Genomic DNA, 54,207 nt, shown 5'->3' on the forward strand with positions numbered 1-54,207 from the left:
CACCACAGGTGGGGAGGCGTTCAACGCCGCGATCAAGGAATGGGCTGCTTTCGGCGACGTGTCGACCAGCCAGTGATTGCCGGTTGAGGCAAAAACAAAGGGCGGGACCAGATGGTCCCGCCCTTTTTATTTGCAGAGAATTTGTGTCTTAGGCTGTGGCTTCGACGACCCGAACGGCCTTGGCGCGCTCGAGCGCTTCCTTGCGCACGGCATCCTGGACCTTTTCGAAGGCGCGGACCTCGATCTGACGAACGCGTTCGCGGCTGATGTCGAACTCGGACGAGAGGTCTTCCAGCGTTACCGGCTCTTCCGCGAGGCGACGCGCCTCGAAGATGCGGCGCTCGCGGTCGTTCAGAACGCTCATCGCTTTCGCCAGCATGCGGCGGCGCGTATCGAGTTCGTCCTGCTCGATCAGAACTTCTTCCTGGCTGTCATGGTCGTCGACGAGCCAATCCTGCCATTGGCCGGATTCGCCCTCCGAGGCCTTTATCGGTGCGTTCAGCGACGCGTCGCCCGACAGGCGACGGTTCATCGAAACGACCTCCTCCTCGGAGACGTTCAGCTTCGTGGCGATCTCAGCGACGTGCTCTGGCTTCAGATCGCCGTCATCAATGGCCTGGATACGGCCCTTGAGGCGACGCAAATTGAAGAACAGCCGCTTCTGGTTGGCGGTCGTGCCCATCTTCACCAAGGACCAAGAACGCAGGATGTATTCCTGGATCGAAGCCTTGATCCACCACATAGCGTAGGTGGCAAGACGGAAACCGCGTTCCGGATCGAACTTCTTGACGGCCTGCATCAGGCCGACATTCCCTTCAGAGACGACTTCGCCAATCGGCAAGCCATAGCCGCGGTAGCCCATTGCGATCTTCGCAACGAGGCGCAGGTGGCTGGTGACGAGCTTGTGTGCCGCTTCGCGATCGCCGTGTTCCGCATAACGCTTCGCCAGCATATATTCCTGCTGCGGCTCCAGCATCGGGAACTTGCGGATCTCGTCGAGATAGCGATTGAGACCGGCTTCGCCGGCGGTAATGGACGGCAAGTTATTTCGGGCCATAAAAGCACCCTCCTATCTGAATTCCGGTTCCCAATGGAACGCGCCCCTGCGTCGAAAGGCGAACCGGGACGTGCGGCTCTATCCGAGCCCGCACTAAGTCAATGTACAGATAAGTATGGCTAAACAGGGGTTCAAGGCCACACGCCGCTTCACGAAGGCGTTACTCTGGCGAGGCGCGCAGGGCGGTTGCCAGCTCTTCCATGTCCTGCGGCAGCGGTACCTCGAAGTGCATGACCTCGCCTGTGCGGGGATGCTCGAATTGCAGCATGTAGGCGTGAAGCGCCTGCCTTGCGAAGGCATTTACGGTCTTCCTGGCGGTATCGGGAAGGAGGTTTGCCTTTGTCTTGAAACCTGCTCCGTAGACGGTGTCGCCGAGCAGTGGGTGGCCGATGTGCGCCATGTGCACGCGGATCTGATGAGTGCGGCCGGTTTCAAGGTGACACTCGACAAGAGAGGCGAGCGATGTCGCGTCGGGGTTCTCGTGGAAGCGCTCGAGTACGACGTAGTGCGTGATCGCCTCGTCGGCATCCTGCGTCTCGGGTCGTTTGACGGCTCGGCGCGTACGGTCGCCGACGGCGCGGCCCAGCGGCGCATTGATCGTTCCGTTAAGCGAGCGCGGACGGCCCCAGACGATCGCCTGATACGCGCGCTGCAGCGGCATGGTCCGCCCGTGATCGGCAAATTGCAGTGACAGATGACGATGGGAGATGTCGTTCTTGGCGACGACCATTACGCCCGTGGTGTCCTTATCCAGCCGATGGACGATGCCTGGACGGCGCACACCGCCGATGCCGGAAAGACTGTCCCCGCAATGATAGATCAGCGCGTTGACGAGCGTGCCGGTCCAATTGCCAGCCGCAGGATGCACTACAAGGCCGGCCGGCTTGGAGATGACGACGATGTCGTCGTCTTCGAAGAGAATATCGAGCGCGATATCTTCGCCCTGCGGCGTTGGATCCTGCGGCTCGGGCAGCACGATCTCGAAGGTATCGCCCGGACGCACCTTTTTCTGCGGATCTGCCATGACTTTGCCGGCCACAGAAACCTGGCCTTCCTTGATCAGCGCCTTCACGCGGCTGCGCGAAAACTCTTCACCAAGCTGCCCGGTCATCCACGCGTCAAGACGGCCTTCGGCGTTCTCGTCGGCAGTCAGGACTTTTCTAATGCCGGATGCTTGTTTAAAGGGGTCGCTCAAGACGCTTCTTCTCCGAATTATTTTATAGAACGGAACGCCACATATGACGAATATCCAGCCAGACGACGATCAGGACGAAAAGCCCCTGGATCCGGCGATGGAACGTGTCCGGCGCAAGATGATCCGCCTGCAGATCGTCTCAGGCGTCATCATGTTCGTGAGCCTTATGGCTGTCTTCGGCGCCGTTGTCTACAAGACGATGCGGGCTCCCGCGAAGGAACCAACAGCCGTGACATCGGCGGGTGTGCCGTCGGATGCGCCTGTGTCTGTGACGGCCACATTGCCGCCGGGCTTCGTCATTCAGTCGTCGTCGCTGTCAGGAGGCCAGATCATGTTCTTTGGCGCAACCGCCGACGGAATCATGAAATCCCTCGTCGTCGATATCAAGTCAGGACGCATTGTCGCTGATGTGACGATTAATGGCGGCTAGGGCAATGGCTTCTCGCCTCGTTGCCATCGAGAGTGCGGACGATCCTCGTATTGCCGATTTTCGCGACATCCGCGAGCGCGATCTGACCGGCCGGCAGAACCGCTTCATCGCGGAGGGCACGGTCGTCCTTCGCATGCTGGTGGAGGCTAGCCGGGGTGGCGGCTTTGTGACCGAAAAGGTGCTGTTGCTCAGGAACCGTGTCGATGGTGTCGCTTCGATACTCGAGAGGCTACCGGACGAGGTTCCGGTGTATGTCGCGGAGGCGGAGGTGCTGGAGCGGATCGTCGGGTTTCATCTCCATCGGGGCGTATTGGCGCTTGGCAGGCGAGAGGTGGCCGAAGCCGAGCTTGTCGATCGGCTGCCCGAACGGTCGCTCGTCCTTGTCGGCTGCGGTATTTCCAACCATGACAATGCCGGCTCCATGTTCCGTAATGCGGCCGCCTTCAAGGCGGATGCCATCTTTCTTGATGAGACGTCGTGTGATCCGCTCTATCGCAAGGCATTGCGCGTCTCAGTCGGCTCGGTATTCCGTGTTCCCTACGAGCGGAAGGGAACTGGGCTCGACGTGCTGACACGGCTTGCGGCGAATGGATTTGCAATCTGGACGCTTTCGCCGCGTGGCGAGGCCGACATCCGAGCTATCCCCGCGACGGAGCGTATGGCGCTGGTTGTGGGCACAGAAGGCGAGGGCCTGCCTCCTGCTGTCCTGGAGCGCTTCCACAGCGCGCGCATCCCGCAATCGGAGGGATTGGACAGCCTGAACGTGGCGACGGCAACGGGTATTGCTCTCTTCGCCATGTCATCGGCCGCGAAACTGATTTGATGTCAGCCCGGCTCGGACAGGATCGTCGCCGCGCGTTGCGCGAGGTTGATGCGTTCGCCGTCCTGATTGTCGGTGGCATCGGGCAGAAGGTCGCGGATCGGCGACGACGGACCTTCGTTAATAGCGGTCAGCGCAACCATGCTTGCCGCAATGCCGGCTATCTCTTCGCGTATGGCACCATCGTGGCTGGCGTCGGATTTCGCTTTCAGAAGTTGTTTTGAGACGGCGGCGCCGCGCTTGCGCACCTCTTCGCTCAGGCGCGTTGCAATCGCTGCTGTCTCGAGTTCGGTTGCCATTGTTTCCCCGGTTGCCCGCTCCTGTGAAACCGCATCTGCGGCTACGGGCTGAAGGCCAGCGTTGCGCAATGCACTGTTTGCCTTGCGCAGTTCGGCGTTCGCCGCCTTGATCTGGTCCTTCAGCTTGGCAATTTCCTGCTGACGGCGTCCAAGAAGGGTATCCTTGTCGGCCGCAGACGCCGCATCGCGACCTGCCTGGTCTTCGAGCCTGATGACGGCGTGCTCATGCTTTGCCAGTGCCTGCTCGGCATCCTTGGCGCGCTTCTGCAACAGGCCTACGTCCTGGCGAAGATTGTCGCGCTCGACGCGGACGGCGTTCGCCTTGAATGTCATGCTCTCGATTTCGGTCTCGCGCGCTGCCAAATCGATCTTGAGATTGTCGGTCTGCTCCGCAAGCTTGCTGAGGCGCATGCGAAGGGCATCGAGTTCGCCTTCCTTGGCGGCGCTTGCCTGCTCGGCGATGTGAAGGCTCGTCTTCAGTTGGCTGATGTAGTTCTCGTCCTTGCGCAGGCGCGAGCGCTGTTCCGCGGCCTCGACACTCATATCGCTGATCTGGGCCTGCAGTCCGCCGATCTCGGCGGCAAACCGTCCTGCATCGAGCGCCAGCGAGTCATGCTTCAGTTGCAGCGCCAGCGACTTTTCGCGCTCGCGCACCAGATGCTGTGTCGTCTTGGCGTTTTCGGCGGCGTAGAGGGCTCGCACCATATCCTTCTGCGCGCGCACTTCCTGCGGGCTGAGCGGCATCGTCGCGCGCATCCGGTTTTCCGTGTACCAGACGATGCGGCGGTGGACAGCAGGCGATACCAGGAAGACGAGGAACGCTGCTGTCAGGAAGCCCAATCCGAACAAGAGAGCATATTCGATCACGGCGCGGCCACGGCTTCCAAAAGTTGATTTGCGTCAGAACCATGATTAAGCGGACCTGACGCGTAGGGCAAGTGGCGGAAAGGTAACGGCCAGCGAGAGTTCGCTGGCGCAGATGGAAATCAGAAGGGATTCCAGGTCGGACCCGGCGTGACCTTGAGGTAGCCGACGTTCAGTCCGAGGCGAGCGCCTACACCGGTGCGGATCGGTACGACAAGTACATCGTTGTTCTTGAGAAGCGTCATGCCGAAGCCGGCGATAACGAAGGCCTGACCGCTGACGCCGCCGAAGCGCGCGTAGATGGCGTCGGTCGAAGGCAGATCGTAAACCAGCATCATGACGCGTGTGCCCTGACCACCATAGTCGATCCCGAGCGAGGGACCTTGCCAGTAGAGCGGATGCTCGCCGGCATTCTTTGTATTCAACTGACCTTCGCCATAGGTGAGGCCGGCGATGAAGGCGCCCGAGCCTTCCTGGCCGAGAACGTACCCATTCGGAAGGCCATATTTCTGAAAGGCCGCTTCGATCACCTTGGCCAGCCCACCACTTGTCGAGCCGAAGAACGAGTGTCCAGCGTCGACGATTTCCTGCATCGAATACTGGCCGCTGTTGGACTGCTGTGCCGATGCCTCTATTGGAACAAGCATGAGAGGCGAAAGTGTCAGCGCAACGAAGAGCCTGCAGATGGCGGAAAATCTTCCGAGGAAATTGGAGCGCATGGTGTCATCCGTTCATCATGGTCGGTACGATGAGCCGTTTCCGGCGTTTCATTCATTTTGCGCGTATGGTCTTAACAATCGGTTTACCAAATATGGTGTCATTATGGCGCCGAGTACGGCGCAAACGTCGCGCAATTTTGATGACGCAAGATAGACCGCGGAATGAACCTGCCGCCCCTGGAGACGATGATGTCGAAGAATCCAAACCTCACCCTGACCGGCCCCGACCTGGCCGCGCTTCTGTGCAGCCGCGTCTGCCACGACGTCATCTCGCCGGTCGGCGCAATCAACAATGGTCTGGAGCTTCTTGATGAAGGCGGCGCCGATGCCGATGCGATGGATCTTATCAGGACAAGTGCGCTCAACGCGTCTGTCCGTCTGAAGTTCGCCCGGCTTGCCTTCGGTGCTTCCGGTTCGGTCGGTGCCTCGATCGATACTGGTGAAGCCGAACGCGCGGCAAAGGATTTCGCGGCCGCCGAAAAGAAGACCGAGGTTACCTGGAGCGGCCCGCGTGCGATTATCGCCAAGAACCGCGTCAAGCTGCTGCTCAATCTCTTTCTCGTGGCCTATTCGTCGATTCCACGTGGCGGCATCCTTGAAGTCACGCTGGAGGACCCCGAGCTCGACGCAAAATTCAAGATCGTCGCGAAGGGCAAGCTGATGCGCCTGCCGCCGAAATTCGTGGAGATTTCGACCGGGGAGGTCGAGGAGGCAATCGATGCCCACACGATTCAACCATATTATACGGTGCTGCTTGCCGATGAATGCGGCATGCAACTCGGCCACAGCGCGACCACCGAAGAATTGACATTTACCGCTGACGTCGTCGCCGCTTGATGGAGGCCTCGACGGCGATTCGGCTCGCCGAGTAATAAATCCTTAGCCTAATGTTTCTATCTTTGGCTGGTAATAGGCCGGCCGCGACAGAAGCCGGGGCAAGGAGCAGACATGCAGAGGTTTATGATCGCCGATTCATCTGACGTCGTTCGGAAGGTGGGCAAGCGCATCCTTTCCGAGCTTGATTTCATGGTCAGCGAAGCCTCGAGTGCTGCCGAAGCTGTCTCCAACTGCCAGGTTCAACTCCCCGAATACCTCATCGTCGATTCCGGTATGGACAGTGCGCTCGAGTTGATTTCGGCCATTCGCGGCATGGAAGGCGGCAAGGAGGTCAAGATCTACTATTGCGTGGTCGAGGCCGATCTCAAGAAGCTGATGATGGGCAAGCGGGCAGGGGCCACCGATTTTCTGCTCAAGCCGTTCGACCGCAAGATACTGACGGCCGTTTTCGGCAACCGCGCTATCGCGGCATAGTTGCCCACATCCGTCAGCCGATCGAAGCCGCCTCTGGGCGGCTTTTTCTATATCGAAAACAGACAGAGATCCCGCCACAAAGGACGGGATTTTTTTAGTCTTGGCAAAGGGGATGAAACGTCAGGCGGTTTCGGCGTACTCGGCTCCATCCGGCTCGCGCAGAACGTAGCCGCGGCCCCAGACGGTTTCGATGTAATTCGCGCCGCCGGCAGCATTTGCGAGCTTCTTGCGCAGCTTGCAGATGAAGACGTCGATGATCTTCAGTTCCGGCTCGTCCATGCCGCCATAGAGGTGGTTCAGGAACATTTCCTTGGTGAGCGTGGTGCCCTTGCGGAGCGAAAGCAGCTCCAGCATCTGGTATTCCTTGCCCGTCAGGTGCACGCGCTGGCCACCAACTTCGACGGTCTTGGCGTCGAGGTTGACGATCAGTTCGCCGGTCATGATGACCGATTGGGCATGGCCCTTGGAACGACGGACAATTGCATGAATGCGCGCGACCAGTTCGTCCTTGTGGAACGGCTTGGTCATGTAGTCGTCGGCGCCGAAACCGAGACCGCGAACCTTGTCTTCAATACCGGCCATGCCGGAGAGAATGAGGATCGGTGTCTTGACCTTGGACAGGCGCAGAGTGCGCAGCACTTCATAACCGGACATGTCGGGAAGGTTCAAATCGAGAAGGATGATGTCATAATCATACAACTTCCCGAGATCCACGCCTTCTTCACCGAGATCGGTGGTATAGACGTTAAAACTTTCTGATTTGAGCATCAATTCGATGCTCTGCGCTGTCGCGCTATCATCTTCGATGAGTAGTACCCGCATTCTTATCCCCTTTACCGCCGCCGAAAGGTGGTCTGGCCCCCTACGCGATACCGAATATGTCACTGCGTGATTTGGAAGCTGCCACGAAATGGTTAACAAATTCTGATTCACTCTGGCAAGAGGTAACGAATTTATTAAATATTTTGTCCATTCCGCTGTTTTCCAACGAAAATTCGCAAAGCCAGATTCTTAAGTTTTACATTAAGAACGGCCGGTAAGCGATTCATTCGACTCACCAATGAAACGGTATCGGAAATCGCGTAGTTGTGTTTACCGACCCTTAAATCATCGGCACTATCATTAACGATGCCCGTAAACGAAAGGTTACCAACGGTAGGTTTTTGTTAATACCGACGGAAATTTTTCGGCAGGCCGCGTCAAAACGGCCCGCAGGGGCGGTTTAAGTGGAGCAGGGGTCTCGCATCACTGGAGTAATGCGTATGAAGTCGCGTGAGAGCCTAGTTCGTCTGAAGGAGTTTCAGGTGAACGAAAAACGTCGCCAACTGCAGCAATTGCAGATGATGATGTCCGAATTTGATCGGATGACGAAGGATCTGGAGAGCCAGATCGTCGTCGAAGAAAAGAAGTCCGGCATTTCCGACCCGAATCACTTCGCCTATCCGACCTTCGCAAAGGCAGCACGCCAGCGCGCGGACAATCTTCAGGTCTCGATCAAGGAACTGAAGATGCAGGAAGAGGCGCTCGAACAAGCGCTCGAAGAGATGCAGGCGGAATACGCACGTGCAGCCGCGCTGGAAGAGCGCGACGGCGCAGTCCGGGCAAGAGCCTAAGGGCAGGAAACGGGCGCCGTTTGGCGCTTGGGAATCGCCTCGAAAAAAGCCATGCATGATGGGCTGTCGCGTCCGTCATACATGGCTTTTGGCGTTGCGTGGCTCTAGCCGTTGACGACGTCGCGCCACTCCTCATGGCGTTGCGCCTGCGCCTTGAAGAAGGGGCATAGCGGGAAGATCTTCCATCCCCCCTTGTGTGCTTCCTCGACCGCGTGCAGAGCAAGTGCCTGGCCAACGCCTTTGCCGCGCAGCGCATCGGGAATCCCGGTGTGGTCAATGATGACGAGCTTCGGCGAGGCGCGGGAGTAGGTCATTTCGGCCTCGTGGCCTTCCACCACTGCAACGTAGCGGCCGCCGGAGGGATTTTCTTCGTTCTTGATGTCCATTGCCATTCCTCATCAACACTATGCTGTTGGTGGAAACTCGCATGTCATGCTGGCGACGCCAAGCCGGTCGGTGAGGACACTGTGTTCGATGGGCGGAGGGGGAAATGGCCCCGGGTGCTGTTGCGGCGTCACCGAACGAGTTCCTGCCAAGTGGTCTATGGGGCACGGAACTCGCGGTGAAGCTTGTAGCAGCTGGTTGAAGCAGGCCATCGGCTGGCTGCGTCAACGATTTCGGGCCGTCTGTCTATCCCCTCAGGAAATGCAAGCGGCCCGAAACGTAGAATTCGTTGCCCAGGAAGGGCTTGTCAGTGGCGATACTGCTGGATGCGCGTGGTGCGTAAACCGGCAAGGCCGTGGCTGTTGATGGAAGACTGCCAGGACAGAAACTCTTCGACAGTCAGCGTGTAACGCTCGCAGGCTTCTTCCAAGCTCAACAGGCCACCGCGGACCGCAGCTACAACCTCAGCTTTGCGGCGGATCACCCAGCGCCGCGTATTCGGCGGCGGCAAATCCGCAATCGTCAGCGGGCTGCCATCGGGGCCGATGACATATTTTACTCGGGGACGTATCATTTCGGTCATTGGACTCTCTACACAACTCAAGACCACGGCAGCCACTCTAGCTTGTCACATTTAAGAATTGCCTAAGCGCATCGTAACACTTTGATAAGAAATTTAGGCGTCGACTTGCCAAGAAGCGACTTGCGCCCGCGCAGCCTTCCCCAACGTAAATTTGTGGTCAGCGCATGGGAGCCATGCGTAATGGTTGGTGGGCAATTGATAATCGCCAATTTATAAGCGCCGCAACATAGTAGTGAGCGCAAGACTTCGTCTCCGTTCTTATTGTAGTGTCCGGAATGACCAAGGCGTTTTGCTTCGTATCCTTTTGATACGGCGTCTTTTGCTTTTCCCAGACGCCGCGCGGCCACATTCGGGTTGGCAAATGAAGAAACTGAGCCGGAGTTAGCCGCCGAGGGACAAGAGAATGAAGAGACAAGAACGCGTCGTCAGCGACGGCGCGGATGACGCTGTTTGCTCGCGGATCGCGTCTGGGCAGGATATGTCGGCGGAACGGCTCAATGATTGCGTGGCCGAGATGGCAAGGGAGACGGGATTCAACCACTACTTGCTGGCGGAATTTCCACGTGGAGACCGCAGCGGCTTCGCCAGCAACTGTCTTGCCTGCAACTGGCCACAAGAGCTCATTGATTTCTATGAGGAGGTTGATCTCTTCCATTGCTGTAAGCTGGTCGCAGCTCTCAAGAAGACGGCGATGCCGGTCCTGTGCGATAAGGCGTCGTTCGAGAGCACGGCGGCAAACCAGGAGAACCAGCGGCTTGCGGCGCTCTTCACAGTCCATGGCTTGAAAACCACGTTTGCCTTTGCACTGCATGATATGCACTTGCGGCAGTACATCTTCGCATTCTCGGGTGAGCGCGCGCGCCTCACGCGTGCGGAGGTGATGGAGCAGGTGTTTCGGGCGATGGAATTCCTGGAACTATTCGGGCAGCAGAACCCTGTGGAGAAACCGAGCGAAAGCCTCGGCAACCGGGAAATCGAATGCCTGCGCTGGTCGGCCGCTGGAAAGAGTAGCGAAGAGATCGCGATTATTCTTGACCTCTCCGCGCATACGGTTGTCGGTTACTTGAAGAGCGCAATGCGAAAGCTCGATTCCGTCAATCGCATGCAGGCAATTGCCCGTGCATTCCGCTACCGCCTCCTCTAGGCGCCCCATCGACCTGATCGACAGCATCATTGCCGAACGTTCGGTCTTTGCGGCTGCGAACTCAGACCGCGCGCTGCCCGTGATGCAGGAGCGCCAGCCAGTCTCCGTCATTGAAGCGACGCTATTTGAAGGCGGTATGGCGTGCTGCGGAGGCTGAAACGGTTTGCGGCTCCAGGAATAGCCGGATTGGCGGCGTGTTTTCATTCACCGCGAATCCTAGATGCCGCAGACGGGGCGTGGACGGCGCAACGCACGTGTCGCTGATGTTGCGCGTTCTTTCGACGCGGCTAGGCCCGCTCCAACACGGATCTGGCACTGCCCCAGGAAATGAAGTTCGGGTTGGCGAAGTCGCTGTCATGCGCCTGCGACGTCTTGCCGTAGGTCAGCGGCAACCCGTCCAGTGTGACTGTCGAGCCGCCCGCGGCGCGCAGCACGGCATCGCCGGCGGCCGTATCCCACTCCATCGTGCGCGTGAAGCGCGGATAGACGTCGGCAAGGCCTTCAGCCAGCATGCAGAATTTCAACGAAGAGCCGATGTTGGTGCATTGCGAGATCGCATTGGCCGCAAGAAAGACGTCTGTCTGGGGGCTGTTGTGGGATCTGCTTGCCAGCGCTGTCCGGTCGGCCGGTTGCGGGCGCACCTGGATGGCAGTCCGCTGGGTCACCTGAAAATGGTCGTCGACAAGGAGCTTCTCGGCCTTGTCGTTTTCCCCGGCAAAGGCGACGCCAAGGGCAGGGGCATAGACGATTCCGGCGAGAGGGCGCCCGTCGCTGATGTAGGCAATATTGACGGTAAATTCGGGCCGCTTGTCGATGAATTCCCGAGTACCGTCGAGCGGGTCCACAAGAAAGAAGGACGCGCCGATGACGGGCACGTTGCCGGCTGCCACCGATTCTTCAGCGATGATCGGCGTGTTGGGGAAGGCGGCTTCAAGCTGTGCGATGATGATGCGCTCGGCTCGCTCGTCGGCAATGGTGACCGGGCTGTTGTCTGCCTTCCTGGCCGACGGACATCCCTCCCGGTAAACCTGCATGATTGCCTTGCCCGCTTCCAGAGCGGCGCGCTCAAATGTTTCGAGCATTGCTCGCCTTCCGGATGTCACGTGTTGCGCCAACGCAAGGCGCCTTACCTTATATAGGCAATTCTCGCGGCCATGGGAATCTTATCCCGCGCATGGTCTGCCGTTGACCACTTCCGGGGAGAGACGTTCAGCGGCGGACACAGGCTGATGAGTCTGGTCGTCGGGGGGTGGTTCTGGCTTACCTCGGCCGTTTCCAGTCAAAAAGCGCTTTCTTAGGCTCAGTATGCCAAAAAAAGCGAATTCTTGAACGCAAAAAAGTCATTTTCACCAAAACGACAAAGAACTTTGGGGCTTTGCGATTTTGCACTTCCCTTTTGGTTTGAAAGCGGTATGAAATCCTTAATCAAGGGCTCATCAAAGGCTCTAATAACAAGAGATGCTGGCTGAAGTGGCTTGCATCCAGGGGAAATGACATATGGAATATTTTGTCCAGCAGCTCGTTAATGGGCTGACTCTTGGATCCATCTATGGCCTTGTGGCTATTGGCTATACGATGGTTTACGGCATTATCGGCATGATCAACTTCGCTCACGGCGATATTTTCATGCTCGGCGGCTTTGCCGGCCTGATTGTTTTTCTCGTCCTCACGTCCATGTTCGCGGGCCTTCCGGTTGCAGTTTTGCTGCTGGCGATGCTGGTCGTTGCGATGCTGATGACGAGTTTGTGGAACTGGACCATCGAGCGCGTTGCTTATCGTCCGCTACGCGGATCGTTCCGCCTGGCGCCGCTCATTACCGCTATCGGCATGTCGATCACGCTGTCGAACTTCATCCAGGTGACCCAGGGCCCGCGCAACAAGCCGATTCCGCCGCTGGTCAGCACTGTCTACAATGTCGCCGGCATCTCCGTTTCGCTGAAACAGATCGTCATCATCATCATCACGGCTGTGCTGCTGACGGTGTTCTGGTATCTCGTCAATCATACGTCGCTCGGGCGCGCTCAGCGTGCAACGGAGCAGGATCGTAAGATGGCGGCGTTGCTGGGCGTCAATGTCGATCAGACGATTTCCGTTACCTTCATCATGGGTGCGGCGCTCGCTGCGGTCGCAGGCACGATGTATCTGATGTATTATGGCGTCGTGAACTTCAACGACGGCTTCGTACCGGGTGTGAAGGCGTTCACCGCGGCTGTTCTTGGCGGTATCGGCTCCTTGCCGGGCGCTGTTCTCGGGGGACTGATGATCGGTCTCATCGAGTCGCTGTGGTCGGCTTACTTCACCATCGCGTACAAGGATGTGGCGACATTCGCCATCCTCGCTTTCGTGCTGATCTTCAAGCCGACAGGTATCCTGGGTCGGCCGGAAGTCGAGAAGGTTTAACGTCATGGAAAATGCTGTACGTTCCGCTGACAAGTCCGCAAACCCCGGACTTGTTCAGAAGGGTATTAAAGAAGCTCTGTTTGCGGCTCTCATTTCATTCGGCATGTTCGTGCTCTACGTCGGCCTGAAGACCGACCAGAACATCAGCAACGAACTGATCATCGTCCAGCGCTGGGGCCTTCTTGCCATCTTCGTGGCGATTGCCGCCGTCGGCCGCTTCCTGACGGTCGTCTTTTTGCGGCCGCATCTCGATGCGCGCAAGTTGGCGAAGGCGCGCAGTGGCGAGCTGGATATTTCGACTGAGAAGGGCTTTTTCCACACGCACTTCCTGAAGATCGCCCTTGTTGCGCTGCTGCTCTATCCCGCGTTCATCTACGCCGTTGCCGGTCCACAGGGCTCGCTGAAGTGGGTGGATAACTTTGGTATCCAGATCCTGATCTATGTGATGCTGGCCTGGGGGCTGAACATCGTCGTCGGTCTCGCTGGACTGCTCGATCTCGGCTATGTCGCCTTCTACGCGATCGGGGCGTATTCTTACGCGCTTCTATCCAGCTATTTCGGCCTGTCGTTCTGGGTGCTCCTGCCACTGTCCGGTATTCTGGCTGCGCTGTGGGGTGTCATTCTGGGCTTCCCGGTTCTGCGACTGCGTGGTGACTATCTCGCGATCGTAACGCTGGCCTTCGGTGAAATCATTCGCCTGGTGATCATCAACTGGACGGATCTCACCAAGGGAACGTTCGGTATCTCGGGCATTCCGAAGGCAACGCTTTTCGGTATTCCCTTCGATGCGAGCGCCGGCGGCTTCGCGAAGCTCTTTCATCTGCCGATTTCCTCGGCCTACTACAAGATCTTCCTCTTCTACCTGATCCTGGCCCTTTGCATGCTGACCGCCTATGTGACGATCCGCCTGCGCCGGATGCCAATCGGCCGCGCATGGGAAGCCATGCGCGAGGACGAAATCGCCTGCCGCTCGCTTGGCATCAACACGGTGACGACGAAGCTCACGGCCTTTGCGACGGGCGCCATGTTCGGCGGCTTCGCCGGCTCCTTCTTTGCCGCCCGCCAAGGCTTCGTTTCCCCGGAATCGTTCGTCTTCCTGGAATCGGCAGTTATCCTTGCCATCGTCGTTCTCGGCGGCATGGGCTCGCTGACGGGGATCGCGATCGCCGCAATCGTCATGGTCGGCGGCACGGAACTGCTGCGTGAGATGTCCTTCCTGAAAGCGATTTTCGGGCCTGACTTCACGCCTGAGCTCTACCGCATGCTGTTGTTCGGTCTGGCGATGGTCGTCGTGATGCTGATCAAACCGCGCGGCTTCGTGGGGTCGCGTGAACCGACAGCCTTCCTCAAGGAGCGCAAGGCAGTTTCCGGCAGCTTTACCAAGGAGGGCCATGGTTGATGAGCCCTCAGGAAACAAACATGACCAGCGATACTTTGCTCAAGGTCGAGCACCTGTCGATGAAGTTCGGCGGCCTGATGGCGATCAACGACTTCTCATTTGAAGCCAAGCGTGGCGACATTACCGCATTGATCGGCCCGAACGGCGCCGGCAAGACGACGGTCTTCAATTGCATCACAGGTTTCTACAAGCCGACGATGGGGATGATCACGCTGAAGCAGAAGAGCGGCAAGGAGTTCCTGCTTGAACGGCTTCCAGATTTCCGGATCACCAAGGAGGCCAGGGTTGCCCGCACGTTCCAGAACATACGGCTGTTTTCCGGTCTGACGGTTCTCGAAAACCTGCTCGTCGCCCAGCACAACAAGCTGATGAAGGCGTCCGGGTTTACGGTGATGGGCCTGGTGGGCATCGGGCCATATCGGGTTGAGGCGAAGAACGCCATTGAACTGGCGCGCCACTGGCTGGAGAAGGCCGATCTCATCGATCGTGCCGATGACCCCGCTGGTGATCTGCCCTACGGCGCACAGCGCCGGCTTGAGATCGCGCGCGCCATGTGCACCGAACCGGAGCTTCTGTGCCTCGATGAGCCCGCCGCTGGCCTCAATCCAAGAGAGTCGGCTGCGCTGAACGCGCTGCTGCGCAGCATTCGTGCTGACAGCGGCACGTCGATCTTGCTGATTGAGCACGACATGTCGGTGGTCATGGAAATTTCCGACCATGTCGTCGTGCTGGAATACGGCCAGAAGATCTCCGACGGCACGCCTGATGAAGTGAAGCAGGACCCGCGGGTTATCGCAGCCTATCTCGGTGTCGAGGACGAGGAAGTGGAAGAAGTGATTGCAGCCGTAGAGAACCTCGAAGGAGGCTCGCACTGATGAATGGTCAGCCACTTCTAAACGTTCAGGGCGTTGAAACCTATTATGGCAACATCCGGGCCCTGGCCGGAATTGATGTCGAGGTCCATCGCGGCGAGATCGTCAGTCTGATCGGTGCCAACGGCGCCGGCAAGTCGACCCTGATGATGACAATTTGCGGAAGCCCACAGGCACGCACCGGCTCGGTGATCTTCGATGGCCAGGACATCACGCGTCTGCCGACGCACGAGATCGCACGGCTGCGCATCGCCCAGTCGCCGGAGGGGCGGCGCATTTTCCCGCGCATGACCGTCATGGAAAATCTCCAGATGGGCGCTGGCCTCGACAACCTGAAATATTTCAGCCAGGACGTCGAGAAAGTCTTTGCGATGTTCCCGCGCCTGAAGGAACGCCAAGGCCAGCGCGGCGGCACGCTCTCGGGAGGCGAGCAGCAGATGCTCTCGATCGGTCGCGCGCTGATGGCGCGTCCGAAGCTGCTGCTTCTCGACGAGCCCTCGCTTGGTCTCGCGCCGCTGATCGTCAAGGGCATTTTCGCGGCGATCAAGAAATTGAACAAGGAAGAAGGGCTAACCGTCTTCCTCGTGGAGCAGAACGCTTTTGCAGCTCTGCGCTTGTCGGACCGTGCCTATGTCATGGTCAACGGCAAGGTCACAATGAGCGGTTCCGGTATGGAGCTGCTCGCAAATCCGGAAGTGCGTGCCGCCTATCTCGAAGGCGGACGTCATTGAGCATGACGAAGGGGAGACTTTGATATGCAGGGACTTTTCTTTGAAGGCGATACAGGCGTGCGCAGCGCCATTCGGCTTTTCGTCGTGCTGATCGGATTTTGGACTGCGTGGCGGGCAGGCAAGGCCGCGGCTGACAGCTGGAGCGACTATCCGTTGGTCATCGCTTACACCGTGCTTCTCGCTGGAGCGATGCAGTTCCTGCATCATGCGCTGTTTGATGGACCGGTTCTCAGCGCCTTTTACTACGTGATCGACCTGGTCCTTCTTTCGATCTTCTCGACGGCCGGCTATCGCTATCGCCGAACCAACCAGATGGTCAATAACTACTACTGGCTATACGAAAAGACGTCCCCCTTCTCCTGGAAGGCAAAACATTGACAGCCGGTTGAATCTAGGGACAGATTGCTCCCCGGAGTGGAACAAGTTTCCTGGCGCAGTAAAGTGGGTAATGCGCTGGGTAGTGGAACGGAACCCGCTAGAAAATTGGGAGTAATAGAATGAAAAAGTCTCTCCTGTCGGCTGTAGCTCTGACGGCGATGGTCGCCTTCAGCGGCAACGCATGGGCCGACATCATCGTTGGCGTTGCTGGTCCGCTGACCGGCCCGAACGCTGCATTCGGCGCTCAGCTCCAGAAGGGCGCAGAGCAGGCCGCTGCCGACATCAACGCTGCGGGCGGCATCAACGGCGAGCAGATCAAGGTCGTACTCGGCGACGACGTCTCCGACCCGAAGCAGGGCATTTCGGTTGCGAACAAGTTTGCGGCTGACGGCGTCAAGTTCGTTATCGGCCACTTCAACTCGGGCGTTTCGATCCCGGCTTCCGAAGTTTACGCTGAAAACGGCATGCTCGAAATCACCCCGGCCGCTACGAACCCGAAGTTCACCGAGCGTGGCCTCTGGAACACGTTCCGTACCTGCGGTCGTGACGACCAGCAGGGCGCAATCGCCGGCAAGTATCTTGCTGACCACTTTAAGGACGCCAAGATCGCCGTCATCCACGACAAGACGCCTTACGGCCAGGGTCTGGCTGACGAAACCAAGAAGTCTCTGAACGCTGCTGGCACGACCGAAGCCCTTTACGAAGGCATCAACGTCGGTGACAAGGACTTCTCGGCCCTGATCGCCAAGATGAAGGAAGCCGGCGTCACGATCATCTACTGGGGTGGTCTCCACACCGAAGCTGGTCTGATCATCCGTCAGGCTGCCGACCAGGGCCTGAAGGCTACGCTCGTTTCCGGTGACGGTATCGTTTCGAACGAACTGGCATCGATCGCTGGCGACGCTGTTGCCGGCACGCTGAACACCTTCGGTCCTGATCCGACGCTGAACCCGGCCAACAAGGACCTCGTTGCGAAGTTCAAGGCTGCGGGCTTCAACCCGGAAGCTTACACGCTTTACTCCTACGCCGCGTTGCAGTCGATCGCTGGTGGAGCAAAGGCTGCCGGTTCGAACGATGCTGAAGCTGTTGCTGCTGCAATGAAGGCAAAGGGCCCGTTCCCGACCGTTCTCGGCGACATGTCGTTCGACGAAAAGGGCGACCCGAAGCTTCCAGGCTACATCATGTACGAGTGGAAGAAGGGTCCGGACGGCAAGTACAGCTACTTCCCGCAGGACGCCAAGTAAGGGTTCATACCCACTTTGGTGCGGTTTCAGGAAGCCCGGTCGCGAGACCGGGCTTCTTGCGTTTGGCCTCTCGCGCTTTTTGCGCTACTGGCTAGGAAGCCAATCACAGCATCCGGAACGGTTTCTCATGTCCAAGCCACGCATTCTCGTCACGCGCCGGTGGCCGTCAGCCGTCGAGCGCATTCTTTCGGAACGGTTTGATGCAACATTCAATCTCGACGATGCGGCGATGAGCGTGGAGGCGCTGAGCAATGCGATCGGAAACTATGACGCTGTTTTGCCGACCGTCTCCGACAAGTTGCCGGCGAGCGTTTTTGACGTGGCGATGGCGCGCGCGCGCATACTCGGCAATTTTGGGGTCGGCTACAATCATATTGATATCAACGCCGCCAAGGACCGCGGTATCGTCGTGACGAACACCCCCGGTGTGCTGACCGACTGCACGGCTGATATCGCCATGCTGCTGCTTCTGACGGTCGCCCGACGCGGCGGTGAGGGCGAGCGCCAGCTGCGTGCCGGTGAGTGGGGCGGTTGGTGCCCGACGCACATGATCGGGACGAAGGTGACCGGCAAGACCGTCGGCATCATCGGCTTCGGCCGCATCGGCAAGGCGTTTGCACAGCGCTGCCATTTCGGCTTCGGGATGGAGGTGGTCTTCTACAACAGGTCGCCGGTCGATCCGGCGGAAGCGGCGCGCTACGGCACGCGGCAATTGCCGACGGTCGAGGACGTGTTGGCGCGGTCCGACTTCGTGTCCCTGCATTGCCCCGGTGGAGCAGAGAACCGGCACCTGATGAATGCTGCGCGGCTTGCCGCGATGAAGCCGGGCGCGTTCCTGATCAATACGGCTCGCGGCGATGTCGTCGACGAGGCAGCGCTGACCAATGCGTTGAAGAACGGTGTCATTCGCGGTGCCGGGCTCGACGTGTATGAGGCCGAGCCGCATGTACCGGATGCACTGAAAGCCATGAGCAACGTCGTTTTGCTGCCACATCTCGGTAGTGCAACGGAGGAAACGCGCACAGCCATGGGAATGAAGGTCGTCGACAACATCACCGCCTTCTTTGAAGGCAGATCGCCACCGGATCGCGTTGCCTGAGTTTCGCCCACGCCTGGCGAACTGCCGTCGGGCCAGAGCTTCAGCTCAAAAAGCCATTCGCCGTCTCGGTGGCCGATCAAGCGCCAGCCGGCGCGACGGTACAAATTCTCCGCTCTCGTTGCCGGATCCGTCGTCAACCAGATCCGCTCGAAGCCGGCAGATCTCAAGGGTGTGCAGGCTCGCTCAAGCAGGGCGCGTCAGATGCCACGGTTGCCGTATCGCTCATCCACGAACAGTGCTCAAATGAAGCCGTTGCGGGTGACGCCGCCGCGAAGCTTGTCATGTCGCCGTCTTCTTCCCGACAAGGACACCGGGATTGGCGATGAGCCAACGGAGATCGTCAAGTGTGACCTTGGAGGGATCGGACAGAATGTCTTCGGAAATGTTGGCCCGTATCCGATCCGGGCAATGTCGCGCCCTGTCGCTGTGCGGATCAATGCAACTTCCTCCGAACTTTTGGCGATCAGCTATGCGCGCGACAGCACCGACATGGCGACCTGCTGGTCGAGCAGTCTCTCGATTTTTAGACTAGCTCCACATCATGGATCGCGACGAGATCGTGCTGGCGGCACCGGTGTCTTACGGTTTGAGATCGTGCTGGTCCATTAGGCAAATGCCGCTTTTGCCGGCAGCGCGCCAAGGGGAGCTTGCCTTATGTTGCCAGCCGCACTCCGGCTCGGCACGGCACAGGAATTGCTTGTAATCGTTTAGAGACATCAATGAGAACGGCCGGGACAAGCGGCGACGCGCTGGAAGGGGATGGAATGACGAACGCCGCGGCAGCCACGAGACCGCAGAGGGCCGAGGGGCGCGGGCATCTGGCTGCGAAGGCACTCGACGGTCGTACGCGGCTGCGAGAGCTCTATCAGGAAGGAGCGGCGAAGATTCGCCTGCCGGATACGTTCGATTCCTCCATGGAAGCCGTCATCATCAATACGGCAGGTGGCCTGACGGGCGGCGACCGGATGAACTGGAGCATCGATGCCGGTCCCGACACGCGCATCGATGTCACCACACAGGCCTGCGAAAAAATCTATAAGGCATCGTCAGCGACGGCCGAGGTCACCACGACCATTTCCGTTGGTGCCAAGGCGCGGGTGGATTGGTTGCCGCAGGAAACCATTCTGTTCGATCGCTCGTCGCTGTTTCGCCGGCTCGACGTCGACCTTGAGGACGATTCGGAGTTCCTTGCCGTCGAGGCGATCTTGCTCGGCCGCAAGGCGATGGGGGAGGCCGTCGAAACCGGGCTTTTCCGTGACCGCTGGCGCATCCGCAAGGGGGGCAAGCTCTGCCATGCGGAGGACCTCCAGCTCATCGGCGACGTTGCCTTGCTCACCCGGGCCGATGCGGTGCTCGGCGGCAAGGTTGCCTTCGCGACGGTCCTCTATGTCGGGCCGCTCGCGGACGCCTATCTCAGCGCCGCGCGTCCCTTGCTCGAGGGACATAGGGGTGGTGCCAGCAGTTGGGCCGGCAAGCTCGTCGTGCGCCTCTCGGCGCCGGATGGCTTCGCCTTGAGAAAAATCCTGATCCCGATCATTTCGACCTTGCGCAATGGAGCGCCGGTACCGAAAGTCTGGAATCTCTAGAACCAGATGATTTCCTGTCGTTTCGACCTGAAATCTGAATCCTGTTCTAAATTAAAGAAGTAGAGCATGATGTTGTCCGAAAACCGCTTCACACTTTTCGGCATCACGCTTTGTTCAAGCAGATGGATGCACGATGAACCTCACACCGAGAGAAAAAGATAAACTGCTGATTTCGATGGCAGCGATGGTCGCGCGGCGGCGGCTGGAGCGGGGCGTTAAGCTCAACCACCCGGAGGCGATCGCGCTCATCACCGATTTTGTCGTCGAAGGAGCTCGAGACGGACGGCCCGTCGCGGAGCTGATGGAAGCCGGCGCCCATGTCATCGGTCGTCATCAGGTGATGGAAGGCATTGCCGAGATGATCCATGACGTGCAGGTCGAAGCGACGTTCCCGGATGGAACGAAGCTTGTGACGGTGCACGAACCGATCCGCTGAGGAGGCGGCAATGCTCGAACTGCGACCCAACTGCGAATGCTGCGACAAGGATCTGCCGCCCGACAGTGCCGAGGCGATGATCTGCACCTTCGAATGCACGTTCTGCGCCGATTGCGTCGCCGATGTGCTCGGTGGCGTCTGCCCGAATTGCGGCGGGGACCTCGTGCGTCGCCCGGTTCGGCCGGCCGCGATGCTCGCCAAGCACCCGGCATCGACAAAACGTGTCCTGAAGGCCGAGGGTTGTGCGCCCGTCAAGGCCGCGTGAGGAGAAAAACATGATCCCAGGAGAAATCATCGCCGCAAGCGGCGAGATCGAGCTGAACGTCGGCGCGCCGACCGTGACGCTTGACGTCGCCAACACCGGCGACCGCCCGGTGCAGGTCGGCAGCCATTATCATTTCGCGGAAACCAATGCCGGTCTCTCCTTCGACAGGGACAAAGCGCAGGGCATGCGTCTCGACATCCCGGCCGGAACGGCCGTCCGCTTCGAGCCTGGCCAGACGCGCTCGGTGACGCTGATCCCGCTCTCGGGCAAGCGCGAGGTCTACGGCTTCCGCCAGCTCGTCATGGGCAAGCTCTGACGAGAATCCGGAGGAAGAAATGCAGTGGACGATTGGCCTGCTGGCGTTGGCGGGCGGTATGGCTGCCGCTTCGGGAGCGTTTGCGCAGCAGACGGACTGCAAGAACCCGCAGACGCAGATGGAGATGACAAGCTGCGAGCAGGATCGCTACGACACGGCAGACAAGGCGCTTAACGAGCAATGGAAGAAGACGCGCGCGCAGACGGCGGACGTCGACAAAAACTTGGAAGAGAAGGACCGCGGCGCAGAGAAGGCGTTGCTTACCGCGCAGCGGGCCTGGATCTCCTACCGCGACGCCGAATGCCAGGCCGAGGGCTTTCAAGCGCGAGGCGGGTCGATGGAGCCGATGCTGGTTGCGGGCTGCCTCGCCAACCTGACGGACCAGCGCACGAAGGAGCTGAAAGAGCTCTCGGACGCATTGGGCAACTGACGTGGGACAGAGGATCATGATCGTCGGCAATGGTGACGTGAGCGAGGAGGGACGCGCGGCGATCGCCGCTGCGGGCTTTGTCGTCCGCTTCAATGAGTGCCGGTCCTATGCCGCAAGCCCTGGCCGGACAGATGCCGTTGCCGTCTGCAATACGGGCAGGCCGGGCAAGGCGATGACGGAGGCGGCAAGCTGGCGGGCGCTGCCGGGCGTGGTGGAGGCCTCCGAGATCTGGTGCGTGCGCGATCCCCAAAAATTTGCCGCCATGCGGGCGCCATTGGCCGCTTCCCATCCCGATCTCGACGATTTATGCGACGATTATACGAGTGAATTCAAAGACTTCTGCGAGGAAGCGGGCAAACGGCATGTGGTCGTTGAGAAAGTGATTCATGAAGCGGTGGAGGAGGCGCTGAGCGCGTTCCACCCCGAGCCTTACGTCGTGCCGAGCACCGGGCTTATCGCGATTGCCGAAACCTTCCGCCGCTTTCCGGATGCCGAAATCGGTCTTGCCGGCTTCGGCCATGCCGGCTGGGAGGGGCATCCCTTCGTCGCCGAAAGGCAACTCGTCGACAGCTATATCGCCAATGGCCGGCTGGTGCGCTACGCAATTGAACCGTCTCTTTCTTCCTCCCAAGGAGCCTGACATATGCCTTACAAGATTTCCCGCGCTGCTTATGCCGGCATGTTCGGTCCGACCACCGGCGACAAGGTGCGCCTTGCCGATACGGAGCTCTTTATCGAGATCGAGAAGGATTTCACGACCTACGGCGAAGAGGTGAAGTTCGGCGGCGGCAAGGTGATCCGCGACGGCATGGGGCAGAGCCAGGTGACGCGCGCCAATGGCGCAGTCGATACCGTCATCACCAATGTGGTCATCATCGACCACACCGGCATCGTGAAGGCGGATATCGGCCTCAAGGACGGCCGTATCGCGGCGATCGGCAAGGCCGGCAATCCGGATACGCAGCCTGGCGTCAACATCATCGTCGGCCCGTCGACCGAAGCCATTGCCGGCGAAGGAAAGATCATCACGGCCGGCGGCATGGATGCACATATCCACTACATCTGCCCGCAGCAGATAGAGGAGGCACTGATGTCAGGCGTCACGTGTATGCTGGGCGGCGGCACCGGCCCGGCACATGGCACGCTCGCCACGACCTGTACAGGCGCCTGGCATATCGAGCGGATGATCGAGAGCTTCGACGGTTTCCCGATGAACCTTGCGCTTGCCGGCAAGGGCAATGCCTCGTTGCCTGCTGCACTTGAGGAAATGGTACTGGCCGGCGCTTCGTCGCTGAAGCTGCATGAGGACTGGGGCACGACGCCTGCCGCGATCGACTGCTGCCTTTCGGTGGCCGACGAATACGACATTCAGGTGATGATCCATACCGACACGCTGAACGAGAGCGGCTTCGTCGAGGACACGATCGGCGCCATCAAGGGCCGCACGATTCACGCCTTCCACACCGAGGGTGCCGGCGGCGGCCATGCGCCTGACGTCATCAAGATTTGCGGCCAGTCGAACGTCATTCCGTCGTCGACCAACCCGACGCGTCCCTATACGGTCAACACCATCGCCGAGCACCTCGACATGCTGATGGTCTGCCATCACCTGTCGCCGTCAATCCCGGAAGACATCGCTTTCGCCGAAAGCCGCATCCGCAAGGAAACGATCGCCGCTGAAGACATTCTCCACGATATCGGTGCGTTCTCGATCATCTCGTCCGACAGCCAGGCGATGGGCCGCGTCGGCGAAGTGGCGATTCGCACCTGGCAGACGGCTGACAAGATGAAGCGTCAGCGCGGCCGGCTCAAGGAAGAGAAGGGCGAGAACGACAATTTCCGCGTCCGTCGGTACATTGCCAAATACACGATCAATCCGGCGATCGCCCAGGGCCTCAGCCATGAGATCGGCTCGGTCGAAGTCGGCAAGCGCGCCGACCTCGTCTTGTGGAACCCGGCTTTCTTCGGCGTCAAGCCGGAGATGGTGCTGCTCGGCGGCTCGATCGCTGCGGCACCAATGGGCGATCCGAATGCCTCGATCCCGACACCGCAGCCGATGCACTACCGACCGATGTTCGCTGCCTATGGCAAGCTGCGTACAAGTTCGTCCGTCACCTTCGTCTCGCAGGCTTCACTCGATGCCGGCCTCAAGCGACGCCTTGGCGTTGCCAAGGACCTCATCGCGGTCAAGAACACCCGCGGCGGCATCTCCAAAGCGTCGATGATCCACAACAATTTGACACCGCAGATCGAGGTGGATCCAGAAACCTATGAAGTGCGCGCCGACGGCGAATTGCTGACCTGCGAGCCGGCGACCGTGCTGCCGATGGCGCAGCGGTACTTCCTGTTCTGATTGATCCGGCGCGGCCGGTGCAGAGGCGCCGGTCGCTCCTTAGGTCGCACGTTAAGCCTAATCTCCCCTTGGTTGTTTTTTGTTGTGACGTGTTCCACCTTGGGGCGTCCTGTCCGTAATCGGACAGTCGCAGCAGCGTGGTTGGAAAAGTATTGCAAAATCAATTGCTTGAATAACAGCGCTCGCAGCGCGATTCATCATTGAAAATGTCGCGTTTTTGGGCATTTTCCCGCCGTCGATCAATTCACTAAACTCGTTCAACTCTTAACAATTCACTTAAGAACCCGGCAGCAGTTGGCCTCTAAGCAATGGGCTTGGCGATGGGCAAGAAGGTCGATTCGCATGAGAATTTCACTCCAGGCGGAGCTTGGCGATTTCCAGGATCGCCACACAATTTACGTGTTCGCTCTCAAGATGAGCTTGCTTGCCGTGACGCTGTCGTCGGTCGTGATCCTCCTCATATTGCCGCCGCTCGACTGGATGGGGGTGCTGCCCGTGCCGCTCGCCGATGGTGTGGTCTATGGCGTGGTGCTGTCGTGGCTGATTGGCGGGGCTGTTTCCAGTGTGTTGTCGCTGGTGGCGGGTCACGCGATGCACCAACTCAGCGTCTCGCGCGCACTGGCAAAGGCGCTCGGTCGAAACCGTGTCGTGCATGAGAACGAGGGACTGCATCCGGGTTGGCGCAGGCATCTGCCGGAGGAAGCTGCAGCTGCGCGCGCGATGAGCGCGGATTGTGACGAAGCCCGACTGGCCTGAAGAAAGTCGGGCAGCATACCCGTCCGGCCCCATTCCTTCTTGCATCGCGCCGGGCGATTTTGCATGGTCGCAGTCTCAAGCGAATTGGACACGTCATGCAACGCGTTACTTCCTACCTGCCTGCCGGCACGCCCTCCTCCACCCCGATCGGAAAAGTGGTTCTGCCGCACGATCTGCGGCATTTGCGGCGCAAGCTGCTCCATCTCGAAAACGGCGAGATGGTCATGCTCGACCTCAAGGAGCCGGTGCTTTTTGCAAGTGGCGATATGTTTGTTCTCGATGACGGCGAACTCATCGAGATCGTGGCGGCCGAAGAGAAGCTCTTCGAGGTCAAGGGCAGGGACCGCCTGCACCTGATCGAACTCGCATGGCACCTCGGCAATCGACATCTCGGCGCACAGATCGAGGAAGACCGCATACTCATCCTGCGGGATCATGTGATCCGCTCCATGCTCGAAGGGCTTGGTGCGACGGTCCGGGAGGTTGCCGAGCCGTTTCAGCCCGCCCGCGGTGCCTACCATTCCCACGGACACGCGCCCGGTCATGATCATGCCCATCACGCGCACGATTGAGCGAACATGACGGAGGATGGCGACCTGCAGGCCTTGCTGCGGCTGATGGCGTGGCTGTCGCCGGCCTTCCCCGTCGGCTCCTTTGCCTATTCAGGTGGCCTGGAGCGGGCCGTTCACGATCGGTTGGTCATCGACGCTCATTCGCTTGCGACGTGGGCGTTGAACCTCATCGAGCGCGGGGTTGTGTGGAACGACGCAGTCCTGCTTGCCGAGAGCCACCGCTGCCACGGGCAGCGCGACCGGCTTGGTGAACTGGCGGAGCTTGCTGAAGCACTTGCTGGCGCGCGCGAGCGTCATCAGGAGACGATGCTGCTTGGCGACGCGTTTGTCGCTGCCGCCCGTGCCTGGCCCGATGAGGTGTTCGATCGATTGCCGCAACACGTGCCATATCCTGTTGCGCTGGGCGCTGTGGCGGGTGCGCATGAGGTTGCATCGGAAAGGGCGATTGCGGCATTCCTGCATGCCTATCTCTCGCAGGCGGTTTCCGCAGGCATCCGTCTCGGCGTTGCCGGGCAGAAGGACGGTGTTGCCATCCTGGCGCGCCTTGAAGGCGATATCGCACGGATTGCGAAGCGGTCAGCCACGTCCACGCTCGACGATCTTGGAGTGGCGACCATCCAGGCCGATATCATGTCGCTGCGCCACGAGACGCAGTCGACGCGGCTCTTTCGATCGTGACCGGGATCTGGCAGGTCGCCGCCAGCCGTCACGACCTGCGTCATTTGCCGGTGGCCGCCCTCCCGGTTGCGCGCTATCATCGGCTGCTATTGGAGTTCAGAACATGAAATCAGGCAACGGGCCGCTGCGTGTGGGCATCGGCGGACCGGTCGGCTCCGGCAAAACGGCGCTGACCGCGAAGCTCTGCAAGGCGATGCGCGACGAATATTCGGTGGCGGTCGTCACCAACGACATCTATACGACCGAGGATGCCGAAGCGCTCATGCGCATGCAGGCTCTGACGTCGGATCGGATCGTTGGCGTGGAGACCGGCGGTTGCCCGCACACTGCAATCCGCGAAGATGCGACAATCAACCTGCAGGCCATCGCTGGCCTCAACGAGCGGATCCCCGATCTCGATGTCGTTTTCATCGAGTCGGGAGGCGACAATCTGGCTGCCACCTTTTCTCCTGATCTGGCTGACATCACGATCTACGTCATTTCCGTCTGCCAGGGCGAAGAAATCCCACGCAAGGGCGGCCCCGGCATTACCAAGTCGGATCTTCTTGTCATCAACAAGAAGGATCTGGCTCCCTATGTCGGCGCGGACCTGGATGTCATGGACCGCGACGCGACACGGATGCGCCAGGCACGGCCCTTCGTTTTCTCCGACATGAAGCGCGGCGATGGCGTCAGTTCCATCGTCAGCTTCCTCAAGGAACAGGGCGGCCTCTAGCTAAACCTGCCTCAGCACATTGATATCCTCGATCGCGATGGCGCGGCCGCAAACGCTTACGCCGGATGTGCGCAAGGTGGAGAAGGCACGCGACAGCGCCTCCGGCGCCAGACCCAGCTTTCGCGCCAGAAGGCTCTTTTGGAATGGCAGGCGCAAGGAGGCCCGCGTACCCTCATTGGTGCAGTGCGCCAGCAGATAATGCGCGACGCGCTGCGGGCTCGTCTGCATGCGATCGCGCGCCAGGCATTCCATGGTCGAAAGCAAATGCTGCGAAAGGCTGCGCGCGATCGCGCCGCCAATACGCGGCCGCTGGTCGAGCAACGCTTTGACCTGCGCGATGTCGAAACGGGCAAGGATCGCGTGCTCCATTGCCTGAGCGCTATAATTGTATCCTTCGCCGGCGAGCACGAGGCATTCTCCGAAGCTGTCGCCCGGCTCGCAGATACTGATATCCGCTTCGCGGTCATTCGAGCCGCGATAGAGGCGAACATAGCCATTTAGCACGCAGTAGAAGTAACGTGCCTTCTCGTGCTCACGGAAGAGAACGTCCTGCGGCTCGTAGCGCACCGCCACCGCGCAAGACAGCAGTGCATCCTGCTCATCCCGATCAAGGCTGGATGCGATCAACGCACCGCCAAGCATCGCTTGCTGCGCGCTGCTCAGTTTCAAAGCTCTGGCCATCTGTTTCTCCCTGCGGTGCGGCACGTGCCGCCCCTACCTGATACTTGGTAAGGGTAACCGGGAGACGAGGTTCAGAACTTGATCTCGATCAAACGTCAGCCAATAAAAAGCCGGGGAGTTGCCCCGGCTTTTGGTTTGCGCGGCTACTCCGCCGCGAAAGGTGGCAGGCGCACGACATTGCCTGATTTGCCGCGCTTGCCCTCAGGGGTCTCGATTGCGGTTACCCGGCCTTCGAGGGCGCCAACCGCCTGGGTGAGCTCGTCGCGGGACATGGCCAGGTCTTCCTTGTCCTTCCTGCCCACCAAACGGCCGAACATCCAGGCAAGCAAGCGCGACAGGTCGTCCATGATCAGGAAGAACGAGGGCACGACGACCAGCGAAAGTACTGTCGACACAATGATGCCGCCGATCACCGCGATTGCCATCGGCGCACGGAAAGAACCGCCTTCGCCAACGCCGAGCGCTGACGGCAGCATTCCTGCCGACATCGCGATCGAGGTCATGATGATCGGGCGGGCGCGCTTGCGGCCTGCTTCGACCATGGCTTCCACGCGCTCCATGCCGCGATGACGCATCTCGATGGCGAAGTCGACGAGCAGGATCGCGTTCTTGGTGACGATACCCATCAGCATCAGGATGCCGATCATGACAGGCATCGAGAGCGGGTTCTGGGTGACGAGCAAGCCGACTGCCACGCCGCCGATCGCAAGCGGCAGCGAGAACAGGATGGTGAAAGGCTGGATCACGTCCTTGAACAGGAGGATCAGCACCGTCAGCACCAGCATCAGGCCCATCAACATGGCGTTGACGAAGCTCTGCTGCATTTCCGTCTGCACCTTCGTGTCGCCGCTTTCGGCCAGTTGAACCGTCGGAGGAACCTTGGCCTCGTTGACGATCTGCCGGAACCGGGCGGATGCCGTGTCGAGTGCCACGCCCTGCGGCAGGTCGGACCCGATCGAGACGACGCGGTAGCGGTTGTTGCGCTTGATCGAGCTGACGCCTTCCGAATAGTCGATGTCGGCGACGGTGGAGAGCGGCACGGTGCCGCCGCTCGCCGTCTGCATCTTCAGCGCCCGCAAGGCGGCAAGATCGCGGCGCATATTAAGCGACGCCTGTACGCGGATCGGGATCTGGCGATCGTCCAGGTTGATCTTGGCGAGGGCTGCATCAATGTCACCGATGGTGGCGACGCGGATGGTCTCGGAAATCTGCTGCGGGGTGATGCCGAGACGGGCAGCCTGGTCCTTGCGTGGACGGACCTGAAGTTCAGGACGGGGCAGGGCGCCCTCGGCGCTGACGTTCGCCAAAAGCGGGTCGGCTCGCAGCTTTGATTCCAGGATACCCACAGCGTCGTTCAGGTCCTTCTCGTTCTTCGAGAGGAAGTTGAACGAAAGGTCACGCTCGCCGCGATCGTTGAGTTTCAGGATGCGCACGTCAGGGATATGGCGGAGTTTGGAAAAGACCTCCTTCTCGATATCCCACTGCGGCCGAACGCGGCCCTTTGGCTCCACCTTGGGCAGGTGCGGTCCGATGACCGGCAGCGCCCCAAGGAAGTCGTCGACCAGCTTCTTCGAAAGCCTCTGGTCGAGCTTATGGAGCGTCAGCGTGACGGTCGCGCGGCGCAGTTCGAGGTCGCCCTTCGGCGAAGCGCCGCCGAGCACGAAGACGCTTTCAACGCCATCGATATCCTTCACGTCCTTGTAGATCGCATTCGTCGTCGCTTCGGTATCGTCGAGCGTCGCGTTCGGCGGCAGCTCTACGGATAGGACGATGCGCGATGCATCTTCCGGCGGAAGGAAGCTGCCGGGCACCTGCGCAAGCAACATGACGGAGCCGACGAGGAAGGCGATTGCCGCAATCAGCGTCGCATAGCGGGTCCACCACAGCCGGGTCGTGGCGCGCACGAGGCGCGTGTAGCCGCGGAAGAAGCGACCATCATTGTCGTGATGGTCTTCGATACCGTCTTCCGCACGCATTAGGTATGCAGCCATCATCGGCGTGATGAGGCGTGCCACCATGAGCGAGAAGAAGACGGAGAAGGCGACCGTGAGACCAAACTGAATGAAGTACTGGCCTGGGATGCCGGGCATAAACGACACCGGCACGAACACGGCAATGATCGTGAAGGTCGTTGCGATGACCGCGAGGCCGATTTCGTCGGCGGCCTCGATTGCGGCGCGATAGGGGGTCTTGCCCATCTTGATATGACGGGCAATGTTCTCGATTTCGACGATCGCATCGTCAACGAGAATACCTGTCGCAAGCGTCAGGGCCAGGAAGCTGACGAGGTTCAGCGAGAAGCCCATCAGGTCCATGATCCAGAACGTCGGGATCGCCGACAGCGGCAATGCGACTGCCGAAATCAACGTTGCACGCCAGTTCCGGAGGAACAGGAAGACGACGATGATCGCAAGCACCGCGCCTTCGATCAGCGTATCGATGGCCGCTTCATAATTGCCGTAGGTGAAGTAGACGGAGTCGCTGATCAGCTCGATGCCGACGTTGGGGTTTTCGGCGCGCACCTTCTCGAGGCTCTTGGCCACGGTTTCCGCGACGGTGACTTCGCTGGCGCCCTTCGATCGAAACACGCCGAAGGTGACGACAGGCGTATCATCGAAGCGCGAGAAGGACTTTGGCTCCTGATAGGTGTCCTTGATGGCGCCGAGGTCAGACAGTTTGACGAAACGACCGTTCGGCAGCGCGATCGTCGTGTTAGCGAGCTCGGCGACATTTCGGGCATCGCCGAGCACGCGGATCGCCTGTTCGCTACCTGCCACCTGGCCGCGGCCGGAGCCGAGATCGACGTTCGTACCGCGCAGCTGTTGGTTCACGCTCGCGGCGGTGATGCCGTGGGCGTTCAGCTTGTCGGGATTGAGCTCGATGCGCACTTCGCGGTCCGCGCCGCCGTAGCGGTCAACGCGGCCGATGCCCGCCTGCCCCTGCAGGGCGCGTTTGACGGTATCATCGACGAACCAGGAGAGTTCTTCGAGCGTCATATCAGGCGACGAGACGGCAAAGGTCTGGATCGCCTGGCCTTCGACGTCGATCTTCGAGACGATTGGTTCCTCGACATTGGCCGGCAGGTCGCTGCGGATGCGGTCGATCGCGTCCTTGGTGTCCTGAACGGCCTGTTCGGTCGGAATTTCCATACGGAACATGACGACCGTCTGCGACTGGCCGTCTGTCACCGTCGACTGGATCTCATCGATCCCGGTTATGCTGGCAACGGCGTCCTCGATCTCCTTCGTCACCTGCATCTCGAGCTCGGCGGGCGAAGCGCCGCTCTGCGTCACGACGATGGAAACGAGCGGAACGTCGATATTCGGGAAACGCGTGATCGGCAGCTTGTTGAACGACTGGATGCCGACGAAAAGCAGCAGTGCAAACGCCAGAAGCGATGCGACTGGATTTCGGATAGACCAGGCTGAAAAGTTCATCGGCCGTCTCTCAGTTGGAAACCGGTGGCTGTTCACGAACCGGCGTGATGCGGTCGCCGTCACGGACATAGGCGCCCGCCTTGGCTACGACCTCGTCGCCGGCTTTCAATCCCTTGATGATCTCGACATAGGCGCCGTCCTGGATGCCGGTTTCGACCTTGGCAAACTTGACGACGCTGTTCTCGACTTTGCGGGCCGAGGATCCCTCGTTGCCCGACAGCACGGCTGAGACCGGGAGCGCCACGTTTTCGGTGGTGCGCACGACTATGTCAGCGCTGCCGTACATGCCCGAGCGTGCCTTGCTGGAGTCATCGATCAAAATATGGACCAAACCGAGGCGTGTGAGCGGATCGACGGTTGGCGAAACCAGGCGTACGGAGCCGGTCACCTTCTCGCGACTACCGGAGAGCGAGAGAGTGGCCTTCTGGCCGGGCTGGACCTTGACGATGTCGCCCTCACCCACTTCCGCTACGAGCTCGATCTTGTCGTCGCGAATGATCGTGAAGAGCGGATCACCGCTCGCGAGTGCAATCGCGCCGATCTTGGCGTTCTTGGCTGCGACGGTACCGCCGACCGGCGTCTTGACGTCGGTGCGCGCCAGCTTCAGATCGGCATCCGCGATCTGGCTCTCAGTCACCTTGATCTCGGCGACGGCGACCTGGATCGCCTGCTTTGCGGAATCGACACGGGCATTGGCCGAAGCCGCTGCGGCATCCGCCTGCTCGACCGTCGCCGTGGAAACCGTGCCCTTCTTGCCCATTTCCTGGGCGCGTGCCTGCTGTTGGCGCGCCTGCTCTGCATTGGCCTGCGCTTCGATCAACTGAGCGCGAAGCTGCGCAAGGCTCGCTTCGTTTTTGGCCTTCGTGGCCTGCATCTGGCTCTTCTGTAGGATGAGTGCGTCCTCGTTCAGGGTCGCCAGCGTGCTCTCGGCTTGAACCCTGTCGCCAACATCGGCATTCAACGTGCGGACCGACAATCCCTCGACTTGAGGCTGAATGTAAACTTCCTCGACAGGCTTTACCGTACCGGTCGCAACAACGCGGTCGACGAGGGTGCGGGTGGATGCCTTCGTCACCACGATTGCCGGCAGGTTCTGCTGCGGCTTTGCGACCGGCTGTTCCTGGGCAAATGCTGCCGAAGCAACAGCTGCCGCAATCAGCAGAGTCGAGGCGCGAAGTATGTTAACAGGCGTGCGTGCCATGCGTCGTCATCCAGTTTGCTCGGTCAGACTCGCGCCTTGTCATCAGCTCGCGATTGGCCGGTTCCCGTATTGGTGTTCTCAGAAGTATTTCCGCATCCTTTGCCGGTTCTTACTTAAGAAGTCCCTCGTCCGGCAAATTCGGTTTGTACGTGGTAGCGATTTGCCCATCGCGCAAGCCCGGCGGAAAATAATTCCTCATTTGAACACAATAATTACCATTGCGATGCAGATCAATCACTGAGCGGTTATGCAAGCATTCCGATAGTTGATCGCCCATCGCCTCCATATGACGCGCGAGCCATGGCCGATGCGACATGGAACGCGAAGTTTTTCGTCAAAAAGCAAAACGCGCGGAAGCCCCGCGCGTTTCGTCGTTTCAGCCGCTGACTACTTGGAAGCAGCGTCCGTGACGTCGTGCATCCAGGCGCCCGTCGGTTCCTTGTTGATGATCTTCTGGTCGAGGAGGGCCTTGGCCGTGCGATCGTAGAGTGTCGTGTCGAGCTTGCCGGTGCCGTCGCCGATCAGCTTGGCAACTTCGCCCATCATGCGCTTCTGGTGGTTTTCGTCCTGGCCGCCGGCATCGACGACGATTCCTGCTGCTTCGTCAGGATTTTCGGTTGCGTATTTCCATCCCTTCATCGAAGCCCTGACGAACTTGACCATCTTTTCCTTGAAGGCCGGGTCCTTCAGCTTGTCTTCAGACGCGTAGAGACCGTCTTCGAGCAGGTCGTTGCCCATGGCGGTGTAGTTGAACACAGTCAGTTCTTCGGGCTTGAAGCCGGCATCGATTGCCTGCCAGTATTCATTGTAGGTCATGACGGAGATGCAATCGGCCTGCTTCTGCAACAGCGGCTGTACGTCGAAGCTCTGCTTCAGCACGGTTACGCCATCGGCACCGCCTTGCGTCTTCAGGCCGAGCTTGCTCATCCAAGCGAAGAACGGATATTCGTTGCCGAAGAACCAGACGCCCAGCGTATGGCCCTTGAAATCGGCTTCGGTCTTGATCGGGCCATCCTTGCGGCAAATCAGTTCCATGCCGGATTTCTGGAAGGGCTGGGCGATGTTGACCAGCGGAACGCCCTTTTCGCGGGCAACTAGCGCGCCGCCCATCCAGTCGACGATGACGTCAGCACCGCCGCCGGCGATCACCTGTTCCGGCGCGATATCAGGGCCGCCCGGCTTGATGGTAACGTCGAGGCCTTCTTCCTCGTAGTAGCCCTTGTCCTTGGCGACGTAGTAACCGGCGAACTGCGACTGCGTCACCCACTTGAGTTGCAGCGTCACCTTGTCGGCAGCCATCGCCTGGGCTGCTGCGAGCGACATTGCGCTCGCCATCATCGCAACAATCAGTTTTTTCATTTTCTTTTTCCCTCTGAAGTTATGCCCCAATCCCATTGGCGGGAATAAAGCGACGCCTAGCCACCACGGATAGACGGATGCCAGAAAGTCACCGCCCTTTCGGCGAGGGCGACGACGCCATAGAAGATCGAGCCGACCAGCGCCGCAACGGCGATCTCGGCCCAGACCATGTCGACATTCATGCGGCCGATCTCGGTGGAGATGCGGAAGCCCATGCCGACGATCGGCGTACCGAAGAACTCCGCAACGATGGCACCGATGAGCGCCAGCGTCGAGTTGATCTTCAATGCATTGAAAATGAAGGGCATCGCCGCCGGAAGCCGGAGCTTCAGCAGCGTCTGCCAGTAGTTCGAGGCGTAGGTCTGCATCAGGTCGCGTTCCATCGGACCGGATGCGGCGAGGCCGGCGACCGTGTTCACCAGCATCGGGAAGAAGGTCATGATGATGACGACGGCCGCCTTCGACTGCCAGTCGAAGCCGAACCACATCACCATGATCGGCGCCACGCCGATGATCGGCAGCGCCGACACCATGTTGCCGATCGGCAGCAGGCCGCGGCGCAGGAAGGCGACGCGATCGGCAAGGACGGCGACGGCAAAGCCTGCGCCACAGCCGATGACGTAGCCGGCGAACACTGCCTTGAAGATCGTCTGACGCACGTCGTCGGCCAGAATCGGCAGAGAGCCGGCGATCCTGACGCCGATGGCGCTCGGCGGCGGCAGGAGCACGAAGGGGATGCCGGCGCCACGCGTCAGCGCTTCCCAGAGGATCAGGATCCAGGCGCCGAAGATTGCCGGAATCAGCAGCCGCAGGAAGGAGCGGCCAAAATTCGAGGCCGGCTTCATCTCCGAAAGCTCGGTCACGCAGCGCCAGGCCAGCAGCCAGCAGGCGGCCATCAAAAGGAAGAGGGACTTGGTCGCCAGCCCCTCGTTGCCGGTCACGCTTGAAAGCAGCACCCAGGCGGCCCAATGCGCACCGATCAGCAAAGCGCCGGCAACGTAAAGCTTCGGCAAGGGCGCGAAGGAAACGAAGGCGAGGGCGACGATCAGGGCGATCGTCAGCCCAACGGTCGCCGACGAAACCGGCTCAGGCGCGCCTGCGCCCATGATCGGCAGCGTCACGAGCGCAATGGCGGCCAGCACCAGGACAACAACGCCCTGCCATGAGAAGGTCATCTGTTTCATGCCGGCCTCCCGCCCATCGAACGATCGACGATCTTCGCGACGAGGCCGACAATGGCGACTAGGCTTGCTGCCAGCACCGAGCCTGCCACAAGCGCCGCCCAGATATCGATTGTCTGGCTGTAGTAGGAGCCTGCGAGCAGCTTCGAACCGATGCCGGCGACGGCGCCGGTCGGAAGCTCGCCGACAATGGCACCGACAAGGCTTGCGGCGATCGCGACCTTCATCGAGGTGAAGAGGAACGGCACGGAGGCGGGAGCACGCAGCTTCCAGAAGGTCTGCGCGGCTGTGGCGTTATAGGTCCGCATCAGATCGAGGAACATCACCTCCGGCGAGCGCAGCCCCTTCACCATGCCGACGGTGACCGGGAAGAAGGAAAGGTAGGTCGAGATCAGCGCCTTCGGCACGAGGCCGGTAATGTTGACCGCGCCGAGGACGACGATCACCATCGGAGCGATCGCCAGGATGGGCACGGTCTGCGAGGCGATGATCCACGGCATGAGGCTGCGGTCGAGCGTCTTGATGTGAACGATTCCGACGGCGATCACGATGCCGAGCAGTGTGCCGAAGCCGAAGCCCAGCAGCGTCGACGAGAGCGTCACCCAGCTATGGTAGACCAGGCTGCGGTTGCTCGAAAGTTTGCGCAGGAAGGTATTCTCGAAGACGTTCTGCGCCACCTGATGCGGTGCCGGCAGCAGCGGCTTGGGCTGCGACAGCGTCTTTTCGACGAATTCCACCGTTCCCGGCGTCTGATTGGCGCGCTGATCCATGTCGCGCTGGAAGGAGGCATTCATCAGCACTGCCGCGACGTACCAGATCGCGATCAATGCCAACAGGATTGTGAGGACGGGGACGATCCGATCCTTAAGCGTATCTGGCCTCATGAGCGCCCCCGTGCACCGGTTTTAACTCCCAATGCCTTAGTGCTCATAGCTGTGCCCCGATCTCAGGCCCTCGCGCACGCGATGGGCGATTTCAAGGAACTCGGGCGACTCGCGAATATCCAGCGGCCGCTCCTTGGGAAGCGGCGAGTCGATGACGTCGGTGACGCGACCGGGGCGAGGGGACATCACGACAATCTTGGTTGAGAGATAGACCGCTTCTGGGATCGAATGGGTGACGAAGCAGATGGTTTTGTTGGTGCGCGCCCAGAGCTTCAGAAGCTCCTCGTTCAGGTGGTCGCGAACGATTTCGTCGAGCGCGCCGAAGGGTTCGTCCATCAGGAGCAGGTCGGCATCGAAGGCGAGCGCGCGGGCGATGGAGGCCCGTTGCTGCATGCCGCCGGAAAGCTGCCAGGGGAATTTCTTCTCGAAACCGGAAAGGTTCACGAGGTCAAGCGCATCGGCTATGCGCTTTTTCTGGTCGGCTGAGGCATAGCCCATAATTTCGAGCGGCAGGGCGATGTTGTTTTCGATGGTGCGCCAGGGGTAGAGCGCCGGTGCCTGGAAGACATAGCCGTAGGCGCGGGCCTTGCGCGCTTCCTCCGGCGTCATGCCGTTGACGGTGATTTCACCCGATGTTTTTCTTTCGAGATCAGCAATCACGCGCAGGAAAGTGGTCTTTCCGCAACCGGACGGGCCGATGAAGGAGACGAAGTCGCCCTTGCGCACGTCGAGATTGACGTTCGTCAGCGCATGCACGGGAGCATCGCTGGCATCGTAGGTCAGACAGAGGTCCTTGGCGGATACGACGGAGGCAGCTTGCGTCAATGATTGTGTATCCTGTTTTCCCCGCGCTTCTGCGGTTTGCATGATAGTATGAGTAGCGGTTTTCATTGTTCCGGCAAGGTCCATGGAGGATGACGATGGACGCGACATCAAAGCCCACCTGTCACATTGTGCGTCCCAGTCATGCCTATGACGGCAAGCAGGGGCTCAGCTACTTCGAAGGCATTGCGGCCGAGACTGTCGGCGCCAAGGGCATCTGCATGCATCTTATGACGATCCCGCCGGGCGTGCGCGCCAAGGCGCATCTGCATGAGGCGCACGAAACGGCGATCTACATGTTGTCCGGCGAGGCTCACACCTGGTATGGCGACGAGCTGGAGCATCATGTCGTCGTTCACGCCGGCGAGCTGTTCTATATCCCCGCCGGTGTGCCGCATCTGCCTGCCAACCTCAGCGGCACCCCTTGCACCGCGATCATCGCCCGCACAGATCCGAACGAGCAGGAAAGCGTCGTTCTGCTTCCGGAGCTTGATCGGCTGGTCCAGGAATGACGATGTCAAGGATCAGACTCCCGTCGCCGGGATGCCGGATCGTTCGACCTTGCGGGGCGCCACAAGCTCCTTCCAGGTCGAGAGCGCCTTGTTGACGGCCTGGAACGGTTGGCGCTTGACGAACTGGCCGTGGCCCTCCTTGGTCTTGACGGTGCTTTCCTCGATCGCCACTTCGCCGCGCGTCAGCGTGTAGCGCGGCAGGCCGGTGACGTCCTTGCCTTCGAAGACGTTATAGTCGATCGACGACTGCTGCGACTTGGCCGAGATCGTCTTCGAGCGCTTCGGATCCCATACGACGATATCGGCGTCGGCACCGACGAGGATCGCGCCCTTCTTCGGATAGACGTTGAGGATCTTGGCGATGTTGGTCGAGGTGACCGCTACGAATTCGTTTATCGTGAGACGGCCGGTGTTCACGCCATGGGTCCACAGCATCGGCAGTCGATCCTCGAGGCCGCCGGTGCCATTCGGGATCTTGGCAAAGTTGCCGATGCCGAAGCGCTTCTGATCGGTGGTAAAGGCGCAGTGGTCGGTCGCCACCACCGACAGCGAGCCGGATTGCAGGCCGGCCCAGAGGCTGTCCTGGTGCTGCTTGCTGCGGAAGGGCGGCGACATGACACGGCGGGCGGCATGGTCCCAGTCCTTGTCGAAATATTCGCTTTCGTCGAGCGTCAGATGCTGGATCAGCGGCTCGCCGTAGACGCGCATTCCCTTCTGGCGGGCGCGGCGGATCGCTTCATGCGCCTGCTCGCAGGAGGTGTGCACGACATAGAGCGGCACACCGGCCATGTCGGCGAGCATGATGGCGCGGTTGGTTGCCTCGCCTTCGACCTCGGGCGGGCGGGAATAGGCGTGTGCCTCGGGGCCGTTGTTGCCTTCGGCAAGAAGCTTGGCGGTCATCGAGGCAACGACATCGCCATTCTCTGCGTGAACCAGCGGCAGTGCGCCGAGCTCGGCGCAGCGCTGGAAGGAGGCAAACATCTCGTCGTCGTTCACCATCAGCGCGCCCTTGTAGGCCATGAAATGCTTGAAGGTGTTGATGCCCTTGTCCTTGACGATCGTCTCCATCTCGTTGAAGACGCGTTCGTTCCAGCCGGTGATCGCCATGTGGAACGAATAATCGGCGTTAGCGCGGCTGGTCTTGTTGTCCCACATCTGCAGGGCTTCAAGCAGCGACTGCTCCGGTCCCGGCAGGCAGAAATCCACCACCATGGTCGTGCCGCCGGCGAGACCCGCGCGGGTGCCGCTTTCGAAGTCGTCGGAGGAGTAGGTGCCCATGAACGGCATTTCGAGATGGACATGCGGGTCGATACCACCGGGCATGACGTAGCAGCCCGTAGCATCGAGCGTTTCGGTGCCGGAGAGGTTCGCGCCAATCTCGACGATCTTGCCGCCCTCGATCTTCACGTCCGCCTTGTAGGTCAGGTCCGCGGTGACGATGGTTCCGCCCTTGATGACTGTGCTCATGATCAGATCCCTTGCATTGATTGCTCGCGGCTCTGCGTCCGCCGGTAAAAGAAAGGCGGGAATGATCCCGCCCTTGATTATACAACGATTTCGGCGGTCTCGACGACGGCGTGGAAGAGCACGTCAGCGCCGGCCGCTGCCCATTCCTTGGAGATGTCCTCCGCCTCGTTGTGCGAGAGGCCGCCGACGCAGGGGCACATGACCATCGTCGTCGGCGCGACCTTTGCTGCCCAGCAGGCGTCGTGGCCGGCGCCCGAGATAAGGTTCATGTGGCTGTAGCCAAGCCGTTCGGCCGCACCGCGCACGCGCGAAACGAGCGTCGGATCGAAGGTGACCGGCGCGAAGTGGCCGATCGCCTCGATCGCGCAACCGACGCCGAGCGCTTCGCAAATGTCAGGTGCTTCTGCCTCGATCCTGGCGCGCATGCCGTCGAGCTTCGCCTGATCGGGGGAGCGGATGTCAACGGTGAAGACGACCTTGCCAGGCAGGACGTTGCGCGAGTTGGGGGTGAAGAAAACCTGACCGACGCCGCCGACGGCGCCCGGCTGGTTCTCCATCGCCACGGTCTGCACCATTTCGATGATGCGTGACATTGCGAGCCCGGCGTTGACGCGCATGTTCATCGGGGTCGAGCCGGTATGCGCTTCCCTGCCAGTCAGCGTGAATTCGAGCCACCAGAGGCCCTGACAGTGCGTGACCACGCCGATCTGCTTGTTCTCGACTTCGAGGATCGGCCCCTGTTCGATGTGGTACTCGAAATATGCATGCATCTTGCGCGCACCGACCTCTTCGTCGCCAACCCACCCGATGCGCTTTAGCTCGTCGCCGAAGGTCTTGCCCTCCGGATCCTTGCGCTCGTAAGCATATTCCAGTGTATGGACGCCGGCGAAGACACCCGAGGCGAGCATGGCCGGTGCGAAGCGTGCGCCTTCCTCGTTGGTCCAGTTCGTGACAACGATCGGATGCTTGGTCTTGATGCCGAGGTCGTTCATGGTGCGGACGACTTCGAGAGCGCTAAGCACGCCGAGCACGCCGTCATATTTGCCGCCGGTCGGCTGCGTATCGAGATGCGAGCCGACATAGACCGGCAGCGCATCCGGATCGGCGCCCGGACGGGTCGCGAACATCGTACCCATCTTGTCGATACCGAGGGTCAGGCCTGCGTCTTCACACCATGTCCTGAAAAGGCCGCGCCCCTCGGCATCGGCGTCCGTCAAGGTCTGGCGGTTGTTGCCGCCAGAAATGCCCGGGCCGATCTTTGCCATGTCCATGAGGCTGTCCCAAAGACGATCCCCGTTGACGCGCATGTTCTCGCCTGGTGCTGCCACCATGTCTAAAGTCCTCACCTGTTTTCGCGATCATGCAGCGCGCATGCCCGCTTGTTCCCGTGGTCAGTTTCTCGACGCTCTTGTTTGTTTTGTTAGCGCCGGAAAATCGCCAGTTGCCTTTGTTTTGCATCTGATCGATAATTTGACCGATTGGTAAACATTACAACTTCCGGCGCTGGGCTCAAGACGAAAATCAGGAAAAATACAGACAAAATCACCGGCATCTGCCCATTTTTGCTTCGAGCGGCCCATACCGGTTCAATCTTGAGTGAAATGGTTGAATTTGAAGGGGAAACAAGATCGACATGGCAATCCCGAGAGCAGCCAGGACTCAGCGGCGCACGCGCATTCAGGAAGAGAAGGAAGAGCAGATTCTGGAAGCCGCGCTCGACGTGTTTTCGGTGAGCGGCTTTCGCGGTTCCACGATTGATCAGATCGCCGAGGTCGCCGGCATGTCGAAGCCGAACCTGCTCTATTATTTCCGCACCAAGGAAGCGATGCACCGGGCGCTGATCGACCGCGTGCTCTTTACCTGGCTGGAGCCGTTGAGAGCTTTCGATGCCGAGGGTAATCCCGAAAGCGAGATCCGCAGCTTCATAAGGCGCAAGCTCGAAATGGCCCGCGATTTCCCACGCGAAAGCCGGCTTTTCGCCAACGAGATGCTGCAGGGCGCGCCGCATGTCGAAGACGAGCTGAAAGGGCCGCTGAAGGAACTCGTGGACGAGAAGGCCGACGTTATCCGTGCTTGGGCGAAAGCAGGGAAGATCGCCAAGTGCGATCCCTACCACCTGATTTTCTCGATCTGGTCGACGACACAGCATTATGCCGACTTCGACGTTCAGGTGAGGGCGGTGCTCGGGCAGGACCATGCAGGCGCCGGTCGCTTCGACGATGCGGCGCGCTTTCTCGAGCAGCTGTTCATCGACGGGCTGAAGGTCAAGCCGGTGCCTGGCGCATCGTGATGTCGTGGGGTCGCGCCATCATTCGTCGAAATTCAAGAGTGAGTTGATGGCAGCGCGCGCCTTGGTGTGGCGGGTTTTATAGGCTTGCTGGATCGCCTTCCGTCTTGTTTCGAGCGCAGGCTCCGGTGACATGGCCGATAGCCAGGCCAATGCGGTCGGTACAAACTCCCCGCCCGAGGGAATCAGAAGGTCGCTTTCATCGAGCTGCTTCCTGATGCAGCCGCGGTCCAAGGAGATGACCGCGTTTCCTGCCGCCTTCGCCTCAAAGATCACCAGCGGCTGCGCCTCGTTGCCATGGGTCGTGGCGAAGACGAATACATCGACCTCGCGATAGAAGGCCGATTTCGCGGCGTCATAGAGCGGGCCGCGATAGTCCAGCGTATCGCCGAGTTCCGCGGCGGCGGCATTAATGGCGGCGCGTTCGCTGGCGCCGGCCGGACCCGCGAGGATTGCCCTGATCGGCAAGCTCTCATTCCGCGCTTGCCGTGCGAGATCAAGAAAGGTGTCCAGCCCTTTCTCGCGGCTGAGATTGCCGAGCATGCCGATCAGAAGATGCGTGCGGTCCTTCGGCTCGTCCCTTTCTTCCTGCGCTGCCACGTGGGCCGCATTGGAGATCAGGCTGCTGCGCGTGCGGCGGCCATAAGCATCGGTGAAGTCGTCTCGCATGATGTCGCACAGGAAAATGTGTCGCAGCCGGTTGCCGCCGAGCGTCAGGATGGATCGCATCAGCAACCTCGGCCTATCGATGTGGCTGAAACTGTGATGGTGCAGGTAGACGGGATAGGCAAGCAGCCTCGCCAACAGCACGAGCAGCGACGTGTAGATCAGGCCAGAGCCGCCTTCGCAGGCGAGATAGCAGATCCTGTTGCCATGCTTGCGATCGCGCAACAGCTGGAGACAGGCGCTGAGGACGCGACCGAACTTGATCGGATACTTCAGCGGCGACAGCTTGCCGGTCGGCGGGGCGACATTGCAAACCGTGACGCTGTTTGCTTCCGAAAGCAGCACGATCATGCTTTTCGTCGCGTGCGAGAAGCCGTTTTGTGGCGGAGGCAACTGACCGATCGCAACGATATGACATGTCATGCGGGAGGCTACCTCTTTGCGCCTCCCGACTATCGCACCGGCGCAAGAAAATACAATCTCCCTCGCGGCGGTCCAATGCTCTGGCCGTGCAGCGAACCTTGCGTCAGGCGGCCGCCGTCGCCGGGCTGCTGTCGAAGGCAAACCCCTCGTCGGCCCAGCCGGTCATTCCGCCGATCATGACCTTCACCTGGAGCCCGAGCCTGGCCAGGCGGAGAGCAGCCTTGTCGGTGCCGTTGCAATGCGGGCCGGCGCAATAGACGACGAAGAGGGTATCTGCGGGCCATTCCGACATGCGATGCGCCGTCATCTTGCCGTGCGGCAGGTTGATGGCACCCGGTACGTGGGAGGCGGCGTAAAGTGCGGGAGAGCGAACGTCCAGCAGTACGAAGTCACTGTTGCCGGCGCAAAGCGATGCGTGGACGTCCCAGCAATCGGTCTCGAAGGCGAGCTTGCGGGCATAGTAGGCGGCGGTGGCCTCCGCAGCGGCGGCAGGGGTTTCGGCGACGAAGCTTGGCATGGCATGTCCTTTCGGTTCGAGTTGCCGCCGACCATCGCCGATGTTATGGCTTGGCGAAATTGGCCAGAATGACGGTTCACGTAAAGATCATGCCAAACGCGCTGAACGGACCCCATGTCGCGGTGCTTGCCTATGACGGGCTGTGCACCTTCGAGTTCGCCATTGCCTACGAGGTGTTCGGTCTGTCGCGTCCGGAAATGGGCGAGCGATGGTACCGCTATTCGGTTTGCGGGATAGAGACGGGACCGCTTCGTGCGGCCGGCGGGCTGACGGTTTGCGTCGATCATGGGTTGGAGGTGCTTGAGGAGGCGGATTTGATCGTCGTGCCTGGCTGGCGCGCGATCGATGCCGAGGTTCCGGACGCGGTCATCGATGCTTTGCGCTTAGCCCATCAGCGTGGTGCGCGGATCATGTCCCTCTGCTCCGGTGTTGCGGTGCTTGCCGCCACCGGGTTGCTTGGCCATCGGCGGGCAACCACGCATTGGCGCTACGTCGCCTCGATCTCGCAACGCTACCCCGATATCAGCTTCGATGCCGGCGTGCTCTACATGGACGAGGGCAGTATCCTGACGGCGGCAGGAAGCGCCGCCGGTATCGATCTCTGTCTGCATGTGGTTCGTGGTGATTTCGGCGCGGAGGCTGCCAACAGCGTCGCGCGGCGCCTGGTTCTGCCGCCGCATCGCGAGGGCGGGCAGGCGCAGTTCATCCAGGCGCCGGTGCCGCAGAAGCGCGAAGGCATCCGGCTCGGCCCGCTGATCGAGTGGATGCGGCAGCGGCTGGATGAGGAGCAGCCGATCAGCCTGCTCGCGACGAAAGCCGGGATGAGCCAGCGAACCTTTCAGCGACGGTTCGAGAGCACCACCGGGATCAGCGTCGGTGAATGGCTGCTGCGCGAGAGGCTTCGCCATGCGCGCGAACTGCTGGAGAAACAGATCGGCGCATCCCTCGACGACATCGCAGCTTCCAGCGGTTTTGGGACGCTGGCGACGATGCGCCATCACTTCCGCAAGCGGTTGGGCACGAGCCCGGGCGCCTATCGGAAGATGTTTGCGGCTGGCGGCGGTTGAGGCCCTGATATTGGCCTTCTAGCCCTCCTCCTTCCTGTGCTTGTCACAGGAAACCAGCAGCTGCGGATCTGCGCGGCGAGACATTCACAAGGTCGTCCACAGGCGGCGGGTCGCGCTCAGCAAGCAACGCCGCGGGGCGAATTGCGCCGCGGCGTTGCAAGTCGATTACTCCGCGGCCTGGCGGGCCATCGGGTTGTTCGGATGGGTCGTCCAGTTGGCGTAGTTCGGATCGACGATCTTGCCGGTGCGCTTGTCGAGGTCGCCGGCGGGCAGCTTTTCCATGGTGATGCAGTTCTCGACCGGGCAGACGTTGACGCAGAGATTGCAGCCGACGCATTCGTCGTCCATCACCTCGAAGTGGCGCACGCCATTGACGAACTGGGTAATCGCCTGGTGCGAGGTATCTTCGCAGGCGATGTGACAGCGGCCGCACTTGATGCAGGCATCCTGATCGATCTTCGCCTTGGCGATGTAGTTGAGGTTGAGATACTGCCAGTCGGAGACATTCGGCACTGCGCGGCCGGTGATATCGTCGAGATTGCGGTGGCCCTTGGCGTCCATCCAGTCGGACAGACCCGTGATCATCTCCTGCACGATCTTGAAGCCATAGGTCATCGCCGCCGTGCAGACCTGCACGTTGCCGGCGCCGAGCGCCAGGAACTCGGCCGCATCGCGCCAGGTCGTTACGCCGCCAATACCTGAGATCGGCAGGCCGTAGGTTTCCGGATCGCGGGCGATCTCGGCCACCATGTTGAGCGCGATCGGCTTGACCGCCGGGCCGCAATAGCCGCCGTGGCTGCCACGTCCGTCGATGGACGGCTCCGGCGAGAAGGTGTCGAGGTTGACCGCGGTGATCGAGTTGATCGTATTGATCAGCGAGACCGCGTCGGTTCCGCCGGCCTTGGCAGCGCGCGCCGGCTTGCGGATGTCAGTGATGTTGGGCGTCAGCTTGGTGATCACGGGCATGCGCGTGTACTGCTTGCACCAGCGCACGACCATTTCGATGTACTCCGGCACCTGCCCGACAGCAGAGCCCATGCCGCGCTCCGACATGCCGTGCGGACAGCCGAAGTTGAGCTCGATGCCATCGGCGCCGGTTTCCTCGACCAGCGGCAGGATCGATTTCCAGGCGTTTTCCTCGCAGGGGACCATGATCGAGGCGATCAGCGCCCGGTCCGGCCAGTTCATCTTCACCTGCTTCATTTCGCGCAGATTGGTGTAGAGGTCGCGATCGGTGATGAGCTCGATATTGTTCAAGCCCAGCAGGCGGCGGTCGGCGCCCCAGATCGCGCCGTAGCGCGGGCCGTTGACGTTGACGACCGGCGGGCCTTCCTCGCCGAGCGTCTTCCAGACGACGCCGCCCCAGCCGGCCTTGAAGGCGCGTTCGACGTTGTAGGCCTTGTCGGTCGGCGGTGCGGAGGCCAGCCAGAACGGGTTGGGCGACTTGATGCCGACGAAATTATTGCGGAGATCAGCCATTGTTCATTCTCCCCTTCAAGCGACGGCAACGGCCGGCTGCGCACCGGCAGCAAGCACGCGGTTGATGGATTCGGCGGCATCGCGGCCCATAGCGACGGCCGAGACGGTGAGATCGTCACCACCGAAGACGCAATCGCCGCCGGCCCAGACGCCGTCCAGCGAGGTCTTGCCTTCCGCATTAATGGCGATGCGTCCGGACTCCATGCGCAGCGCGCCGAGGCCGGAGGCATCGAAGGTCTGGCCGATCGCCTTGAAGATCTGGTCGGCGGCAATGACGCCGGTCTCGCCGGTTGTCGACAGGCGGCCATCGACGAGCTTGGTATATTCAACCTCGATCGCGGCGACCTTGCCGTCCTGTGCGAGGATGGACTTCGGCGCCAGCCAATGGCGGATGATGACGCCCTTCGAGGTGGCGAGATCCTGCTCGAACTCCGAGGCGTTCATATGTTCCTTGCCGCGGCGATAGCAAATCGTCACTTCCTCCGCGCCGAGCAGCTTGGCCTGCACGGCGGCATCGATTGCCGTCATCCCGCCGCCGAGAACGACGACGCGGCGGCCGATCGCAATATCGCCCTTGCTTGCGGCCTGGCGCAGGCTGGCGATGAAGTCGACGGCATCATCCACGCCGGGTAGATTTTCGCCTTCGACACGGAGCGCGTTGACACCGGCAAGGCCGATGCCGACGAAAACGGCGTCATATTGCGATTGCAGATCGGCGAGAGAGAAATCACGGCCAAGTTGCTGCTCGTGGCGGACTTCAATGCCGCCGATCGCCAGAACGTAGTCCACTTCCTGCTGCGCGAAGTCGTCGACCGTCTTGTAGGTGGCGATGCCATATTCGTTGAGGCCGCCTGACTTCGGCCTTCCGTCGTAGATGACGACGTCATGGCCCTTCACGGCGAGGCGATGGGCAGCGGCAAGACCTGCCGGGCCCGCGCCGACGACGGCAATCGTCTTTCCGGTCGGAGCGGGGCGGCTGTAAAACTGCTTGTCTGCCTGCATGGCCGTGTCGGTGGCGTAGCGCTGCAGGCGGCCGATTTCGACGGGCCGTTCTTCTGCCGTGTTGCGCACGCAGGCCTGCTCGCACAAATCTTCGGTGGGACAGACGCGAGCGCACATGCCGCCCAGAATATTCTGGTCGAAGATCGTCTTGGCCGATCCAAGCGGATTGCCGGTGGCGATCTGCCGGATGAAGAGTGGAATGTCGATCGAGGTGGGACAGGCCGTCATGCACGGCGCGTCGTAGCAGAAATAGCAGCGGTCGGCTGCCACCAGCGCCTCGTGCTTGTCGAGGCGTGGATGAAGATCGGAGAAGTTCGACTCGTACTCGGCGGGCGAAAGCCGGCCTGCACGAATCCCAGTTCCCAGTCGTTCCATTGAAGTTCCCTCATTATTGGTAAACGGCCAGTAGGGGAAAGCGTAACTCAGGTTAAAAAATTTATCAAACGGTAAAATTTTTGCAATGTATGCCGTTTATCCTATTGTTTTAATAGGGCTATTTTTGCTGGTTTTTGAACGCCGTCCGCCCTTGGCCGCGTCCTTGACATAAAAAATGAAGAAATCGATTTTTTCTCGTCCGTTCGGGGAACCATTCGGATACTTGCCCGTTACTGCGGTATCCGAACGATGACCGCATCGACCCAACATGCGCGCCCCCAAACCATCGTTCGGACGTACTCACGGTCCCCTCCCGGTGAGTGAAAGAACAGCCGGTGCGCCGCCCTCGCACTGGCTGTTCTTCGTTTGGCGGCTGTTCTTCGTTTAGCGCATGACTGCCTGTCGAGGAGGACGTCGGAGAATCTCGAACTCGGCGTCGGGGATGACCAGATGATATTCGATCCGGCCTGGTATCAGCGTGAGTTCGGCCTTGCCGTTTACCGAGGAGGGGACGACGCGCTCGAGCACCGTCTTGCCGAAGCTGTTTTCGCTGAATTCATGAATCTCTGTCGGATCGCACAGCGTCTCCGCCCATGAAACCTCGATTGCCTTTCGCCCGGCAGAGGCCACTTCGTGGCAGCTCAAGGTGACAGCAGGTTTGCTGCCAGCGATCGCTCCATAGGAGGCCGAATTGACGATCAGTTCGTGCAGCGCCAGGCCGACATGCACGGCGGCATTGGGTGTCAGGTGGACGTTTATTCCGGAGATCGGCAGCGGCCCTGCGGTCTCAGGCCAATAGGGGGCGAACTGCTTTTCAGCGAGTTCGAACAGGAAGGCACCGCGCCAACTGGAGTCAGTAATCAAGTCCTGCGAATTCGACAGCGATTGCAATCGACCGCGGAATTTCGCCAAAAAGCTATCCAGCGATATGGTGTTGCGGGCCGTTTGTGTGGCGATGCCCTGAATAATGGCCAGAAGGTTCTTCGAGCGGTGCGATAGCTCGCGAAGAAGCGACTTCAGCACTTTTTCGCGATGCCGCGCCTCCGTCACCTCGGATATGACGGAGAGGATGCCCATGGCGTGATCCGTGCCAGCGCGCTGGATCTTCAGTTCGTACGTGCGCATTTCCCCGTCGATCGAAATATCGACCTCGGCTGTCGTCTGCTTCCCGGTTTCGAAGACCTGCTGCTTCAGCTTCTCCAGCTTGCGCCCATGTGTCTCGCCGAAGAGATCTGCGTCAGTTCCGCCCGGGATTGCAAGCGGCTGAAAATACGCAGGAAGATTATCGGCATAGATGATCGACAAGCCAGGATCCTGGTAGATCACTGAAATCCCGGCACTTGCGAGCGCACGCTGCAGTAGAACCACTCTGCCTTCCGGCGCGAAGGACATGCCGGGCACTGGTTCATTCCTGTTCACCTAGTCGCCTTTCCCATTTTGATCTTTCCTCACGGCGGAGGAGGGTGCCCATTGATCGGGAAGCTTATCCTAGAAGAAAGCGCTAAAAAAAAACTTTAAGGCCGGAAAAAGCGTTCCAGATTCACCGAAACGCATTCCCGTTCCCTTTGTTCCTCAAGTCGCCATTTTCTCAGGCGGCGGCCTTGGTGGATTGGTTGAAAAAAAGTGCCTGACTGATCAATGCCTTGACCATGTCCGGATTGAACGGCTTCGTGACCAGGAAGGTCGGCTCCGGCCGTTCGCCCGTTAGCAGTCGCTCTGGAAAGGCGGTGATGAAGATCACCGGCACGCTCGCAGTCTTGAGAATGTCGTTGACCGCATCGATGCCGGAGCTGCCGTCGGCAAGCTGGATATCTGCCAGAACCATGCCTGGCCGGGTCCTGTTGTAAAGCGCAACCGCTTCGGCATGCGTACGGGCAATGCCTGTCACCCGGTGGCCGAGGCTTTCCACCATTTGTTCGATGTCCATCGCGATGAGCGGCTCGTCCTCGATGATCATCACGTCCGTGGCAACCTGGCGAGAGATTTCGCGCGATGCGTTGTCGAGCAGGCTGACGACTTCGTCCTCTTCCACGCCCAGGATCTCGGCAATCTCTCCAACCCGAAAGTTCTCGACGGAGGCGAGGATAAAAGCCTGGCGCGCGAGCGGCGAAACCTTGGCGAGGTTCAGCGTTGCGCGCTGCTCCCACGCGTAAGGCGAGGCAGGTTCAGGGATCTGGACTGTGACGGAACCAAACAGCGTGGTGAAAAGTTTGTACAATGCAACGCGGTCATCGGCGGTATCCGGGAAAATGGATATATCGGTAATGATCGCCTCGAGGACGGCGGCGACATACGCGTCGCCCGACGTTTGCGTTCCAGTAAGCGCGCGGGAATAACGACGCAGATAAGGAAGGTGCGGCGCAATTCGAGTCGAAAGTGTCATTTATAGCTCCCAATAGGCCGGTGAGGGGCCTCAATGGCGATTAAAACGCGACGGACTGTAAAAATGTTCCTGATATGTAGGAACTTTTTTTTCTCAGCAGCATTATCGTGCCTACAAACAGAGGGCTCATCGCATTTGTTTCATGACACGCGACGGGATGTTCGCCAATCAGCCGGCCCAAGCGGCTGATGTAGTTAAGACGAACTTAATCAAGGCGACGTGGCAGAACGGGCGGATAACGAGTAAAGTGACGATTGATGACGACACGGAAGAATGAAAAAGATCGGCAGCGGCTGGAAATGCGCGCAAGCGATATCCTGGACCCGAACAGCCAGATCGGGGTGAAGTTACGATCGCTTTATGCTGCCGTGCAGGACGAGGCGATTCCGGAGCGCTTTCTCGATTTGCTCGAGAAGCTTGACCAGGCTGAACTGGTCGCTTCGGCCAAGACCGCGAAGTAAGGTGGCTCCATGGAAACGCAGCAACCAAGCTTCAAGCGCGAGCTCCTTGCGTCGCTACCGAGTCTGCGAGCCTTTGCCATCTCGCTGATTGGTCGGCATGACCGGGCGGACGATCTTGTTCAGGACACGATCATGAAGGCCTGGGCAAAGCAGGATCATTTCGAGATGGGCACCAACATGAAGGCCTGGCTCTTTACGATCCTGCGCAACGAGCTTTACAGCCAGATGCGCAAGAGCGGACGCGAAATCCAGGATAGCGATGGCTTGTTCACCGAGTCGATGGCGATGCACCCGTCGCAGTACGGGGCACTCGACCTTCAGGATTTCAAGAAGGCGCTCGATCAGTTGCCCCCGGACCAGCGTGAAGCGATCATTCTGGTCGGCGCATCGGGGTTCTCCTACGAAGAAGCCGCGGAAATCTGCGGATGTGCCGTCGGCACGATCAAGAGCCGCGTCAATCGCGCCCGCCAGCGTCTCCAGGAACTGCTTCAGATTTCCGGCGAGGCCGATTTCGGGCCGGATGCGACATCCTCGCCGCTGACGTCCAAAGCCTTCGCCTTCTGACATGGCCAGGTCGACCAAAAAGGCCGGCTGCCTCACGGCGCCGGCCTTTTTGGTCGGGTGAGCGATGGAGTGTCAGTCGTCGTTGCGCTTGGAGCCCATGAGGTTGGCTGCGACGACGGCTGCGAGAACACCCGCCGTCAGCAACGGCTGGGCGCGGATGAGGCCTATACCGGCGGCCGCAAGCGATTCCAGCGCCTGTCGGCGTTCCGCCACACGGCGCGCTTCCTGCGCATTGATCACCATCATGATAACGAGGACGACGATCGCGATCAGCAGCGCTGCGGCAGCCAGGAATAGCGCCGCGCCTATGGGTCCATAAATGCCGGAGAGCCATATCGCGCCGGCAACGACTGCAAGTGTATAGGCGGTCAACAAGAGAACGACGGCAATCGCCACGAAAATACCGTTGCGCTTCGTGCGCGCAACGGTGCGGTGAACACTCGTGCCGACCAGCAGGCTGAGGAGCGAAAAGAGCATCTCGTCTCCTTAACGGCGGGCAAGGAGGGCGAGGACAAGCCCGAAGGCTGCCGCCGCCCCGATGGTGGCTACAGGGTGCCGGCGTACCGTGTTGCGCACTTCATGCGCGCCGCGAAGGTAGCCCTCCTGCAATTCGTGGATCAGGTCCTCGCTGCGCGAGAGTAGATCGTCGTAGCTGGCTGCTGCCTGATAGCGAAGTCGATCACCCGACTTGCGCGACTGCTTACCAGCGATCTTCGTCAGGGCCGCGATGTCGTCGCGAAGAGTTTCGATCTGCTCTTCGATGGTGGATTCAATGTTGTGAAGCGTGCCGCCATTGCGCCGGCTGCGGAGGGGGTGGAGGAGCGAAGAGGCCACGATTTTCTCCATCGGTAAGGCACGCTCTGAACGGGCCTGGTTCAACACAGGGCCGCCGCCGAAGTTTGCATGAAGATTGTCGCCCGGCAATGACCCACATCATCAATTGCCTAACGCGGCCGCTTCTCAAAAGTTCCGCTACGCTGGATTGTATCAGGTTTGAACTGCACTATGAGCAAGCACGAAGGGCGTGCCGTCTGCTGGAACCCGATTGATCCGCAGGGCACAGCCGAAGACGGTTTCCATGGTCTCATCCGTCAGCACGTCGCGGACGCCACCAGCCGCGGCCACTTGCCCGGATTTCATGAGGATCATCTGGTCGGCGAAGAGCGCAGTCAGGTTGAGGTCGTGCATGACTGCGATGACGCCGCCGCCGGCTTCGCAGAATTTGCGCGCCAATGTCATGATGGTCAGCTGATGGCTGATGTCGAGGCTCGATACCGGCTCGTCGAGCAGGAGCCAGCACGGCTTTCCGTCGATGACCGGCTCGGCGATCTGGCAAAGAACGCGGGCGAGCTGTACGCGCTGCTGCTCACCGCCCGAAAGCTCCTGATAGAATCGGCCATCGAAGCCCTCCAGGTCGACAGCCGTCAGTGCATTCGCGGCAATCTGCTCCACTTTATCAGGGTTACGATTGACGCCAGCGGTCAAGCCCATCCGGACCACTTCGCGCACCATGAACGGGAAGGAGATGGTGCTTGCCTGCGGCAGCACGCCACGCATCGTCGCCAGTTGCCATGGCTGCAGCGCGCTGACATCCTGCCCATTGAGGCGAATGGTGCCCGCGTAGGGGAGTTCGCCCGAGACGGCCTTCATCGTTGTCGTCTTGCCTGAACCGTTCGGGCCGGCAATCGCCGTCAGCTGACCAGCCCGTGCGGTGAAGCCGACCTGACGAACGATGGTCTTGCCGGAAAGGCGTACGGAAACGCCGGATACTTCGATCATTGCTCGATACTCAAAGGGCAAGGCGTGCGCGATGCCGCAACAGAATCCACAGGAAGAACGGGCCGCCGACGGCCGCCGTAATGATGCCGATCGGCAGTTCGGCCGGCGCGACGATCGTCCTCGCAAGGACATCGGCGAAAATCAGCAACGAGCCGCCGAGAAGGGCGGAGGCGGGCAGCAGGAAGCGGTGATCGGGGCCGATCGACATTCGCAGTACATGCGGAACCACAATGCCGACGAAACCGATGCCCCCACTGACGGCGACCGAAGCACCCGTTGCAGCGGCAACGCTGACGATGGCGATATTCTTCAGCCGCTGGACGGGGACGCCCATGTGAAAAGCCGTCGCTTCGCCGAGCGTGATGGCGTTGAGGCCCCGGGCCATGAACGGTATGGCGGCAAAGGAGAGAAGAATGATGGGCGCGGCGGCGGCAATCTTTGCCCATGTCGCTCCAGCAAGTGATCCCATCCCCCAGAAAGTGAGGTCTCGCAGTTGCTGATCATTGGCCATGTAGATCAACAGTCCGGTGAGCGCACCAGCAAGCGAGCCGAGCGCGATGCCGGCAAGCAGCATCGTGGCTACCGAGGTCTGGCCGTGCCCGGTTGCGATCCGGTAGAGCAGCCAGGTGCTGGCGAGGCCGCCGCAGAAGGCTGCGATCGGCAGCGCGTAGATGCCGAGCAGCGTGTAGAGCGGTGCGGCAAAGCTGCTGGCAAGCACGATGATCACCACCGCGCCGAGACTGGCCCCTGAGGACACGCCGACAAGTCCAGGATCGGCAAGCGGGTTGCGGAACAGGCCCTGCATGATGGCGCCCGAGACGGCAAGCGAGCCACCGACCAGGAAACCCAGGATCGCGCGGGGCATGCGGATATCAAAGATGATGATCCGATCGCGCGCGTTCAGCGCATCATCTGAGCCGGCCACCTTGGCAAGGACGTCGAGGAACGAGGCGTTGGAAGCGCCTGTTGTCACCGAAAACAACAGTGACAGGACGGAGCCTGCCGCCAGCAGAATGATCGCCAGCAGGGCAAGGCGGCTGCGATCGCCCGTCCTGTGAAGCTCTCTCAGACCTGTCAGCGAAAACATCGCGCGCTTCTGTCCCATGGCGTCCTGCAGAGCCATCGTCAGCTCCCGTAGATCGCCGCGTTCAACGCACGGACGGCGCCTGCAGTGCGGGGGCCGAAACCAAGCAGGTGCAGGCCGTCCATACGGATGATCGCCTTGTTCTGCGCCGCGGGTGTCAGGGCCAGTGCGGGCTGCTTGAGAAGGTCTTCATCCCCAGGACCCGAGCCATCGCCGCGGTTCATCATCAAAATGACCTCGGGCTTTGCTTCCACGATCGCTTCGTCGGTCAGCGGCTTGTAGCCGGGGAAATTGCCCACCGCATTGACGGAGCCCGAAAGCTTGATGATGCCGTCGGCAGCAGTGCCGGTACCGGATGCCATGATCTTGCCGCCCTGCATGCTGAGGATAAAGAGGACACGCTTGCGCTCGCTTTCGGGCCGCTTCGTGGCGTCGGAAATCGCCGCGTCGAGGTCTGCGCCGACCTTTTCCTCCAATGCCTTTGCCTTGTCCGGCTGCCCGAGGAGTTCGCCGACGCGGTCGATCTTGGCGAGGATGCCCTCACGCGTATAGGCATTCGGGACGGTCTCGAAGGGAACGCTGGCGCTCTTTAGAACATTCAGTGCTTCCGGAGGTCCGGATCCTTCGATGGCGATGATGGCCGTCGGGTTCATCGCAAGGATGCCTTCCGGCGACAGGGCGCGCATGTAGCCTATGTCGGGCAGCTTCATCGCCGCTTCGGGATACATGCTCGTCGTGTCGCGGGCGATCAGCCGATCCTGCTCACCGAGCGCGTAGACGATCTCGGTGACGTCGCCGCCGACCGATACGAGGCGCGTCGTATCCAGTGTCTCGGCCGCCAGGGAATTCGAGACGGGAGCCAGCGACAGCACGATAGCCGCCACCGAAAACGCCAGTGCCCAAAGCCGCTGGTGGCGCGGTTCCTTACGCATCTTCAACCCCTTCTCAAGCCGCGACGCTTGTTCCTGTGCGCGGCAGGTTTTCCATGATGGAGCGCCAATCGTCGCGCTCATCGGTGCCCTCCTTCCGCTTGCCGAAGAACTGGATGATCATTTCGCCATCGCCATTGTATGCCTCGAGCGAGGTTACATGGCCGTCCTTCGTCGGCTTGCGCACGGCCCAGGTCTCGGCAATGTGATCCTGCCGAAGGTGCAAGTGGAATGTCGGATCGAGAACGTTGATCCACGGACCCATCAGCTGCACGTTGAAGATAGGGCCGGAATGGATCTGGACGATTCCATTGTTGGCCACGAAGCACATGACCGGCAGGCCTGCCTTGACCGAAGCGTGCATCATCTCTGCCGTCGCCGTGTTGTCGAGTTGCCAGGCATAGTCGTCGCCGACAGTGCGGACGGCAACCTGGCGACCGATCTTCAGCTTGCGCAGCATCCCAAAGAACTCATGCGTGTCGGTGAGCTTGCTCCAGTGCTGGCGTAGCTCGTCGCGCGTGACCTCGCCACTCTCGCTTATCGACGAGGGTGTCGGATCGGCGACGAATTCCTGCGACTGATCCTCAAGCTTCAGATCCCGGACGATGGCGTGATAAGCCTCGACATTCGATTTCGGGCGAAGATGCACCTTGTGAACTGCGTTTCCGGCCTTGTCGAAGTATTGCAGGCTGAGACGCTCCTGTTCGCCATCTCGCTTGGAAACAGCAAAGCCGTGCGCCCAGCGATCGGGGAAAATGCGCAAGTCGATGTTTTCCCCAAGGACGATCGAGGCATGCGGTCCGGCGGTGATGTTTTCGTAAACGCCGATCGTCTCGTGAACGGCGCTTTCGTTGCGAGAAAGGGCCATGACTTCGCCGAGTTCAGCGACCCGCTCCAGAAGCTTCAAAGCGCTGCCATCGATGCGGGTTGCGCTGATGCCAACCTCGGCCGCGACGAGCGCTGCTTCGGAAATCTGAAGCTGAGCTGCGATGTCGCGC

59 protein-coding genes (2 of these 59 running past the window's edge) are annotated in these 54,207 nt (G+C 60.3%); 30 read left to right on the top strand and 29 right to left on the bottom strand.

Features of this window, described 5'->3' with window-relative positions:
• Positions 1-76, top strand: partial view of a RodZ family helix-turn-helix domain-containing protein gene (locus BSG20_RS10190; protein WP_072374399.1) — the final stretch only. It extends 2,285 nt beyond the left edge of the window; the window shows 76 of its 2,361 coding nt (coding positions 2,286-2,361); the start codon falls outside the window, past its left edge; it ends in the stop codon at positions 74-76.
• A 72-nt stretch (positions 77-148) separates the two neighbouring features.
• Here BSG20_RS10190 and rpoH read toward each other — a convergent pair whose 3' ends face one another.
• Positions 149-1,057, bottom strand: a complete 909-nt coding sequence (gene rpoH, locus BSG20_RS10195) for an RNA polymerase sigma factor RpoH (protein WP_024315654.1) — start codon at positions 1,055-1,057, stop codon at positions 149-151.
• A gap of 160 nt (positions 1,058-1,217) precedes the next feature.
• Positions 1,218-2,252 (bottom strand): RluA family pseudouridine synthase, encoded by a 1,035-nt coding sequence (locus BSG20_RS10200; protein WP_072374402.1) that lies wholly within the window; start codon positions 2,250-2,252, stop codon positions 1,218-1,220.
• Positions 2,253-2,295: 43 nt separating this feature from the next.
• Here BSG20_RS10200 and BSG20_RS10205 point away from each other — a divergent pair, with 43 nt between their 5' ends.
• Positions 2,296-2,682: a hypothetical protein gene (locus BSG20_RS10205; protein ID WP_072374405.1), complete on the top strand. Its 387-nt coding sequence runs from the start codon at positions 2,296-2,298 to the stop codon at positions 2,680-2,682.
• Positions 2,683-2,686: 4 nt separating this feature from the next.
• A complete protein-coding gene (locus tag BSG20_RS10210; RefSeq protein ID WP_072374408.1) occupies positions 2,687-3,505 on the top strand; it encodes a TrmH family RNA methyltransferase in 819 nt (272 codons plus the stop codon).
• A 2-nt stretch (positions 3,506-3,507) separates the two neighbouring features.
• Here the strand turns inward: BSG20_RS10210 and BSG20_RS10215 are convergent, their stop codons facing one another.
• Positions 3,508-4,668 (bottom strand): coiled-coil domain-containing protein, encoded by a 1,161-nt coding sequence (locus BSG20_RS10215; protein ID WP_072374411.1) that lies wholly within the window; start codon positions 4,666-4,668, stop codon positions 3,508-3,510.
• 119 nt (positions 4,669-4,787) lie between these two features.
• Positions 4,788-5,384 (bottom strand): DUF1134 domain-containing protein, encoded by a 597-nt coding sequence (locus BSG20_RS10220; RefSeq protein ID WP_072374414.1) that lies wholly within the window; start codon positions 5,382-5,384, stop codon positions 4,788-4,790.
• 189 nt (positions 5,385-5,573) lie between these two features.
• On the opposite strand from BSG20_RS10220, the gene chpT reads away from it, so the two are divergent.
• Positions 5,574-6,221, top strand: a complete 648-nt coding sequence (chpT, locus tag BSG20_RS10225; RefSeq protein ID WP_072374634.1) for a histidine phosphotransferase ChpT — start codon at positions 5,574-5,576, stop codon at positions 6,219-6,221.
• A gap of 111 nt (positions 6,222-6,332) precedes the next feature.
• Positions 6,333-6,695, top strand: coding sequence for a response regulator (locus tag BSG20_RS10230; RefSeq protein ID WP_072374417.1), 363 nt, complete (start codon positions 6,333-6,335; stop codon positions 6,693-6,695).
• A gap of 120 nt (positions 6,696-6,815) precedes the next feature.
• Here BSG20_RS10230 and ctrA read toward each other — a convergent pair whose 3' ends face one another.
• Positions 6,816-7,517, bottom strand: coding sequence for a response regulator transcription factor CtrA (gene ctrA / locus BSG20_RS10235; RefSeq protein ID WP_003542362.1), 702 nt, complete (start codon positions 7,515-7,517; stop codon positions 6,816-6,818).
• A 440-nt stretch (positions 7,518-7,957) separates the two neighbouring features.
• Between ctrA and BSG20_RS10240 the strand changes: the two genes are divergently transcribed.
• On the top strand, positions 7,958-8,308 hold the full coding sequence (locus BSG20_RS10240; RefSeq protein WP_037137121.1) for a hypothetical protein: 351 nt from the start codon (positions 7,958-7,960) through the stop codon (positions 8,306-8,308).
• 104 nt (positions 8,309-8,412) lie between these two features.
• On the opposite strand, the gene BSG20_RS10245 is transcribed toward BSG20_RS10240, so the two are convergent.
• Positions 8,413-8,694: a GNAT family N-acetyltransferase gene (locus tag BSG20_RS10245; RefSeq protein ID WP_072374420.1), complete on the bottom strand. Its 282-nt coding sequence runs from the start codon at positions 8,692-8,694 to the stop codon at positions 8,413-8,415.
• Between the two features lie 305 nt (positions 8,695-8,999).
• Positions 9,000-9,275, bottom strand: a complete 276-nt coding sequence (gene sciP / locus BSG20_RS10250) for a CtrA inhibitor SciP (protein WP_007533628.1) — start codon at positions 9,273-9,275, stop codon at positions 9,000-9,002.
• Positions 9,276-9,678: 403 nt separating this feature from the next.
• Here sciP and BSG20_RS10255 point away from each other — a divergent pair, with 403 nt between their 5' ends.
• Positions 9,679-10,419 carry a helix-turn-helix transcriptional regulator gene (locus tag BSG20_RS10255; RefSeq protein ID WP_072374423.1) on the top strand — a complete coding sequence of 247 codons (741 nt, stop codon included), beginning with the start codon at positions 9,679-9,681 and terminating at the stop codon, positions 10,417-10,419.
• 287 nt (positions 10,420-10,706) lie between these two features.
• Here the strand turns inward: BSG20_RS10255 and cysQ are convergent, their stop codons facing one another.
• Complete coding sequence (gene cysQ, locus BSG20_RS10265) at positions 10,707-11,501, bottom strand: 3'(2'),5'-bisphosphate nucleotidase CysQ (protein ID WP_072374429.1); 795 nt, start codon at positions 11,499-11,501, stop codon at positions 10,707-10,709.
• Positions 11,502-11,916: 415 nt separating this feature from the next.
• On the opposite strand from cysQ, the gene BSG20_RS10270 reads away from it, so the two are divergent.
• The 18 genes from BSG20_RS10270 to ureG all read left to right on the top strand — a co-directional run bounded on the left by BSG20_RS10270 (position 11,917) and on the right by ureG (position 26,649).
• The gene (locus BSG20_RS10270) at positions 11,917-12,819 is read left to right on the top strand and encodes a branched-chain amino acid ABC transporter permease (protein ID WP_072374432.1); all 903 of its coding nucleotides are present in this window, start codon (positions 11,917-11,919) and stop codon (positions 12,817-12,819) included.
• Between the two features lie 4 nt (positions 12,820-12,823).
• A complete protein-coding gene (gene livM, locus BSG20_RS10275; protein WP_072374436.1) occupies positions 12,824-14,218 on the top strand; it encodes a high-affinity branched-chain amino acid ABC transporter permease LivM in 1,395 nt (464 codons plus the stop codon).
• The gene (locus tag BSG20_RS10280) at positions 14,218-15,093 is read left to right on the top strand and encodes an ABC transporter ATP-binding protein (RefSeq protein WP_072374439.1); all 876 of its coding nucleotides are present in this window, start codon (positions 14,218-14,220) and stop codon (positions 15,091-15,093) included. The genes livM and BSG20_RS10280 overlap by 1 nt, the downstream gene beginning before the upstream one ends.
• Positions 15,093-15,821, top strand: coding sequence for an ABC transporter ATP-binding protein (locus tag BSG20_RS10285; RefSeq protein ID WP_072374442.1), 729 nt, complete (start codon positions 15,093-15,095; stop codon positions 15,819-15,821). The genes BSG20_RS10280 and BSG20_RS10285 overlap by 1 nt, the downstream gene beginning before the upstream one ends.
• Before the next feature lie 24 nt (positions 15,822-15,845).
• Complete coding sequence (locus BSG20_RS10290; RefSeq protein ID WP_072374446.1) at positions 15,846-16,199, top strand: DUF6867 family protein; 354 nt, start codon at positions 15,846-15,848, stop codon at positions 16,197-16,199.
• Between the two features lie 119 nt (positions 16,200-16,318).
• Complete coding sequence (locus BSG20_RS10295; protein ID WP_072374449.1) at positions 16,319-17,443, top strand: branched-chain amino acid ABC transporter substrate-binding protein; 1,125 nt, start codon at positions 16,319-16,321, stop codon at positions 17,441-17,443.
• 127 nt (positions 17,444-17,570) lie between these two features.
• The gene (locus BSG20_RS10300; RefSeq protein WP_072374452.1) at positions 17,571-18,542 is read left to right on the top strand and encodes a 2-hydroxyacid dehydrogenase; all 972 of its coding nucleotides are present in this window, start codon (positions 17,571-17,573) and stop codon (positions 18,540-18,542) included.
• A 764-nt stretch (positions 18,543-19,306) separates the two neighbouring features.
• A complete protein-coding gene (locus tag BSG20_RS10310; RefSeq protein WP_072374458.1) occupies positions 19,307-20,128 on the top strand; it encodes an urease accessory protein UreD in 822 nt (273 codons plus the stop codon).
• 133 nt (positions 20,129-20,261) lie between these two features.
• The gene (locus BSG20_RS10315) at positions 20,262-20,564 is read left to right on the top strand and encodes an urease subunit gamma (protein WP_007533656.1); all 303 of its coding nucleotides are present in this window, start codon (positions 20,262-20,264) and stop codon (positions 20,562-20,564) included.
• A gap of 10 nt (positions 20,565-20,574) precedes the next feature.
• Positions 20,575-20,829, top strand: a complete 255-nt coding sequence (locus tag BSG20_RS10320; RefSeq protein ID WP_072374460.1) for a DUF1272 domain-containing protein — start codon at positions 20,575-20,577, stop codon at positions 20,827-20,829.
• A gap of 10 nt (positions 20,830-20,839) precedes the next feature.
• Entirely contained in the window at positions 20,840-21,145 is a 306-nt protein-coding gene (locus tag BSG20_RS10325; RefSeq protein WP_072374463.1) for an urease subunit beta, read from the top strand.
• 19 nt (positions 21,146-21,164) lie between these two features.
• Positions 21,165-21,575, top strand: a complete 411-nt coding sequence (locus tag BSG20_RS10330; protein WP_072374466.1) for a lysozyme inhibitor LprI family protein — start codon at positions 21,165-21,167, stop codon at positions 21,573-21,575.
• Positions 21,576-21,591: 16 nt separating this feature from the next.
• Positions 21,592-22,215 carry an amidohydrolase family protein gene (locus tag BSG20_RS10335; protein WP_072374637.1) on the top strand — a complete coding sequence of 208 codons (624 nt, stop codon included), beginning with the start codon at positions 21,592-21,594 and terminating at the stop codon, positions 22,213-22,215.
• 3 nt (positions 22,216-22,218) lie between these two features.
• Positions 22,219-23,928, top strand: a complete 1,710-nt coding sequence (gene ureC / locus BSG20_RS10340) for an urease subunit alpha (protein WP_072374469.1) — start codon at positions 22,219-22,221, stop codon at positions 23,926-23,928.
• Positions 23,929-24,270: 342 nt separating this feature from the next.
• Positions 24,271-24,684 carry a hypothetical protein gene (locus BSG20_RS10345; protein WP_072374472.1) on the top strand — a complete coding sequence of 138 codons (414 nt, stop codon included), beginning with the start codon at positions 24,271-24,273 and terminating at the stop codon, positions 24,682-24,684.
• Positions 24,685-24,779: 95 nt separating this feature from the next.
• Positions 24,780-25,256 carry an urease accessory protein UreE gene (gene ureE, locus BSG20_RS10350; protein ID WP_072374475.1) on the top strand — a complete coding sequence of 159 codons (477 nt, stop codon included), beginning with the start codon at positions 24,780-24,782 and terminating at the stop codon, positions 25,254-25,256.
• Between the two features lie 6 nt (positions 25,257-25,262).
• The gene (locus tag BSG20_RS10355) at positions 25,263-25,934 is read left to right on the top strand and encodes an urease accessory protein UreF (RefSeq protein WP_072374478.1); all 672 of its coding nucleotides are present in this window, start codon (positions 25,263-25,265) and stop codon (positions 25,932-25,934) included.
• 103 nt (positions 25,935-26,037) lie between these two features.
• A complete protein-coding gene (ureG, locus tag BSG20_RS10360) occupies positions 26,038-26,649 on the top strand; it encodes an urease accessory protein UreG (RefSeq protein ID WP_072374481.1) in 612 nt (203 codons plus the stop codon).
• On the opposite strand, the gene BSG20_RS10365 is transcribed toward ureG, so the two are convergent.
• The 7 genes from BSG20_RS10365 to BSG20_RS10395 all read right to left on the bottom strand — a co-directional run bounded on the left by BSG20_RS10365 (position 26,650) and on the right by BSG20_RS10395 (position 36,259).
• Entirely contained in the window at positions 26,650-27,330 is a 681-nt protein-coding gene (locus tag BSG20_RS10365) for a Crp/Fnr family transcriptional regulator (protein ID WP_072374484.1), read from the bottom strand. It abuts the gene before it with no gap.
• 143 nt (positions 27,331-27,473) lie between these two features.
• A complete protein-coding gene (locus tag BSG20_RS10370; RefSeq protein WP_072374487.1) occupies positions 27,474-30,767 on the bottom strand; it encodes an efflux RND transporter permease subunit in 3,294 nt (1,097 codons plus the stop codon).
• A gap of 10 nt (positions 30,768-30,777) precedes the next feature.
• The gene (locus tag BSG20_RS10375) at positions 30,778-31,968 is read right to left on the bottom strand and encodes an efflux RND transporter periplasmic adaptor subunit (RefSeq protein ID WP_072374490.1); all 1,191 of its coding nucleotides are present in this window, start codon (positions 31,966-31,968) and stop codon (positions 30,778-30,780) included.
• A 387-nt stretch (positions 31,969-32,355) separates the two neighbouring features.
• Entirely contained in the window at positions 32,356-33,327 is a 972-nt protein-coding gene (locus BSG20_RS10380; RefSeq protein ID WP_072374493.1) for an ABC transporter substrate-binding protein, read from the bottom strand.
• Between the two features lie 56 nt (positions 33,328-33,383).
• Positions 33,384-34,511 (bottom strand): ABC transporter permease, encoded by a 1,128-nt coding sequence (locus tag BSG20_RS10385; RefSeq protein WP_072374496.1) that lies wholly within the window; start codon positions 34,509-34,511, stop codon positions 33,384-33,386.
• Positions 34,508-35,392: an ABC transporter permease gene (locus BSG20_RS10390; RefSeq protein WP_072374499.1), complete on the bottom strand. Its 885-nt coding sequence runs from the start codon at positions 35,390-35,392 to the stop codon at positions 34,508-34,510. The genes BSG20_RS10385 and BSG20_RS10390 overlap by 4 nt, the downstream gene beginning before the upstream one ends.
• 36 nt (positions 35,393-35,428) lie before the next feature.
• Positions 35,429-36,259, bottom strand: coding sequence for an ABC transporter ATP-binding protein (locus BSG20_RS10395; protein WP_072374502.1), 831 nt, complete (start codon positions 36,257-36,259; stop codon positions 35,429-35,431).
• Between the two features lie 53 nt (positions 36,260-36,312).
• Between BSG20_RS10395 and BSG20_RS10400 the strand changes: the two genes are divergently transcribed.
• On the top strand, positions 36,313-36,726 hold the full coding sequence (locus tag BSG20_RS10400) for a cupin domain-containing protein (protein WP_072374505.1): 414 nt from the start codon (positions 36,313-36,315) through the stop codon (positions 36,724-36,726).
• Between the two features lie 12 nt (positions 36,727-36,738).
• Here the strand turns inward: BSG20_RS10400 and hydA are convergent, their stop codons facing one another.
• A complete protein-coding gene (gene hydA, locus BSG20_RS10405; protein ID WP_072374508.1) occupies positions 36,739-38,193 on the bottom strand; it encodes a dihydropyrimidinase in 1,455 nt (484 codons plus the stop codon).
• Positions 38,194-38,270: 77 nt separating this feature from the next.
• Positions 38,271-39,524 carry a Zn-dependent hydrolase gene (locus tag BSG20_RS10410; RefSeq protein ID WP_072374511.1) on the bottom strand — a complete coding sequence of 418 codons (1,254 nt, stop codon included), beginning with the start codon at positions 39,522-39,524 and terminating at the stop codon, positions 38,271-38,273.
• 302 nt (positions 39,525-39,826) lie between these two features.
• On the opposite strand from BSG20_RS10410, the gene BSG20_RS10415 reads away from it, so the two are divergent.
• Positions 39,827-40,483: a TetR family transcriptional regulator C-terminal domain-containing protein gene (locus BSG20_RS10415; protein WP_072374526.1), complete on the top strand. Its 657-nt coding sequence runs from the start codon at positions 39,827-39,829 to the stop codon at positions 40,481-40,483.
• Positions 40,484-40,501: 18 nt separating this feature from the next.
• On the opposite strand, the gene BSG20_RS10420 is transcribed toward BSG20_RS10415, so the two are convergent.
• Together BSG20_RS10420 and BSG20_RS10425 are read right to left on the bottom strand one after the other, a co-directional pair.
• A complete protein-coding gene (locus tag BSG20_RS10420) occupies positions 40,502-41,569 on the bottom strand; it encodes a glycosyltransferase family 4 protein (RefSeq protein ID WP_072374528.1) in 1,068 nt (355 codons plus the stop codon).
• A gap of 103 nt (positions 41,570-41,672) precedes the next feature.
• Positions 41,673-42,086 (bottom strand): rhodanese-like domain-containing protein, encoded by a 414-nt coding sequence (locus tag BSG20_RS10425; RefSeq protein ID WP_072374531.1) that lies wholly within the window; start codon positions 42,084-42,086, stop codon positions 41,673-41,675.
• Between the two features lie 68 nt (positions 42,087-42,154).
• Between BSG20_RS10425 and ftrA the strand changes: the two genes are divergently transcribed.
• Positions 42,155-43,153 carry a transcriptional regulator FtrA gene (ftrA, locus tag BSG20_RS10430; protein WP_072374534.1) on the top strand — a complete coding sequence of 333 codons (999 nt, stop codon included), beginning with the start codon at positions 42,155-42,157 and terminating at the stop codon, positions 43,151-43,153.
• A gap of 165 nt (positions 43,154-43,318) precedes the next feature.
• Here ftrA and preA read toward each other — a convergent pair whose 3' ends face one another.
• From preA to BSG20_RS10450, 4 genes are all read right to left on the bottom strand, one after another.
• Positions 43,319-44,632, bottom strand: a complete 1,314-nt coding sequence (gene preA / locus BSG20_RS10435; protein WP_024315708.1) for an NAD-dependent dihydropyrimidine dehydrogenase subunit PreA — start codon at positions 44,630-44,632, stop codon at positions 43,319-43,321.
• 15 nt (positions 44,633-44,647) lie between these two features.
• Positions 44,648-46,009: an NAD(P)-dependent oxidoreductase gene (locus tag BSG20_RS10440; protein ID WP_072374537.1), complete on the bottom strand. Its 1,362-nt coding sequence runs from the start codon at positions 46,007-46,009 to the stop codon at positions 44,648-44,650.
• Positions 46,010-46,393: 384 nt separating this feature from the next.
• Positions 46,394-47,401, bottom strand: a complete 1,008-nt coding sequence (locus tag BSG20_RS10445) for a sensor histidine kinase (RefSeq protein ID WP_072374540.1) — start codon at positions 47,399-47,401, stop codon at positions 46,394-46,396.
• A 196-nt stretch (positions 47,402-47,597) separates the two neighbouring features.
• Positions 47,598-48,392: a response regulator gene (locus BSG20_RS10450; protein ID WP_024315711.1), complete on the bottom strand. Its 795-nt coding sequence runs from the start codon at positions 48,390-48,392 to the stop codon at positions 47,598-47,600.
• A gap of 299 nt (positions 48,393-48,691) precedes the next feature.
• On the opposite strand from BSG20_RS10450, the gene BSG20_RS10455 reads away from it, so the two are divergent.
• Together BSG20_RS10455 and BSG20_RS10460 are read left to right on the top strand one after the other, a co-directional pair.
• The gene (locus tag BSG20_RS10455) at positions 48,692-48,853 is read left to right on the top strand and encodes a NepR family anti-sigma factor (protein ID WP_244541311.1); all 162 of its coding nucleotides are present in this window, start codon (positions 48,692-48,694) and stop codon (positions 48,851-48,853) included.
• 9 nt (positions 48,854-48,862) lie between these two features.
• Positions 48,863-49,417 carry an RNA polymerase sigma factor gene (locus BSG20_RS10460; RefSeq protein WP_072374546.1) on the top strand — a complete coding sequence of 185 codons (555 nt, stop codon included), beginning with the start codon at positions 48,863-48,865 and terminating at the stop codon, positions 49,415-49,417.
• Positions 49,418-49,489: 72 nt separating this feature from the next.
• Here the strand turns inward: BSG20_RS10460 and BSG20_RS10465 are convergent, their stop codons facing one another.
• From BSG20_RS10465 to BSG20_RS10490, 6 genes are all read right to left on the bottom strand, one after another.
• Positions 49,490-49,894 carry a hypothetical protein gene (locus tag BSG20_RS10465; RefSeq protein WP_072374549.1) on the bottom strand — a complete coding sequence of 135 codons (405 nt, stop codon included), beginning with the start codon at positions 49,892-49,894 and terminating at the stop codon, positions 49,490-49,492.
• 9 nt (positions 49,895-49,903) lie between these two features.
• A complete protein-coding gene (locus tag BSG20_RS10470) occupies positions 49,904-50,263 on the bottom strand; it encodes an ElaB/YgaM/YqjD family protein (RefSeq protein ID WP_177309830.1) in 360 nt (119 codons plus the stop codon).
• 141 nt (positions 50,264-50,404) lie between these two features.
• Positions 50,405-51,196, bottom strand: a complete 792-nt coding sequence (locus tag BSG20_RS10475; protein WP_072374552.1) for a heme ABC transporter ATP-binding protein — start codon at positions 51,194-51,196, stop codon at positions 50,405-50,407.
• Between the two features lie 10 nt (positions 51,197-51,206).
• Positions 51,207-52,319, bottom strand: coding sequence for a FecCD family ABC transporter permease (locus tag BSG20_RS10480; protein ID WP_072374555.1), 1,113 nt, complete (start codon positions 52,317-52,319; stop codon positions 51,207-51,209).
• Positions 52,320-52,321: 2 nt separating this feature from the next.
• A complete protein-coding gene (locus tag BSG20_RS10485) occupies positions 52,322-53,212 on the bottom strand; it encodes a heme/hemin ABC transporter substrate-binding protein (RefSeq protein WP_072374643.1) in 891 nt (296 codons plus the stop codon).
• A 13-nt stretch (positions 53,213-53,225) separates the two neighbouring features.
• Positions 53,226-54,207 carry the 3' portion of a hemin-degrading factor gene (locus BSG20_RS10490; protein WP_072374558.1) on the bottom strand. The gene runs 71 nt beyond the window's last position, so the window shows 982 of its 1,053 coding nt (coding positions 72-1,053); its start codon lies beyond the right edge, outside the window; the stop codon is at positions 53,226-53,228.

Source organism: Rhizobium tibeticum (assembly GCF_900110205.1).
Lineage (GTDB): Bacteria > Pseudomonadota > Alphaproteobacteria > Rhizobiales > Rhizobiaceae > Rhizobium > Rhizobium tibeticum.

Excerpts from the sequence above, each read along its gene's own strand:
- BSG20_RS10230 (WP_072374417.1), top strand. The coding sequence starts at position 6,333 with ATGCAGAGGTTTATGATCGCCGATTCATCTGACGTCGTTCGGAAGGTG.
- hydA (WP_072374508.1), bottom strand. The coding sequence starts at position 38,193 with ATGAGCACAGTCATCAAGGGCGGAACCATCGTCACCGCGGACCTGACC.
- ctrA (WP_003542362.1), bottom strand. The coding sequence starts at position 7,517 with ATGCGGGTACTACTCATCGAAGATGATAGCGCGACAGCGCAGAGCATC.
- BSG20_RS10375 (WP_072374490.1), bottom strand. The coding sequence starts at position 31,968 with ATGGCACGCACGCCTGTTAACATACTTCGCGCCTCGACTCTGCTGATT.
- chpT (WP_072374634.1), top strand. The coding sequence starts at position 5,574 with ATGTCGAAGAATCCAAACCTCACCCTGACCGGCCCCGACCTGGCCGCG.
- BSG20_RS10290 (WP_072374446.1), top strand. The coding sequence starts at position 15,846 with ATGCAGGGACTTTTCTTTGAAGGCGATACAGGCGTGCGCAGCGCCATT.
- BSG20_RS10355 (WP_072374478.1), top strand. The coding sequence starts at position 25,263 with ATGACGGAGGATGGCGACCTGCAGGCCTTGCTGCGGCTGATGGCGTGG.
- BSG20_RS10295 (WP_072374449.1), top strand. The coding sequence starts at position 16,319 with ATGAAAAAGTCTCTCCTGTCGGCTGTAGCTCTGACGGCGATGGTCGCC.
- BSG20_RS10210 (WP_072374408.1), top strand. The coding sequence starts at position 2,687 with ATGGCTTCTCGCCTCGTTGCCATCGAGAGTGCGGACGATCCTCGTATT.
- BSG20_RS10310 (WP_072374458.1), top strand. The coding sequence starts at position 19,307 with ATGACGAACGCCGCGGCAGCCACGAGACCGCAGAGGGCCGAGGGGCGC.
- BSG20_RS10380 (WP_072374493.1), bottom strand. The coding sequence starts at position 33,327 with ATGAAAAAACTGATTGTTGCGATGATGGCGAGCGCAATGTCGCTCGCA.
- BSG20_RS10470 (WP_177309830.1), bottom strand. The coding sequence starts at position 50,263 with ATGGAGAAAATCGTGGCCTCTTCGCTCCTCCACCCCCTCCGCAGCCGG.
- BSG20_RS10365 (WP_072374484.1), bottom strand. The coding sequence starts at position 27,330 with ATGGCCAGAGCTTTGAAACTGAGCAGCGCGCAGCAAGCGATGCTTGGC.
- rpoH (WP_024315654.1), bottom strand. The coding sequence starts at position 1,057 with ATGGCCCGAAATAACTTGCCGTCCATTACCGCCGGCGAAGCCGGTCTC.
- BSG20_RS10270 (WP_072374432.1), top strand. The coding sequence starts at position 11,917 with ATGGAATATTTTGTCCAGCAGCTCGTTAATGGGCTGACTCTTGGATCC.
- ureE (WP_072374475.1), top strand. The coding sequence starts at position 24,780 with ATGCAACGCGTTACTTCCTACCTGCCTGCCGGCACGCCCTCCTCCACC.
- BSG20_RS10415 (WP_072374526.1), top strand. The coding sequence starts at position 39,827 with ATGGCAATCCCGAGAGCAGCCAGGACTCAGCGGCGCACGCGCATTCAG.
- BSG20_RS10410 (WP_072374511.1), bottom strand. The coding sequence starts at position 39,524 with ATGGTGGCAGCACCAGGCGAGAACATGCGCGTCAACGGGGATCGTCTT.
- BSG20_RS10475 (WP_072374552.1), bottom strand. The coding sequence starts at position 51,196 with ATGATCGAAGTATCCGGCGTTTCCGTACGCCTTTCCGGCAAGACCATC.
- BSG20_RS10395 (WP_072374502.1), bottom strand. The coding sequence starts at position 36,259 with ATGCAAACCGCAGAAGCGCGGGGAAAACAGGATACACAATCATTGACG.
- BSG20_RS10445 (WP_072374540.1), bottom strand. The coding sequence starts at position 47,401 with ATGTCCTTCGCGCCGGAAGGCAGAGTGGTTCTACTGCAGCGTGCGCTC.
- BSG20_RS10480 (WP_072374555.1), bottom strand. The coding sequence starts at position 52,319 with ATGGCTCTGCAGGACGCCATGGGACAGAAGCGCGCGATGTTTTCGCTG.
- ureC (WP_072374469.1), top strand. The coding sequence starts at position 22,219 with ATGCCTTACAAGATTTCCCGCGCTGCTTATGCCGGCATGTTCGGTCCG.
- BSG20_RS10335 (WP_072374637.1), top strand. The coding sequence starts at position 21,592 with ATGATCGTCGGCAATGGTGACGTGAGCGAGGAGGGACGCGCGGCGATC.
- BSG20_RS10485 (WP_072374643.1), bottom strand. The coding sequence starts at position 53,212 with ATGCGTAAGGAACCGCGCCACCAGCGGCTTTGGGCACTGGCGTTTTCG.
- preA (WP_024315708.1), bottom strand. The coding sequence starts at position 44,632 with ATGGCTGATCTCCGCAATAATTTCGTCGGCATCAAGTCGCCCAACCCG.
- BSG20_RS10465 (WP_072374549.1), bottom strand. The coding sequence starts at position 49,894 with ATGCTCTTTTCGCTCCTCAGCCTGCTGGTCGGCACGAGTGTTCACCGC.
- sciP (WP_007533628.1), bottom strand. The coding sequence starts at position 9,275 with ATGACCGAAATGATACGTCCCCGAGTAAAATATGTCATCGGCCCCGAT.
- BSG20_RS10440 (WP_072374537.1), bottom strand. The coding sequence starts at position 46,009 with ATGGAACGACTGGGAACTGGGATTCGTGCAGGCCGGCTTTCGCCCGCC.
- BSG20_RS10385 (WP_072374496.1), bottom strand. The coding sequence starts at position 34,511 with ATGAAACAGATGACCTTCTCATGGCAGGGCGTTGTTGTCCTGGTGCTG.
- BSG20_RS10425 (WP_072374531.1), bottom strand. The coding sequence starts at position 42,086 with ATGCCAAGCTTCGTCGCCGAAACCCCTGCCGCCGCTGCGGAGGCCACC.
- BSG20_RS10285 (WP_072374442.1), top strand. The coding sequence starts at position 15,093 with ATGAATGGTCAGCCACTTCTAAACGTTCAGGGCGTTGAAACCTATTAT.
- BSG20_RS10460 (WP_072374546.1), top strand. The coding sequence starts at position 48,863 with ATGGAAACGCAGCAACCAAGCTTCAAGCGCGAGCTCCTTGCGTCGCTA.
- BSG20_RS10325 (WP_072374463.1), top strand. The coding sequence starts at position 20,840 with ATGATCCCAGGAGAAATCATCGCCGCAAGCGGCGAGATCGAGCTGAAC.
- BSG20_RS10255 (WP_072374423.1), top strand. The coding sequence starts at position 9,679 with ATGAAGAGACAAGAACGCGTCGTCAGCGACGGCGCGGATGACGCTGTT.
- cysQ (WP_072374429.1), bottom strand. The coding sequence starts at position 11,501 with ATGCTCGAAACATTTGAGCGCGCCGCTCTGGAAGCGGGCAAGGCAATC.
- BSG20_RS10315 (WP_007533656.1), top strand. The coding sequence starts at position 20,262 with ATGAACCTCACACCGAGAGAAAAAGATAAACTGCTGATTTCGATGGCA.
- ftrA (WP_072374534.1), top strand. The coding sequence starts at position 42,155 with ATGACGGTTCACGTAAAGATCATGCCAAACGCGCTGAACGGACCCCAT.
- BSG20_RS10420 (WP_072374528.1), bottom strand. The coding sequence starts at position 41,569 with ATGACATGTCATATCGTTGCGATCGGTCAGTTGCCTCCGCCACAAAAC.
- BSG20_RS10450 (WP_024315711.1), bottom strand. The coding sequence starts at position 48,392 with ATGACACTTTCGACTCGAATTGCGCCGCACCTTCCTTATCTGCGTCGT.
- BSG20_RS10400 (WP_072374505.1), top strand. The coding sequence starts at position 36,313 with ATGGACGCGACATCAAAGCCCACCTGTCACATTGTGCGTCCCAGTCAT.
- BSG20_RS10320 (WP_072374460.1), top strand. The coding sequence starts at position 20,575 with ATGCTCGAACTGCGACCCAACTGCGAATGCTGCGACAAGGATCTGCCG.
- BSG20_RS10280 (WP_072374439.1), top strand. The coding sequence starts at position 14,218 with ATGAGCCCTCAGGAAACAAACATGACCAGCGATACTTTGCTCAAGGTC.
- BSG20_RS10205 (WP_072374405.1), top strand. The coding sequence starts at position 2,296 with ATGACGAATATCCAGCCAGACGACGATCAGGACGAAAAGCCCCTGGAT.
- BSG20_RS10455 (WP_244541311.1), top strand. The coding sequence starts at position 48,692 with ATGCGCGCAAGCGATATCCTGGACCCGAACAGCCAGATCGGGGTGAAG.
- BSG20_RS10245 (WP_072374420.1), bottom strand. The coding sequence starts at position 8,694 with ATGGACATCAAGAACGAAGAAAATCCCTCCGGCGGCCGCTACGTTGCA.
- livM (WP_072374436.1), top strand. The coding sequence starts at position 12,824 with ATGGAAAATGCTGTACGTTCCGCTGACAAGTCCGCAAACCCCGGACTT.
- BSG20_RS10220 (WP_072374414.1), bottom strand. The coding sequence starts at position 5,384 with ATGCGCTCCAATTTCCTCGGAAGATTTTCCGCCATCTGCAGGCTCTTC.
- BSG20_RS10345 (WP_072374472.1), top strand. The coding sequence starts at position 24,271 with ATGAGAATTTCACTCCAGGCGGAGCTTGGCGATTTCCAGGATCGCCAC.
- BSG20_RS10240 (WP_037137121.1), top strand. The coding sequence starts at position 7,958 with ATGAAGTCGCGTGAGAGCCTAGTTCGTCTGAAGGAGTTTCAGGTGAAC.
- BSG20_RS10370 (WP_072374487.1), bottom strand. The coding sequence starts at position 30,767 with ATGAACTTTTCAGCCTGGTCTATCCGAAATCCAGTCGCATCGCTTCTG.
- BSG20_RS10300 (WP_072374452.1), top strand. The coding sequence starts at position 17,571 with ATGTCCAAGCCACGCATTCTCGTCACGCGCCGGTGGCCGTCAGCCGTC.
- ureG (WP_072374481.1), top strand. The coding sequence starts at position 26,038 with ATGAAATCAGGCAACGGGCCGCTGCGTGTGGGCATCGGCGGACCGGTC.
- BSG20_RS10330 (WP_072374466.1), top strand. The coding sequence starts at position 21,165 with ATGCAGTGGACGATTGGCCTGCTGGCGTTGGCGGGCGGTATGGCTGCC.
- BSG20_RS10390 (WP_072374499.1), bottom strand. The coding sequence starts at position 35,392 with ATGAGGCCAGATACGCTTAAGGATCGGATCGTCCCCGTCCTCACAATC.